The 57,671-nt window shown below is 47.4% G+C and carries 51 protein-coding genes and 2 pseudogenes (1 of these 53 running past the window's edge); 36 read left to right on the top strand and 17 right to left on the bottom strand.

Translation table 11 applies throughout. The features are described from left to right. Both QP860_RS02470 and QP860_RS02465 read left to right on the top strand, forming a co-directional pair. On the top strand, positions 1–755 hold the 3' portion of the coding sequence (locus tag QP860_RS02470; protein ID WP_284912119.1) for an MBL fold metallo-hydrolase. 58 nt of this gene lie to the left of the window's left edge; only the last 755 of its 813 coding nucleotides appear in the window; the start codon falls outside the window, past its left edge; the stop codon is at positions 753–755. Positions 756–836: 81 nt separating this feature from the next. Beyond that, entirely contained in the window at positions 837–2,117 is a 1,281-nt protein-coding gene (locus QP860_RS02465; RefSeq protein ID WP_284878728.1) for a S1C family serine protease, read from the top strand. Positions 2,118–2,486: 369 nt separating this feature from the next. Here the strand turns inward: QP860_RS02465 and QP860_RS02460 are convergent, their stop codons facing one another. Together QP860_RS02460 and QP860_RS02455 are read right to left on the bottom strand one after the other, a co-directional pair. After that, the gene (locus QP860_RS02460; protein WP_284912118.1) at positions 2,487–3,161 is read right to left on the bottom strand and encodes a potassium channel family protein; all 675 of its coding nucleotides are present in this window, start codon (positions 3,159–3,161) and stop codon (positions 2,487–2,489) included. A 9-nt stretch (positions 3,162–3,170) separates the two neighbouring features. Then, on the bottom strand, positions 3,171–4,550 hold the full coding sequence (locus QP860_RS02455; RefSeq protein ID WP_284912117.1) for a TrkH family potassium uptake protein: 1,380 nt from the start codon (positions 4,548–4,550) through the stop codon (positions 3,171–3,173). A 157-nt stretch (positions 4,551–4,707) separates the two neighbouring features. Between QP860_RS02455 and rlmH the strand changes: the two genes are divergently transcribed. Continuing rightward, positions 4,708–5,187, top strand: a complete 480-nt coding sequence (gene rlmH / locus QP860_RS02450; protein WP_070616562.1) for a 23S rRNA (pseudouridine(1915)-N(3))-methyltransferase RlmH — start codon at positions 4,708–4,710, stop codon at positions 5,185–5,187. A gap of 58 nt (positions 5,188–5,245) precedes the next feature. On the opposite strand, the gene QP860_RS02445 is transcribed toward rlmH, so the two are convergent. Both QP860_RS02445 and QP860_RS02440 read right to left on the bottom strand, forming a co-directional pair. Continuing rightward, entirely contained in the window at positions 5,246–6,226 is a 981-nt protein-coding gene (locus tag QP860_RS02445; RefSeq protein ID WP_284912116.1) for a DUF1002 domain-containing protein, read from the bottom strand. Positions 6,227–6,317: 91 nt separating this feature from the next. Beyond that, positions 6,318–7,112: a polysaccharide deacetylase family protein gene (locus tag QP860_RS02440; protein ID WP_284912115.1), complete on the bottom strand. Its 795-nt coding sequence runs from the start codon at positions 7,110–7,112 to the stop codon at positions 6,318–6,320. Positions 7,113–7,257: 145 nt separating this feature from the next. Between QP860_RS02440 and QP860_RS02435 the strand changes: the two genes are divergently transcribed. From QP860_RS02435 to QP860_RS02420, 4 genes are all read left to right on the top strand, one after another. Further along, positions 7,258–7,752, top strand: coding sequence for an Lrp/AsnC family transcriptional regulator (locus tag QP860_RS02435; protein ID WP_067974828.1), 495 nt, complete (start codon positions 7,258–7,260; stop codon positions 7,750–7,752). Continuing rightward, on the top strand, positions 7,749–8,924 hold the full coding sequence (locus tag QP860_RS02430) for an aminotransferase class I/II-fold pyridoxal phosphate-dependent enzyme (RefSeq protein ID WP_070616568.1): 1,176 nt from the start codon (positions 7,749–7,751) through the stop codon (positions 8,922–8,924). The genes QP860_RS02435 and QP860_RS02430 overlap by 4 nt, the downstream gene beginning before the upstream one ends. A gap of 193 nt (positions 8,925–9,117) precedes the next feature. Then, the gene (locus tag QP860_RS02425; RefSeq protein WP_070616570.1) at positions 9,118–10,854 is read left to right on the top strand and encodes an Mbeg1-like protein; all 1,737 of its coding nucleotides are present in this window, start codon (positions 9,118–9,120) and stop codon (positions 10,852–10,854) included. Positions 10,855–10,907: 53 nt separating this feature from the next. After that, entirely contained in the window at positions 10,908–11,855 is a 948-nt protein-coding gene (locus QP860_RS02420) for a linear amide C-N hydrolase (RefSeq protein ID WP_284912114.1), read from the top strand. A 19-nt stretch (positions 11,856–11,874) separates the two neighbouring features. Here QP860_RS02420 and QP860_RS02415 read toward each other — a convergent pair whose 3' ends face one another. After that, entirely contained in the window at positions 11,875–12,570 is a 696-nt protein-coding gene (locus tag QP860_RS02415) for a hypothetical protein (protein WP_284912113.1), read from the bottom strand. A gap of 238 nt (positions 12,571–12,808) precedes the next feature. On the opposite strand from QP860_RS02415, the gene rlmD reads away from it, so the two are divergent. From rlmD to QP860_RS02365, 10 genes are all read left to right on the top strand, one after another. After that, positions 12,809–14,209, top strand: coding sequence for a 23S rRNA (uracil(1939)-C(5))-methyltransferase RlmD (rlmD, locus tag QP860_RS02410; RefSeq protein WP_284912112.1), 1,401 nt, complete (start codon positions 12,809–12,811; stop codon positions 14,207–14,209). A 268-nt stretch (positions 14,210–14,477) separates the two neighbouring features. Further along, positions 14,478–16,184 carry a signal peptide peptidase SppA gene (gene sppA / locus QP860_RS02405; RefSeq protein ID WP_284912110.1) on the top strand — a complete coding sequence of 569 codons (1,707 nt, stop codon included), beginning with the start codon at positions 14,478–14,480 and terminating at the stop codon, positions 16,182–16,184. Between the two features lie 135 nt (positions 16,185–16,319). Continuing rightward, a complete protein-coding gene (locus tag QP860_RS02400) occupies positions 16,320–16,697 on the top strand; it encodes a YbgA family protein (RefSeq protein ID WP_070616580.1) in 378 nt (125 codons plus the stop codon). Between the two features lie 468 nt (positions 16,698–17,165). Next, a complete protein-coding gene (locus tag QP860_RS02395) occupies positions 17,166–17,807 on the top strand; it encodes a response regulator transcription factor (protein ID WP_284912109.1) in 642 nt (213 codons plus the stop codon). After that, positions 17,804–18,643 carry a sensor histidine kinase gene (locus tag QP860_RS02390; protein ID WP_284912108.1) on the top strand — a complete coding sequence of 280 codons (840 nt, stop codon included), beginning with the start codon at positions 17,804–17,806 and terminating at the stop codon, positions 18,641–18,643. The genes QP860_RS02395 and QP860_RS02390 overlap by 4 nt, the downstream gene beginning before the upstream one ends. Positions 18,644–18,740: 97 nt before the next feature. Then, on the top strand, positions 18,741–19,421 hold the full coding sequence (locus QP860_RS02385; protein ID WP_284912107.1) for an ABC transporter ATP-binding protein: 681 nt from the start codon (positions 18,741–18,743) through the stop codon (positions 19,419–19,421). Then, complete coding sequence (locus tag QP860_RS02380) at positions 19,414–20,964, top strand: ABC transporter permease (protein WP_284912106.1); 1,551 nt, start codon at positions 19,414–19,416, stop codon at positions 20,962–20,964. The genes QP860_RS02385 and QP860_RS02380 overlap by 8 nt, the downstream gene beginning before the upstream one ends. A gap of 129 nt (positions 20,965–21,093) precedes the next feature. After that, positions 21,094–21,849, top strand: a complete 756-nt coding sequence (locus QP860_RS02375; RefSeq protein WP_284912105.1) for an ABC transporter permease — start codon at positions 21,094–21,096, stop codon at positions 21,847–21,849. Between the two features lie 127 nt (positions 21,850–21,976). Further along, the gene (locus QP860_RS02370; RefSeq protein ID WP_284912104.1) at positions 21,977–22,417 is read left to right on the top strand and encodes a hypothetical protein; all 441 of its coding nucleotides are present in this window, start codon (positions 21,977–21,979) and stop codon (positions 22,415–22,417) included. Positions 22,418–22,634: 217 nt separating this feature from the next. Next, on the top strand, positions 22,635–23,543 hold the full coding sequence (locus tag QP860_RS02365) for a class II fructose-bisphosphate aldolase (RefSeq protein ID WP_284912103.1): 909 nt from the start codon (positions 22,635–22,637) through the stop codon (positions 23,541–23,543). Positions 23,544–23,602: 59 nt separating this feature from the next. Here the strand turns inward: QP860_RS02365 and pcaG are convergent, their stop codons facing one another. Both pcaG and QP860_RS02355 read right to left on the bottom strand, forming a co-directional pair. Beyond that, positions 23,603–24,289, bottom strand: coding sequence for a protocatechuate 3,4-dioxygenase subunit alpha (gene pcaG, locus QP860_RS02360; protein ID WP_284912102.1), 687 nt, complete (start codon positions 24,287–24,289; stop codon positions 23,603–23,605). Next, positions 24,282–24,968, bottom strand: a pseudogene (locus QP860_RS02355) (dioxygenase family protein). Before QP860_RS02355 ends, pcaG begins: the two are co-directional and overlap by 8 nt. Positions 24,969–25,335: 367 nt before the next feature. On the opposite strand from QP860_RS02355, the gene QP860_RS02350 reads away from it, so the two are divergent. From QP860_RS02350 to QP860_RS02325, 6 genes are all read left to right on the top strand, one after another. Beyond that, a complete protein-coding gene (locus QP860_RS02350) occupies positions 25,336–26,070 on the top strand; it encodes a YaaA family protein (RefSeq protein ID WP_284912101.1) in 735 nt (244 codons plus the stop codon). Further along, positions 26,070–26,372 (top strand): hypothetical protein, encoded by a 303-nt coding sequence (locus tag QP860_RS02345; protein WP_067974915.1) that lies wholly within the window; start codon positions 26,070–26,072, stop codon positions 26,370–26,372. The genes QP860_RS02350 and QP860_RS02345 overlap by 1 nt, the downstream gene beginning before the upstream one ends. A 250-nt stretch (positions 26,373–26,622) precedes the next feature. Further along, positions 26,623–26,835, top strand: a complete 213-nt coding sequence (locus QP860_RS02340; protein WP_067974918.1) for a FeoA family protein — start codon at positions 26,623–26,625, stop codon at positions 26,833–26,835. 18 nt (positions 26,836–26,853) lie between these two features. Next, positions 26,854–27,075, top strand: coding sequence for a FeoA family protein (locus QP860_RS02335; protein ID WP_067974923.1), 222 nt, complete (start codon positions 26,854–26,856; stop codon positions 27,073–27,075). A gap of 7 nt (positions 27,076–27,082) precedes the next feature. Beyond that, the gene (gene feoB / locus QP860_RS02330) at positions 27,083–29,224 is read left to right on the top strand and encodes a ferrous iron transport protein B (protein WP_502869807.1); all 2,142 of its coding nucleotides are present in this window, start codon (positions 27,083–27,085) and stop codon (positions 29,222–29,224) included. 1 nt (position 29,225) lies between these two features. Then, entirely contained in the window at positions 29,226–29,420 is a 195-nt protein-coding gene (locus QP860_RS02325; RefSeq protein WP_284912099.1) for a hypothetical protein, read from the top strand. Between the two features lie 114 nt (positions 29,421–29,534). Here the strand turns inward: QP860_RS02325 and brnQ are convergent, their stop codons facing one another. The 5 genes from brnQ to QP860_RS02300 form a co-directional block, all read right to left on the bottom strand. After that, positions 29,535–30,845 (bottom strand): branched-chain amino acid transport system II carrier protein, encoded by a 1,311-nt coding sequence (gene brnQ, locus QP860_RS02320; protein WP_070616608.1) that lies wholly within the window; start codon positions 30,843–30,845, stop codon positions 29,535–29,537. Positions 30,846–31,119: 274 nt separating this feature from the next. After that, the gene (locus tag QP860_RS02315; RefSeq protein WP_070616610.1) at positions 31,120–31,662 is read right to left on the bottom strand and encodes a glutathione peroxidase; all 543 of its coding nucleotides are present in this window, start codon (positions 31,660–31,662) and stop codon (positions 31,120–31,122) included. Between the two features lie 68 nt (positions 31,663–31,730). Beyond that, on the bottom strand, positions 31,731–32,297 hold the full coding sequence (locus QP860_RS02310; RefSeq protein WP_070616612.1) for an NADPH-dependent FMN reductase: 567 nt from the start codon (positions 32,295–32,297) through the stop codon (positions 31,731–31,733). A 12-nt stretch (positions 32,298–32,309) separates the two neighbouring features. After that, complete coding sequence (locus QP860_RS02305) at positions 32,310–33,377, bottom strand: LLM class flavin-dependent oxidoreductase (protein ID WP_284912098.1); 1,068 nt, start codon at positions 33,375–33,377, stop codon at positions 32,310–32,312. A 2-nt stretch (positions 33,378–33,379) separates the two neighbouring features. Further along, positions 33,380–34,429, bottom strand: coding sequence for an LLM class flavin-dependent oxidoreductase (locus QP860_RS02300; protein WP_284912097.1), 1,050 nt, complete (start codon positions 34,427–34,429; stop codon positions 33,380–33,382). Between the two features lie 143 nt (positions 34,430–34,572). On the opposite strand from QP860_RS02300, the gene QP860_RS02295 reads away from it, so the two are divergent. The 6 genes and pseudogenes from QP860_RS02295 (at position 34,573) to QP860_RS02270 (ending at position 41,543) form a co-directional block, all read left to right on the top strand. After that, complete coding sequence (locus tag QP860_RS02295; RefSeq protein ID WP_070616618.1) at positions 34,573–35,022, top strand: pyridoxamine 5'-phosphate oxidase family protein; 450 nt, start codon at positions 34,573–34,575, stop codon at positions 35,020–35,022. A gap of 12 nt (positions 35,023–35,034) precedes the next feature. Further along, the gene (locus QP860_RS02290) at positions 35,035–36,462 is read left to right on the top strand and encodes a DASS family sodium-coupled anion symporter (RefSeq protein WP_284912096.1); all 1,428 of its coding nucleotides are present in this window, start codon (positions 35,035–35,037) and stop codon (positions 36,460–36,462) included. Positions 36,463–36,500: 38 nt separating this feature from the next. Beyond that, the gene (locus tag QP860_RS02285; protein WP_070616622.1) at positions 36,501–37,367 is read left to right on the top strand and encodes a PPK2 family polyphosphate kinase; all 867 of its coding nucleotides are present in this window, start codon (positions 36,501–36,503) and stop codon (positions 37,365–37,367) included. Positions 37,368–37,594: 227 nt separating this feature from the next. Continuing rightward, positions 37,595–38,824: a quaternary amine ABC transporter ATP-binding protein gene (locus QP860_RS02280; RefSeq protein WP_070616623.1), complete on the top strand. Its 1,230-nt coding sequence runs from the start codon at positions 37,595–37,597 to the stop codon at positions 38,822–38,824. Then, a pseudogene (locus QP860_RS02275) lies at positions 38,817–40,571 on the top strand (ABC transporter permease/substrate binding protein). The gene QP860_RS02280 and the pseudogene QP860_RS02275 overlap by 8 nt, the downstream one beginning before the upstream one ends. A 93-nt stretch (positions 40,572–40,664) precedes the next feature. After that, the gene (locus tag QP860_RS02270; RefSeq protein WP_284910612.1) at positions 40,665–41,543 is read left to right on the top strand and encodes a glycine betaine ABC transporter substrate-binding protein; all 879 of its coding nucleotides are present in this window, start codon (positions 40,665–40,667) and stop codon (positions 41,541–41,543) included. A gap of 128 nt (positions 41,544–41,671) precedes the next feature. Here QP860_RS02270 and QP860_RS02265 read toward each other — a convergent pair whose 3' ends face one another. From QP860_RS02265 to QP860_RS02245, 5 genes are all read right to left on the bottom strand, one after another. After that, positions 41,672–42,424 carry an iron ABC transporter ATP-binding protein gene (locus QP860_RS02265; RefSeq protein WP_070616629.1) on the bottom strand — a complete coding sequence of 251 codons (753 nt, stop codon included), beginning with the start codon at positions 42,422–42,424 and terminating at the stop codon, positions 41,672–41,674. Beyond that, positions 42,421–43,443, bottom strand: coding sequence for an iron chelate uptake ABC transporter family permease subunit (locus tag QP860_RS02260; RefSeq protein ID WP_284912095.1), 1,023 nt, complete (start codon positions 43,441–43,443; stop codon positions 42,421–42,423). Before QP860_RS02260 ends, QP860_RS02265 begins: the two co-directional genes overlap by 4 nt. Next, positions 43,440–44,426: an ABC transporter permease gene (locus QP860_RS02255; RefSeq protein ID WP_284912094.1), complete on the bottom strand. Its 987-nt coding sequence runs from the start codon at positions 44,424–44,426 to the stop codon at positions 43,440–43,442. Before QP860_RS02255 ends, QP860_RS02260 begins: the two co-directional genes overlap by 4 nt. Before the next feature lie 174 nt (positions 44,427–44,600). Then, the gene (locus QP860_RS02250) at positions 44,601–45,662 is read right to left on the bottom strand and encodes a siderophore ABC transporter substrate-binding protein (protein ID WP_284912093.1); all 1,062 of its coding nucleotides are present in this window, start codon (positions 45,660–45,662) and stop codon (positions 44,601–44,603) included. A 184-nt stretch (positions 45,663–45,846) separates the two neighbouring features. Then, positions 45,847–46,518 (bottom strand): helix-turn-helix transcriptional regulator, encoded by a 672-nt coding sequence (locus tag QP860_RS02245; protein WP_070616636.1) that lies wholly within the window; start codon positions 46,516–46,518, stop codon positions 45,847–45,849. Between the two features lie 285 nt (positions 46,519–46,803). On the opposite strand from QP860_RS02245, the gene QP860_RS02240 reads away from it, so the two are divergent. From QP860_RS02240 to QP860_RS02210, 7 genes are all read left to right on the top strand, one after another. Then, the gene (locus tag QP860_RS02240) at positions 46,804–47,880 is read left to right on the top strand and encodes a PTS sugar transporter subunit IIC (protein WP_070616638.1); all 1,077 of its coding nucleotides are present in this window, start codon (positions 46,804–46,806) and stop codon (positions 47,878–47,880) included. A 668-nt stretch (positions 47,881–48,548) separates the two neighbouring features. Further along, on the top strand, positions 48,549–49,568 hold the full coding sequence (locus QP860_RS02235; protein ID WP_070616640.1) for a PTS sugar transporter subunit IIC: 1,020 nt from the start codon (positions 48,549–48,551) through the stop codon (positions 49,566–49,568). Between the two features lie 120 nt (positions 49,569–49,688). Then, positions 49,689–51,038, top strand: coding sequence for an aspartate aminotransferase family protein (locus tag QP860_RS02230; protein WP_070616642.1), 1,350 nt, complete (start codon positions 49,689–49,691; stop codon positions 51,036–51,038). A gap of 178 nt (positions 51,039–51,216) precedes the next feature. After that, complete coding sequence (locus QP860_RS02225) at positions 51,217–51,648, top strand: helix-turn-helix domain-containing protein (RefSeq protein WP_284912092.1); 432 nt, start codon at positions 51,217–51,219, stop codon at positions 51,646–51,648. Between the two features lie 18 nt (positions 51,649–51,666). Then, on the top strand, positions 51,667–51,984 hold the full coding sequence (locus tag QP860_RS02220; protein ID WP_284912091.1) for a hypothetical protein: 318 nt from the start codon (positions 51,667–51,669) through the stop codon (positions 51,982–51,984). Positions 51,985–52,108: 124 nt separating this feature from the next. Next, the gene (locus tag QP860_RS02215; protein ID WP_284912090.1) at positions 52,109–52,747 is read left to right on the top strand and encodes a hypothetical protein; all 639 of its coding nucleotides are present in this window, start codon (positions 52,109–52,111) and stop codon (positions 52,745–52,747) included. 365 nt (positions 52,748–53,112) lie between these two features. Next, positions 53,113–57,671, top strand: a 4,559-nt coding sequence (locus QP860_RS02210; protein WP_284912089.1) for a collagen-flanked surface repeat-containing protein, incomplete at its 3' end; no start/stop codon positions are given.

Below are 57,671 nucleotides of genomic sequence, written 5' to 3'. Positions count from 1 at the left end.
GGAACGTGACCTATGTCCAGACTCCCCAGCGTGAAATTCTCGTTGATGCCGGTCTGAGCGGGAAGAAGATTGAACAATTAATGGCCAGTATCGGCCGGTCCATGCATAATATAGATGCGATCTTTGTGACCCATGAGCACAGTGACCATATCAAGGGACTGGGGGTCTTAGCCCGCCGCTATAAGCTGGCGATCTATGCTAATGAAGAGACCTGGCTAGCCATTGGCGACAAGTGTGGGAAGATTCCTCTCGAGCAGCGCTTCGTGATGGAGCCAGGGGAGCTTTTGACTTTCGGGGATTTGGATGTGGCGAGCTTTGGGGTGAGTCATGATGCGGCCCAGGCCCAATTCTATGCCTTCCAGAAGGACAATAAGCAATTTGCGATGATGACTGACCTTGGCTATGTCAGCGACCGCCAACGCGGCTTCTTGCGGAATTGCGATGCTTATCTGATGGAGAGTAACCACGATACCGATATGCTGAGGATGGGACGCTATCCTTGGCATTTGAAACAGCGGATCTTAAGCGATAGTGGCCACTTGTCTAATGAAGCGGGAGCTGAAGCCTTGTCCGAAATGATCGGGGATAAGACCCAGCATGTTTACCTAGGCCATCTTTCCAAGGATAATAACTTACCCGAACTGGCCATGCAGACAGTGACTTCTGTTCTAAGGGACCATGATTTGGGGGTCAATGACCAATTCCTCATCCACAATACCCATTCCGATGAGGCAAGCGACTTATTGACTTTATAAAATAGCCATAATAAATTTCACAAAGATTTCATAATTATCACCTACAATAAAGCAAAAAATGAGAGTTAGGGGGGTAGCTAAATGCCTGAGGAAAATCAAAATAAATCATCACTTAAGAAAATATGGACACCAGCTATCGTGGGAGGCTTAATTGGCGCAAGCTTAGTCGGAGGTGTCGGCTATGCGAGTGGCGCCTTCAATCAAGTGACTTCACAGGACGAGGTAGAAGAGATTGTTCATAAGGAATTAGCTAAGAAAGATCAGGGACAAGCCAGTAAAGCAAGTGGGACCCAAGAAGAAGCGTCAGTCAATATAACGACCGATGTTTCCGCTATTGTCGACAAGGTCAAAGGTTCTGTTGTTTCTGTCGTTAATCTGGCGGATACTTCAAATAGTGAACTTTATGATCTTTTTGGTTTTAAGAATCCAGGTAGCCAATCCGCCCAAACTCCCGAAGAACAATATACGACAGCCTCTGAGGGCTCAGGGGTCATCTATAAAGTGGAAGGCGATCGAGCTTATATCGTGACCAATAACCATGTCATCGATGGCCAGGATGCGATTGAAATTATTACCAGTGAAGGGGAGCAAGTTCCAGCTAAATTAGTCGGGGCCGATAAGTTTACCGACTTAGCTGTCTTGTCGATTCCAGCTGAATATGCGCATACAGTCGCACAATTTGGAGATTCACGCGCCCTATCGGTAGGGGAACCAGCCATTGCCATCGGTTCTCCACTCGGCTCAGATTTTGCCTCAACGGTGACTTACGGTATTATTTCAGGTCTTGACCGCCAGGTACCTGTGGACTTGGACCAAGATGGGAGTGCTGATTGGCAGGTCAATGCCATTCAGACGGATGCCGCTATCAATCCTGGGAACTCGGGTGGGGCCCTAGTTAATTCAGCTGGCCAACTTATCGGGATCAATTCCATGAAGATCTCTACTGCCAATGTTGAAGGCATGGGCTTCGCTATTCCAAGCCATGAAGTCCAAGAAATTATCGCCCAGTTAGAAGAAAATGGGAAGGTCATTCGCCCTAAATTTGGGGTACAAATGACCGACCTGCGTCGGATCCCATTAGACCAACAAGAAAACCTGCTCAAGCTACCAAAAGAAGTTGAAAACGGTGTCGTGATTATGGATGTTATTTCCAACACACCAGCTTCCAAGGCAGGGCTCAAGCCTTATGATGTGATTACTAAATTCAATGGTGAAGCGGTTAATTCTACGGTCGAACTCCGTCAAAAACTTTACAGCACGGACCCAACGGCTACTGTAACTGTAGAAGTCTACCGCGAAGGTCGGCCAGTGGAAGTTAAAGTTCAACTCGAAGCCCAGTCTTCCAATGAAACACCAAGTTAATGATTAAACCTTAAACACAGGCTAAAGCTGTTGTTTAAGGTTTTTTTCTGTCCTAAATTGGGAACTTGTGTATAAAGATGTGGGAAAGTTATGCACAGGCCTGTGTATAGATAGGGTGAAAGCAGTGGAAAACCATCCGTTATGGGGATATACTTGTGAATTGTATTGTGTAGAAAAAATAAAAATATAACAGCTAAAGGGGCTAGGATGATTCAGAATGGGGAGAAATTAGGCTTTTGCCTTGTGGAATTGTTGATAAGGTTGTGGATAAGTTGGTCTGTTCCAAGGAACTGTTATAATAAAAACAAAAACACCTGCAGAAACTGCTTAAGCAGTGTCCGCAGGTGTAGGGATAGTCAAGAAAAGTTTTTAAAGCTTCTCCAAGTAGTCGATTTGTTCGAAGCGGTCGCGGTTGACGACGGCGACGACTAAGTCATCGGGGCCAAAGTGGTAATCGGGATCGAACTTGGTATTCAGGGTTTCTTTGATCTGTTTACGCAAACCGATGATATTGATATCATAGTGGCGGCGGAGGTCGAGCTCATCGACCGTATGTCCCAACCACTTTTGTGGGACCCGGAATTCAACGATGGCTGTTTCGCTGTCGAGCTTGATCATGTCTTCTAGGGAATTGCGGCTCAAGACATCGGCGATATGCTCGCCGGATTCAATCTCAGGCAGGACCACCCGGTTGACCTTCAGGGCGTCGAGGACCTTAGCGGCGGATTGGTTTTTGGCCTTACAGATGATGGTTTCAATGCCGAGTTCACGGGCGTTGATCACACCGAGAACACAGGACTCTAAATCGCTCCCTGTGGCAATGACAATCACATCGCAATTGCCAAAGCCGCTTTCGCGCATAAAGTCTAAGTCGGTAAAGTCGCCAATTGAAGCGATAGCTAGGTCATTTTCCAGGGCATTAACAATTTTTTCATCCCGGTCACAGGCAATAATATCAATGCCATTGTGGGAGAGAGACTTGGCAAGGGCAGAGCCGAAAAGACCCAGGCCCAGGATGCCGACAACACGATTTTTTTTACTCATTCTATTCACCTATCCTATAATAATATTTGTTTTTGCGTACTGAATATCTATTTTCTGACGTTTGTGTCCTAGTAAGACTAAGAAGAGGGTCATGGGGCCGATCCGTCCGATATACATTAAGAGCATGAGGGTGCCCTGGCTGGCCATGGACAGGCTAGGGGTCAAGTTACAGGAGACACCGACCGTCGCTAGGGCCGAAATGGCTTCAAAAAGCAGATGGAGATAGGGTACTTGAGGGTCAAAAGTTAAGAGTAAGGCGCTTCCTGTGAAGAGGAGGGCCGCATACATTAAGGCAATGGCAAAGGCCTTACGCACAGTGGAATCTGGAATGGTATGGTGGTCGAAGCTCACATACTTAGACTGGCGAATTTCTTTCAAAGCGAGCATGAGGGTTAAGGCGAAGGTAGTGACCTTCAAACCACCAGCTGTCCCGCCAGCGCCACCCCCGATAAACATGGTCAGGATAAAGATAAGCAAGCTGACCGGATGGCTTTGGCTGTAGTCTACGCTAGCGAAGCCCGCCGTCCGCATAGTTACCGTTTGAAAGCAGGAAACTAAGAGCTTGTTCAAGGGATTTAAGGGCCCCAAGGTATTGGGGTTGGACCACTCAACCAGGAGGAAGAGCAGGGTGCCAAGGACGATAAGGAGGACAGTCAGGCCCAGCACTAATTTCGTATGGGGACGGAGGTGCTTGATGAAGTAGGAGAACTTAATCCGCTTCTTCTCATGGTAGAAGCGTCGGAGCTGCTGGCTGACATCGAACCAGACGCTAAAACCGATGCCACCTAGGATGATCAGAGCCATAATGGTCAGATTCAAGACGGGGGCGGTTTGATAGTCGAGCAGGCTGTTATTCCCCATCAGGTCGAAGCCAGCATTACAGAAGGCTGAAACGGCTGTGAAGAGACTGTGGAAGAGCCCCCTAGCTAGGCCAAAGCGGGGAACGAAGAAGCTTGTGAGCAAAAGAGCTCCGATGCCTTCGATGACGAGGCTGTACTTGAGAATCCGACTCAGGAAGGCGGAAAGATCATCCAGTTCCGAGTGGTTGAGGGCATCGCCCGTCGCCATCTGGTTGCGGATATCTAAGCGTTGACCGAGACGGTGGTAGACGATACTGATGAGTGTCATGAGCCCCAGCCCCCCTGTTTGAATGAGGCCCATCATGACGATTTGTCCGAGTAGATTGTAGGAATCGTGGATGGATTGGGTCCAGAGCCCCGTTACACAGACGGCTGAAACCGAAATAAAGAGGTTGTCCCAATAAGTCGCTTGGGAACTCGCTGTTTGGCAGATCGGCAGGCTCAACAAGACCGAGCCAATAAGGATCACCACTAAGAAGCTCAAAGCAATTTTTTGCGAACTGCCGAGCTTATTCAAGAATTGAAGCATAAGATATGTTACTCCTTTTAAGCATTGAGAATAGCCAAAAGCTTGGCGGAAATGATATTATATTAGCGGCTTTAGACAGAAAAATAAAGTAAAGTTTAGCTAAAAGATAAAAATGACCTATTCACTGACTGATTTTGCATAGAATGGATGGATTAGCATGCAAGTAAAATTGATTGTTGTTGGTAAATTAAAGGAAAAATACCTCAAGCAGGGGATTGCGGAATATGCCAAACGTCTCCAGGCTTATTGTAAGTTCGAGGTGATCGAAGTTAAGGATGAAGCGACCCCAGAAGAAGGTTCAGAAGCTGAGCTCGACCTAGTTCGCAATAAGGAAGGAGAGCGCATCCTAGCCAAGATCAAAGCCGATGACTATGTGGTCCATTTGGCTCTCGACGGCGACTTATTGGATTCGGAAGGCTTGGCAAAGAAATTACAGAATGCCATGACCCATGGCAAGAGCAGCTTTGTTTATGTAATTGGAGGATCAGTTGGGACTAGCCAAGCCGTCCGTCGCCGAGCCGATTTAAACCTCAGCTTCGGCCGTTTAACCCTGCCCCACCAACTCATGCGTTTGGTCTTGGTGGAACAAATTTACCGCAGCTTCCGCATCCAAAACCAACAGCCCTACCATAAATAAAGCTCAACACAAGAAAAGCTCGTCTCTCAAAAAAGAGAAACGAGCTTTTTGAGTTTGATTAATTGTGTTGGTCAGCGCTTGCTGGGGCTTCTTCCGAATTAGAGAAGAAGCTCTTAACAAAGGCAACAATCTGGTCCCAGATACTTTGAGCATCCTGGGCTAATTGTTCCTTATCCGCATTATCCCAAGCAGACTTGGCATTTTGGATAATTTGGTCCCCGTTCTTCAAGAGGTCCTGGCCAAATTGATTGATGGCATCCTTTTGTTCCTGGGTCAGTTCAATCTGGCTAAATTGTTGCATCAGGTTAATGATGGATTGCTTATTCTCTTCCGAAATAACTTCATTTAAATTATAGTTGTTGATAATATTGTTGACGATCACTTGGATTTGTTGACTGTCAATTTGGCCATTGTTTTCATCCTTAGCTTTTTGGATCTCAGTCTTGATTTCAGCAATGGCAGCATTCATAGCCTCGTCAGAGAAGCCTTCCTTGCCTTGGTTTTCTTCGTTGATCTTGGAAGTAGTGGTTAACTCATCTTGGGCGACGCTGACAGCCTGGTTGTTTAATTGGTAACCAGCGTCCTGGAAGGCCTTGTAAACACCAGCTAGGGCACCCGACCCATCAACGGGAACAGCTGAAGCTACCTTGATATCTACATCAACAGCTCCGGCTGTTAGGGCTGCATTCTCATACTGGATTGGGGTAATGGCCGTAATAGTTTTGGGGGTGACAATTTCGACGGTAACATCCCCATTGTTCTTGGCTGGAGTGATATAAGCCGAAGAGTAAACCTGGCGATAAGGGTAGTTGTCTTGTAGGAGACCATTCAATTCATTAATATTCACTTGAATTTCTTTGGCCCCATCTTGGACACCCAGGGCCTGCTTAGTTTCTTGGTATTGGCTTTGGTTTAAGCTCTCCCCATAGGTAAACATGGGATTAATTTGGATCTTATCAGCAAGTACAGTGGGCACCAAGTTCAAGCTGAGCACAGCCAGGCTTGCACCGAGGGCCACTTTCTTCAATAATGCTTTCATTTGTATAACCTACTTTCACAATTTTGACTACATTATAGCACGTTTAGCGGTTGGGGCTTTTAGCTTTTGCTTAAATTCTTCCTAAAAAAGTCTAAAGGCCTAAGTCCTTCATCTCTTCTGGACGGGCAATCTCATTAGGGTCAACGATTTGATAGCCTTGGTCCTTCAAACCCTGAATGATAGCAGGCAGGGCTTCAGCTGTCCATTGGGTATCATGCATGAGGATATTAGCGCCCGGCTGTAAGAATTCTGATTCTAAGGTTTGCTTGGTGAGAGCCTCAGCGTCCTGGTAGTCGGCCACCCAGTCGTAGCCAAAGGACCAGTTCATGGGCAGCATGCCGAATTCTTCCATGAGGCCATCGACCGCAGCATTGGTGGAGCCAAAGGGCGGGCGGAAGAAGTGGACTTTTTGTCCTGTAGCCTCTTCGACAGCTTGGTTGGTCGCCTGGATTTCTTCACGGGTCTGTTCGGCTGTCAGGTCGTTGAGATTGGCATGGGTTTGGGTGTGGTTCCCCACCACATGGCCCTTATCCGCAATAGCTTTCATAATATCGCGTCCTTCTTGGTCTTCCAGGTACATGCCGTTAGCGAAGAAGAGGCCTTTTACGCCGGCATCTTCCAAGTGCTTGGCAATGGTTGGCGCATTACTGGTCGGAAGGGGACGGGGGACATCGTCAAAGGTCAAGAGGACAACATTGGGGTCGGCATCGCCAATAGGGCGGACGCTGTAGGTGGTGGGGTCGATATAGTATTTTGGGGCCTGCCTTTCCGTTTGGGCCTCGTTCTTGGCATAAGGTTGGTCTGTTTCCGTTTCGCTTTCCTGCTTGCAACCGAAGAGGCAGAGGGCTAGGAGAGCCAACAGGGCCAAAAAGTTTCGTTTTTTCATAAATTTTCTCCTCCAGAGCATATTCCAACTTGATTCGAGTAAAAGCCGGATCAAAGTGTGGTAAAATGTAGGTATCCAATAAGAGATGGCCAAACTGACCATCCAAATTGTAAGTCTATCATACCATAAAGGAGGAAGTCTGCACATGGATCACAAGAAGCAATACCGTCTTCTTCGTTACATTGAAGATGATGCCCATATTTCTCATAAGGCACTCGCCAATGCGTTGGAAGAAGATGTGGAAACTGTATCAGCTACCATTGCGGAATTAGAAGAGTTAGGTATTATTTCTGGCTATAAGACCATGATTAACTGGGATGCCACAGAGAGTGACTATGTCTCAGCGATGATTGAAGTTTCGGTTAACTTACACAAGGGAGCCTCTTATGAAGAAGTGGCGGAAATGATGTACCGCTTCAAGGAAGTGGAAGCCCTCTACTTAACCAGCGGGGCCTACGATTATATGCTCTTAACCAAGCGGGCACCAATGCAACAAATTTCACGCTTTGTTAATAAGTTAGCCTCAATCGATGAGGTTTCCGGTACGGCGACCCATATCGTGATGAACCGTTACAAGGACCACGGCACCATTTTTGAGAGTAAGTTAAAAGATGGGGAACGGTTGGTGATCTCTCAATGACAAAAAGCCTCAACCAAACCGTCCTTGATATGGCACCTTCTGGTATTCGTCGCTTCTTCAACGTCGCGAATGAAGTGCCAGGGGTCATTTCACTAGGTGTTGGGGAGCCAGACTTCGATACGCCTTGGACGGTCCGCCAAGCGGCCATTAAGAGCCTGCGCCAAGGTCGGACCTTCTATACGGCTAATGCGGGTCTGATCGAACTGCGCAAAGAAATTGCCAAATACATTGACCGCCACTACGGCCTCCACTATGACCCAGAGGAGGAACAGATTGTCACTATTGGTGGGAGTGAAGCCATTGACTTGGCCTGCCGGGTTCTGATTAATCCAGGTGATGAGGTCATCGTGATGGACCCTAGCTATGTTTCCTACCTGCCTTCGGTTCAACTGGCTGGTGGGGTGCCTGTCCCCGTCCGCTTGAAGGCAGAGGACAAGTTCGTCATGCAAGCCGAACAACTCGAAGCAGCCATTACGGATAAGACCAAGGCCATTATCTTAAATTATCCGAATAATCCGACTGGGGCGGTCTGCTTAAGAGAGGACATTGAAGCCCTGGCTCAGGTGATTAAGGATCACGATCTTTATTGTATTACTGATGAAATCTATTCTGAAATTTGGTATGCCGATGAGCCTTATACCTCGATCGCCTCGATTCCGGGTATGAAGGAGCGGACCGTCTATATCAATGGTTTTGCTAAGGCCTTCTCTATGACCGGTTGGCGCTTGGGCTATGTCTGCGCTCCTAAAGAAATCACGGAACAGATGCTTAAGGTCCACCAATACACCATCATGGCAGCACCAACCACTTCGCAATATGCGGGGATTACCGCTCTCAAGGAGTGCGATGATGAGGTTGCCGATATGCGGGATGATTACTTGGAGCGGCGTAACTTCCTTATGAGTCGCTATCGTGAAATGGGCCTACCTTGCTTCGTACCAGAAGGGGCCTTCTACACCTTCCCAGACATTCGCGAATTCGGCTTGACCAGTGAAGAATTTGCCCTAGAACTCTTGGATCGAGAGAAGGTCGCAGTAGTTCCTGGTTCTGCCTTCGGTGAATCAGGCGACGGCTTCTTGCGGATTTCCTATGCTTATTCCATTAAAGAGCTGGAGCGGGCGATGGATAAGATTGAAAACTTTGTTAAAGAATTGCGCGCTGAAAAAGCTTAATACAATCAATTACCATGCCAAGTGAGGCAAATCCATGTCTAGTTGAGATCTGGAGCCTTGTCTTGGCATGGCTTTTTTAGTTAAGAGGCAAGGGTTAAAGAAAAGATTTAGTTTTAATGGTATCTGAGTGTGAGTGCCTCTTGTCTCGCCCGGCCCGTGCTATAATAGAGCCAAGCTTTAAGGAGGTGTCTGAATGCGTTTAGTGGATTATATTGCGGCCCATAGTAGCCAGACTTTCGATGACATGCCCCTCAATGAAGTTGATATTGCAGCCTTAACGGAGCTGTCCAATTTAGAGCTGGATGACTTGGTGCCGGCTGACTTGACGGGGGAGGCCTGGGTGTCTTTAAGCCAGGTCCAAGCTTGGTTAGCCAAAAACTACCAAGCGAATACCCGGGATATTTGGCATTTCATTAGCCAGGGGCGTCATGCTGTTCTTGATGCCTTGGTGGAAACCGAACGCTTCCGCCAAGTCCGCCTTTATGGCTTTCGAAGTCTTTTAGACCAAGAGAAGGCCGTACAGTTTGCGGCTCTAATGGTCGAGATACCAGGCTATAAGAAATTAGTCATCTTTCGTGGGACGGATAATCATATTGTTGGCTGGCAGGAGAATTTCATGCTGGCCTATAAGAAGACCATGCCCTCCCAAAAGGCAGCTGGCCGCTACTTGACAGAAGTTATGGACCAGGGCGATCAAGATCAGGTCATCATAGCCGGGCATTCCAAAGGTGGTAACCTGGCCTTGGCGGCTGCTATCCAACAATCAGCTTCAGACCAGGGATTGATTGAAGGAATATATGTCTTGGACTCGCCTGGTTTCTACGAGGAAACTTTTGAGCAAGCAGGTTTTAAGCGGATTCAGTCTAAGGTCTATGAGTACCTGCCGGAAGATTCCTTGATTGGGATTATCCTCCACACAGCGACTGCACCAACGATTATTAAGAGCGGAGGAATTTCTCTCCTCCAACACCTCCTCCAACTCTGGGAGATCGAGGGAGACCAGTTTAAAAGGGTGGAATCGACCACTGTGACCAGTCAGCTCAGCCAAGAAACCCTTAATATCTGGATGAAATGGCACGGGCCAGAGGAAATTGAATTGTTGCTGACGCTTTTATTCGATGCCCTCTATAATACGGGGGTCCTCCGCCTCACCGATATTTCGGAACACTTCCGCACCTTTATCAACCGGCTCTATTCGGAGGCTCGAAAATTAGAACCAGAGGAGCGCCGTTTTATGGTGAAAGCTATCAATGATTTGTTACTCATTTGGGAGGACCTCCACCAGGACCGCCTCTACCAAGTTCAAAGTCGGCATAAGTCCCTGTCACTTTCAGCTGAGGTCCACTTACGGCTCAACCGACTCAATAGGGACCAGTCTTTGGCTAGTGTTTTGATTGGCTGTGTCTTAATGATGATGGGCGTTTTTCTCTTTTTAGAACCGGATAAGGACCTGCATATCTTTGCTGTGGCCTTTCTCTTAGGAACGGCCCTATCAGGCATTTGGGACCTCCGCCATTTCTATCAGGCGGGCCGCAAGCACCTCCATTATGGCAACTTACTGACGGGGTGTTTTTCTATTTTGACCTGTATTTGGGGGATCTATGACTATATCCAGGGTAGCCAACAAATTTTTCCCTATGTCCTAGGGGGCTGGATGCTTGGAATGGGCTTGGTCCGTGCTTACCAATTCTTCCGCCTTCGCTACGAAGACTCACCGGTTCCAATCTGGGGGAGCCTTTTATCTCTGGCGGGAATTCTTTTGGGCTTACTCCTCGTCGGTCATCCGGATTTTAGCCTTTACCTTCCTGACCTCCTCGCTTTGGCCTTTATCGTTCAGGGGATCCAGATGATTGTCAGCTACTTAATTTATCGTAAGGAGAGTGACCTCTATCGCTTCATTGACCGAGTCAAGCATGAGCATATGGATTGAGTCGACCTGGGATTCATGATAGCTTAGAGCTAAAATGATGGGAGGGGCTTATGATGTGTACAGGGATTCAGATGACTTATGACCAAGGGGTGGTGCTCGGCCGGACCATGGATGTGGAAGGGCCGGTGCCTTGGAATATCATCTACCAGCCAGCTGACTATCCTGCTGCCGATGACCTCTACCAGGGAGGGACTTACTGTGGGCCTTATCGCCGTTTGGGGATTGGCTTTAGGGATTTGGATCCTCTAAAAGAAGGCATCAATGACCAGGGACTTATCGGCATCACCAATGAATTTGTAGGTCCCAAGCCGCGCTTCTCTAAACTTCCCCAGCCGGACAAGAAGAACCTGTCGAGCTATCACTTCTTGACTTATGCCCTGGCCAACTATGCCTCCCTTGCAGAAATCCTAGACGACCTGGACCAGCTCTGCCTAGCCAACCATGATCGAGAAGGACAGGCGGTCATCTGCCCCGACTTCCATTATATGTTCACAGATGACAGCCAGGCTTGCCTGGTCTTAGAACCTGATCGTGGCCGTTTAAAAGCGACTGTCAATCCTTACGGGGTAATGACCAATTCACCTGATATTGATAAGCATTTTAAGGCCTTAGAAAAGACTTTAGCAGTAGATGACTTGCGAGCTTTCAATGCTGCCAAGGACCTACCAGGGGGCTATGACCCCAAGTCACGCTTTATTAAGGCCTATTATCTAAAGGCGATGACGCCTCCAAACCAGGAAGAGGGCCAGGCACAAGCAGCTGCCTTTGATGTTCTGTCTGCCTTGACCCTCCCCCGTGGCTTTATCCGACCAGGTAATCGAAATGAGGGAACTTTTACCCGCTATAGTTCTGTCTATGCCAGCCAGAGCCAGACCCTAACTGTTCGTTCCGGGACCAATCCCTTGCCTTACCAGCTGAGTCTCAAGGACCTCGCCCAAGCAAGCGACCGCTGCGCCTTCTTCCTCCCCGACCACTTCCAGGCTTCCTCCTTAGAAACTTAGAGACTAAAAAAGCCAACTCCTATTTTACGGAGAGTTGGCTTTCGTTTTCTTCAAGCTGTTCAAGGGAAGGATCAGCCAGTCGATTGAGTTCGTCCTGGAGGGCCTGGGCCATCAGTTCTCGCTCCTTGCGAAACTTCATCCGACCAGTGAAGCGCAAGGGGCGGCCGATTTCAAATTCTTGCTTGTGCTTATTGGCGACTAGAGGGATGAATTGGATACGCTGACCATACTTTTTAAAGTAGAGCTGGTCGATGGTTAAGAAACCCTCATAGAGTTCCCCGATGCTTTGGTCGCTATTTTGATAGTCGATGTCGGGGAAGATCGCGATGGGCTGGCCGGCTTGGAGACTGGCCACGGATTCTCTGAAAGTCAGACGGATCTTCTTACTCTGCCGGTAGACAGGGATGGACCGGGCGCTCTTGAGGAAGAAGACGCTGATTCGGGCAGCAGGCCAGGCCACGCATTTGGCTAGGACTTGGGGCAGGCCAAAACGTTTATAGAAGGTGTAGGAGCTGAAGTGCTTGTAGCAGCTTTTGAATTGGGTCAGTTTGGCGAAGACCCAAGGCCGCATGAAAACTGGCGTCCAGATCATCAGACGCAGGGGGCCCTTGAGGTTCTCGTGGTGGGAAACGAAGATGGTCGGTTGATCAAGGTTCGGTAAATCTTCGCAATTAAACTGATACTTAGGCAGGAAGAGGCGGACGACACGCCTCAAAATGCGGAGACTCCAACCAAAATGTGCTGCATCAAATCAACTCCTTAACCTAGCTAATGGTCAATTACCAAGAAAATTGGCTATCTCTTAAATAATCGTTAAGACTATTCTATCATAAGTATAGCCTAGAACCACGCATAAGCTCTTATAAGCTGGCGAAAAACCTTGCACCCAGACTTTTAATATGCTTAACTGGAAGAAAATTATTCTATAATACGCGCAAAGAAGGTGGTTGTTAATGACTAAGAAAAATTATCCGACTGAACAACTGGAAGTGGAAGTAAAGGCCCTGGATGATAAAGGGATGGGCCTGGCGACTTATCGCTTTCCTGATACAGATGAAGGCAAGGGACGCAAGTTAAAGCTCCGCATCCCCAAGGCCCTGCCCGGAGACCGGCTCCTGATTAGCGTTCCCAATGCTCGGGGACGGCGCCGGGCTTGCTTAACTTATGACCGGATCCTGGAAGCTGCGCCGAGCCGAATTGGCGGCTATGAACTTGACCAGGCCCAAGTGGGTGGAGCGCCGTTAGAATTTATGGCCTATGAGGACCAATTGGCCTTTAAGCAGGCCATGGCCCAGACCTATCTAGCAGACCAAGGCTTTGATCCAGACCTTGTGGGGGAGGTCTGGGGCATGGACGATCCCTACCACTACCGCAATAAGATCGAGCTGAGCTTTTCCAAGGAAGGAGCGTTGGGATTTTTTGCCCAGGGCGACCAGTACCAGATTGTGGACTGGCAGGACAACATCCTGGCTCCTGAAATCTTTATGCAACTCAAGGAAGAAATCCAGGCTTGGCAGAAGCATTGGGGACTAGCGGGTTATGATAAGAAGTCCAAGCAGGGGCTCCTCCGCCAACTTCTTCTGCGCCAAGGCCAGAAGACTGGGGAAGTGATGCTGGCCTTATTCGCCAAGGAAGATAGCAGCCAGTATCCCGAAGCTGTAGCGGACCTAATCTGGCGGATGGGGGCCTACACCGATGTTAAGAGCCTGATGTGGATTAAAAATACTGAAATTGCCGATAAGATGGGGGCTGACCAGGTGACTGTCTTAGCTGGCCGTGACTACATCCGTGATGAACTAGCCGGCTTCCACTATCGCCTCTACTTCGATACCTTCTTCCAGCCCAACCCTAGCCAGGCCCAGCGGATGATTGACCTCGTTCTTGATTGGGCAGACCTAAGCGACCAGAGCCTGGTCATCGACCTCTTCTGCGGGGTGGGGACCTTCAGCCTGCCCTTAGCCAAGCAGGCCAAGGCGTTGGCAGGTATTGAAATTGTCGACCAGTCCATCGAATCCGCCAAGCGTAATGCCCGGGAGAATGGGATTGACAATACCTACTTCATGGCCCGCGATGCCCGGCGCGGCTTGACCGAGATTGAAGACGATTGGGGTCAAGCCGACCTCTTGCTTCTCGACCCACCCCGCAATGGGGCAGGGGGCAAGGTCATGCGCCGGATTGGCCGCTTGGGCACCGATAAGATCATCTACGTCTCCTGCAATCCCAAGACCCTGGCTAGTGACATGGCCTGGCTCAGAGACTATGGCTATGAACTCGCCAAGATCCAACTCGTCGACCAATTTCCCCATACCCAGCATGTGGAGGCAGTGGCCTTGTTGGAGAAAGAGCATAAATAGCATTACAGCGAGCTTCTTGAGAGGTTGCGACTTCTGTTGAATAATGTGTTTAAGCAATGAAGTAGGATATAGATAAGGAAGAAGTTCCATTGATGGAGCTTCTTTTCTGTTTGAGGGAGAAGCTAACTAGGCCAAAGCTTTAACTATAAGAATATAACAAAAAACTATCATATTCCCTTTGCCTTCTAGCTGTTATACAATGAATCTATCCACCTCATCGCTGCAGAGAAGGGTGTGGTAAATTTTAAAGTAAAAAAGGACTGATGACATGTTTATTGTTCGCGCCTTGATCGAAGGTTTGCTAGTGGCTGTGATTTTTATTGCCTTACTAGGAATCTTGTCTGGGATCGTTTACAAGAAGCTGAAGGCTAAATCTTCACCGACTAAGGAAGTGATGACCAAGGCAGTCAGACAAGTGGTAATTGATACAGACGATTTGAAAGAAGACCAGACAAGTTCTTTGATATCCAGGGAGGCAGACGACTCGTATTATACTTTCCTAGCTAAGTTAGAAGACTTAGTGGACGATCCACAGATCGAGCGGGTCTACCTGAATGTTGACCGTATGGACTTAAGCTTAGCCCAAATTGAAGAAGTCCGTCCCTTATTCGAAGAAATGGCCAAGCACAAGGAAGTCCTTGCTTATGGCATAACTTATGACCAGCAGACTTATCAAATGGCCTTATTAGCGCCCAAGATTTATATGCTGGATACCAATAATGCGAGCTTGTGGTTGCGGGGCTATGCTTATTATGACCTTTATCTCAAAGATTTCTTGGCTAAGTTTGGCCTTAAAATGCATGTCTTATCAATTGGAGACTATAAGCTAGCTGGTGAAGCCTACCACCATAATCAGATGAGTCCAGCGAGGCGAGAATCCCTGCAAGCCCTAGGGCACGAGTCTTTGGCCTATTTCATTGATTTGCTTAAAGAAAAGCGCGGGCTAGATATTGAGGAAGCACTCTTAGCAGGAGACCTTGTTCTGGCTAACCGCCAACAGGCCCTAGCATTGGGCTTGGTCGATGGCTACCTGGGCTACGACGACTTAGATATCCACGACTCAGAGCATACCGTTTCATTCGATACTTATGAGTGTCTGAGCGATAAGGAAAGTCACCTTGGCCTAAAGCCGCTCAAAAAATGGACCAGTCGCTCGGCCGACCAAGACGAGCTAGCCCTTATCTGTCTCTCGGGGACGATTCAATCCAAGCCTGGCCAAAAAACACATATTTCTTACGAGAATGTTAAGAATAAGGTCGACCAGATTAAGAAGATGGACCATGTGCGCGGCCTGGTGATTCGACTTGATAGTCCAGGTGGGGAAGCCCTTGAGGCAGAGAAGATCTATCAACTATTCAAGCATTTAGACTTACCGACCTATGTCTCGATGGGCGATTATTGTGCCAGTGGGGGCTATTACATTGCTTGTGCAGGAGAGCGCTTATTCGCTAATCGAAATAGCTTAACAGGGTCGATTGGCGTGGTGGCCATGGTTCCAGAATTTACTGGGACCATAGAGAAATTAGATCTCCATCTGGAAAGCGTCAGCAAGGGGCAAGGGACCGATTTTTTGAACCCCTTCGAGCCCCTGTCTGATGAATCGAAAGACCGTTACGTTGCTAGTATGGAAGCTGTCTACGCTGAGTTTAAGGACCGGGTATCGGCTGCGCGAAAGATAGCGGCAGACGACTTGGAGCCCTTAGCTGGCGGCCGAGTTTACCTGGGACAGCAGGCCTTCCACAAAGGCCTAGTCGATGAGATTGGCTCTCTGAATGACTGCGTGGAGGCTCTAGCTAAACACCTAGGACTTGAAGATCCAGATCTTGTCTATATCCAAGAGAAAGTCGATAGCCGTGACCTACTCAAACAAGTAGGCGGCCCCTTGACCTTAAACACAGTAGAAGACCTCTTGAAGGCCCAATTGCTCGAAAAGAATCCTATTCAATTCTATGAGGGGGTTCGCCGCAAAATATAGTAGTAATGATAAATAGCTTGCGCCTAAAAAGTTGACTAGAATCCCTATGTCCTCCAAAAGCGATGCAAGAAATTAAAAGACAAGTTCAAGTATTTGTTTTATCATAGGCTTAAAAGACTGATAGGAGGGGGAAAAATGACCAAGCAAGTCCAAGCCTGCCAAAAGCTGTGGGCACAAAATAAGTACCTGGTATTGAGCAAGTCACAGAAGATCTACCGAGAAATTCGAGAGTATTTAAAAAGCGACCAGCCAGAATTAGCTGTGCTGGAAGCCTATATTGAAGAGGCAAAAGCCTTGCCCGAAGACCCTGGCCAGGTCGTCAATGCCTACCAGCATGTCTGGGGCTACTTTAAAAAGTTGGCAACCGACCAAGAGAAGGTTGATTTTATGAACTTGTTGTCGGCATACCGGGAGGGGCAAGTGGAGCAGGACCAGCTGGCTGAGGCAGCGAGAAGGCTCTTAGCAAGCTATCCCAATGACTATTTAGGCCAATCCAAGTTATTGGAACAATGAGTGATGTAACAGCTCGTAAGCTTTTAAGAGCTTTAGTTGATAAAGAAGTTCTTTGTTGGCATGGAAATTCAAAGCGAGATCCTAGACAATATTACACTCTCTTAAGTGAGTGTAAACGTTGAAGAGTAGTTCGGAGCATCTTACAGTAATTTCCAACACTTTTAGCTAATTAAAGCACTTTCTATAGATTTGGCGTAAGTTGAAGTAATTCAGACTAGCGTAAACTTGTTGAGAGTAGTTTGTTCGAAATCATTCCTGTGTTTTAGAATTTTTCATCATCATTTTCCTGCTATCCCAGTATGATTAAGGTATTGTTTATTTCAAAGCTAAAGCTAAGAACGAGCATCTGACAATTCTTGTAGTGTCAGATGCTCGTTCTTGTTTGTTAGAAAAAACACCATTATCTGATAGAATAAGAATGAAGGATAAGAAGATATGAAGGACTGTCAACAATTGAGGAGTTTTAACATGAATTCCCTACTTTTAGTGGAAGATAATCCCGTGATTGGCCAAGAGATTGTCGACTTTTTGGCCAAGCATGGTTTTGATGTGCAGCTAGCGAAAAATTTTTCTGAAGGACAAGCAGCAGCTAGGCAATCGTATGATTTGGCTATCCTGGATTTAAATTTGCCTGATGGGAATGGTTTTGAGCTTTTGGCGCGCTTTTTACAGAGTGATATCCAAGTGATTATTACCACCGTTGTTGCTGATGTGGATTTTATTGCGGAGGCTCTCGATGCTGGAGCGTCGGACTATCTCACTAAGCCCTTTAATTTGAATATCCTGCGGGCTCGGATTGCGGCTTGCTTGAGGGACTTTGGGCATATGGAAGGGGAGAGCGAATTAGTCCTTAAAGAAGATCAGGGGATGATTTATTATCAGGGGCAGGCGGTTGCTTTGACGGCCTTGGAATTTCGGCTCTTGGCCCATTTTATCCGCCACCGGGGCCAACTTTTGACCCGGGACCAATTGTTGGATCGCTTCTGGGATGCCCGGCAGGCTTATGTTAATGACAATACCCTGACCGCCACTATTAAGCGGATCCGCGACAAGACCTCCAAAGACCTGATTGAAACCGTCCGTGGCATCGGCTACCGGTTGAAGCTATGATTTATATATTGTGGCTTCTAAGCATACTTGCTGTAGTCTGCTGGTTAAAGTTCCGCCAGCGACGGCGGATTCAAGAGCTGACGGACCTGATCGACCAACTCTACCAGCAAGATTATCAGATTCCCATGAAGCAGGATGATTTCTCCCAGTTGGAAGACCAGATCTATAAGTTATTTATTGAGCTCGTTGAAGAAAAGGAAAAGGTTCATCAACTTTCCCAAGATCAGAGTCAGAATATCGAAGACATTGCCCATCAGATTAAGACGCCGATTACGGGCATGCTCTTTGCCTTGGAAAATGATAAGACGGATCCGGCGACTTTCTCCCAGCAATTAAACCGCCTCAATGACTTGTCCAATGCTCTCTTGAAGTTGGCCAGTCTGGATAATAACCTTGAGGGTTTCAAGCTGTCGACAGTCCACTTAAGTGAAGTGGTGGATTACGCCTTAGATATCTTAAGTGATGAGATTGAGAACCATGGAATTGTTGTCGATATCAATATAGGGGAGGCGGTTATGCTCGGACACTTCAACTGGTTGAGCGAGGCTGTCATTAATATCCTGAAGAATGCCATCAACCAGGAAGGCACAGGTCGAATCTGGCTAAGGGCTAGGGAAAATCCTATTTATTTGGAATTGTCTATCCAAGATGATGGGGGAGGGATTGCTGAAGACAAGCAAAAGAAAATTTTCCAGCGTTTCTATAAGGATCCTGATTCTAAGGGCTTTGGGATTGGCCTCGCTATGGCCAAACGCATTGTCGAGAAGCACCAGGGGCAAATTAGCTGCCGAAATACCGACCGAGGGGCAGAATTTATCTTGCAATTCTATAAGTGAGGGGGAAGTAATCGCGGAGACCATTTCTTCTCTTTTTATCCGCTTTATCACCGACTTGTCATTTTCATCGGCTATAGTCAAACTAGGAGGAGATCTTATGGAAATACTTCGCGTTGACAATTTGACTAAAATTTATCGCCAAGGAGAGAAGGAAGTCCGGGCTGTCGATGGGGTGAATCTATCCGTCAATCGGGGAGAGCTTATCGCTATTGTCGGGCCGAGTGGGTCGGGTAAGTCTACCCTGCTCCATATGCTTGGTGGAGTGGACCGGCCTAATGAGGGGAAGATACTCATTGAAGGGTCCGATATTGCCAGCTATTCGTCTAAGGAAATGGCCTTGTTCCGGCGGCGCAAGGTGGGGCTGATCTACCAGTTCTACAACCTCATCCCCAATCTGACCGTGTCACATAATATTAAACTGCCCTTGAAGTTAGATGGGCGTCAGGTGGATGATGCCTTCTTTAATGATTTGGTGACTAAGCTGAGCTTATCCGATAAGTTGCAGGCCTTTCCGAGTGAGCTATCGGGAGGTCAGGAGCAGCGTGTGGCCGTGGCCCGTAGCCTGATCTACCGGCCTTCCATCATCTTAGCGGATGAACCGACCGGGAACCTGGACCGGAAGAACTCTCAGGAGATCATCGACCTCTTGAAGTACTTCAACCAGACCCTCAAGCAGACTATCTTGATCATTACCCACGATGAAAACCTGGCTCTTCAGACCCAGCGGATCATTACCATGGTCGACGGGGCTATTGTAGGAGATGAGCCCAATGAATAAAAAGAATTTACCGATTTTCATTTCACTCCTGATTGTTAGTCTCTTTTTCACAGTGATTTTTTACTATGGCTATACCAATATTTCGTTAAGTAACCGCCAGCTGAAGGCAACAAATTTCTACGATGCCCGCTTGTCAGAAGACCTGTCCCAGGAGGAAATCGAGAAACTCAACCAAGTTGAAGCCATTGAGCTGGCGGGTGGGACTTCTGCCAGGGCCCACAGCGCTAAATACAAGGACCATCTCATCTCCATGGTGGGACAGGATGTTCAGGTCAAACAGATGCGAGAAGAGTCCTATTTGTTGGCTGGGCGCTTTCCTGAGTCGGCGGATGAGATTGTCTTGAATGAATCTCTTGTTAAGCAGGAAGACCTCTCCCTAGGCGATGAGCTAGCCATCGAGCTAGGGGAGCGTCAGGTAGACGGGGAGGCGATCGATGCTCGGTCGACCTATACCGCTGAAGAAAGCTTTGAGACTACAGAAAGGCGTCATTATACCCTGGTTGGTGTCTACAAAGATTTCTATAATGAGAATTTGAAAATCAATTACGGCATGCCTCTGGTGGCTGATGACGAAGTATTGATCCCTTTGATCACTTTCCATGACTTCAAGGCAGCCTATGCCCAGCGCGAGGCCATCCAAGACGAGATTCAAGATCTGCTAGGCAAAGAAGTGGAATTGGACTTTAATGACTCCCTGGTCCGCTACTACGGCCTGGATGTCAGCCAGAGTAAAAACCTGATGACCAAGCTTGTCAATGCCCTCTCCCTCCTCTTATGTATGGGGATCTTTGTCTTCTTTATCAAAAATATTTTCTGGGTGTGGGGTCTGCAAAAGATTCGTGAGCTCTCCATGTATAAATCCATCGGCTCGACGGACTTTCAAATCTATCTCTTGCTGGTGAAAGGGTCAGTCACGGTCTCTGTCCTGCCTGTTTTAATCGGTCATGTCCTGGGCTTCTTCCTTATTCGTTATCTCTTTGAAGTTGCCAATAGTGGTAAAGCTGAAGTGGTCTTCTTTAACCAGGTTCACTTTAATTGGATCTTGTCTCTTGTCATTATCCTGGTGGCCCTAGCGGTTGTCCTAGTCGCGGTCATCTATCCGGCGCGAAAGATCGCGAAGATCGATATTATTGAAGGGCTCAAGGGAAATTTTAGCCTGTCTAAGAAGAAGGGTAAGAAACGAAGTCCCAAGCTCTGGAAAGAACTTCGGCTAAACAATATGGCCAGTATCAAGTCCCAGCGCTATATCTCAGCTATTGGCATTTTGATTGTAGCCATCTTTTGCATTGTCTATGCCATTGCTGATTATAACCGAGACTTCTATGCCTTCGATGATGGCTACGATCTCACGGTCCACTACTACAATGACACCGGTGAATTGCCTCCTATCCTGCCCGAAATTCTAGCTGACTATGAGGGGGAGGGCTATATTTCTAAGGAAAAGAACCTAGCCATTGAACCTAACTTAGAGCTTTCACAGGCCGCCCAATCACTGGGCCTGGATGAGCAATTGAAGCAAATGATGGCTGACACCAAGCCCTAATATATCAGGGGAAGTCTGCTTGCTCTAGAAAACGACGACCTCCAGAAACTAGGCGGCAGGCCAGGGGAATTTACCCTCTACAACCAGGTCCAAGCCGACCCCAACGAGCCCCTTGCTCAGGCTGAAAAAGTGCCGTATTTTGATCATCCTGATCAATTAGAGGTTAGTATTAATGAGAAGCAACGAAGCCTTCCCATTGCGCAGACCATTGATGACCTTGGGCCTTACCAGACTCGGATCCTGCCCTTTAATGTTATGGTTTATACGGATTTTGAGACTTATCAAGAGCTGATGGAAGAGGTTCAAGACGATAAAAATTATAATTATCCCTTCGAATTGAAGCTCAAGCTAGCCAAGGGAGAAGCTGGCCGGACCAAGGAGGAAATTTCCAGCCGCATCGAAAATACCATAGCTTATAATGAAAGCTTCAAAGTATTTACAGATGAGGAAATCCAGGACGAACAGTTTACAGATATTCAAAGTTTCAAGCTGATTATCTATGGGATTGCGGCCATTATCTTCCTGATGAATATCACCAACGGCTATTCCTCCATCAACCTCAGCCTGATGAGCCGGCGCAAAGAAATCGGGACCCTCTATTCGATTGGTATGGATATCCAGGACTTAAGAAATCATTTCAGTCGCGAATTTCTCTTCGAACAAGGGAAGTCTTTCCTCTTGTCTGCCTTGATTACTTTAGGGATTATGCTAGGGATTGCTGGGCTATTCAAGAGCGTCGATATGAAGGCCTTAATCTTATACTTCCCCTACTTAGTCTTCCTGGGTTTTTCAATCTTAGTTTATGGCTTGAACTTGCTGATTTACTGGACAGGCCTCAGTGCTATTCTAAACCATGAACCGATTGATTTGATCCGAGGCGTATAGAAGTTAGATTGATGAATAAAAAGACTTTAAGCGGGCAAAAGTACTCTTACTTTGCCCGCTTATTTTTTCGTGCTATATTAAATATAAATAAGAAAGATTTTGTATCTAGCAGAGGAGATGATCAAGGATGCAGACACTAGAAGAAGTGAAGGAAGCGCGTCAAGCAGCTCAAGAAGTTTTGTCGGGTTTGGATAAAGCCATTAAATCCCTGCAAGATGCCTCTGGTTGGGGCGTGATGGACTTATTAGGCGGGGGATTCTTCTCGTCTATGATGAAACGCGATCATATGAAAAGGTCTAACCAAGAGCTTGAAGATGTCAAACGCGGCCTAGATAAATTAGACCATGAACTGGCTGACCTCGGTCTATCCCTCCCAGATGAAATTAGTGATACTTGGGGAGATAATTTCGTGGATGTCTGGCTAGATAATATCTTCATTGACGCCAAGATTCAATACGAAATCAAAGACCAGCTCAAGGCCCTCCAGAAGCTCCGTCAGTCGATTGTTGAACTGGAGGAGGACTTGGCTGCGAAGATGGAAAATTTGAAGGAAAGTGATAGTGTTTAGAGAAATTGGTCGCTAAAATAAGCTTATAAAATCCACAAAAAAGTTATTTTTGTTCTGAAATGACTTTTTTTAATCGTTTTTATTGAATTTCTTGCTAACTTTTGACCGTATTTGATTGTTTTTGATTATGAAAGCGATTTAATTTGTAAAAAGGGCTGTGAAAAATTTAATTAGTAGGGTATAATGAACTCGGTAAAAATTTTAGGAGGTATTTTTGATGGCTTTTTTAGTGAATGGTAACGAGATTTTACAACACGCTCGCGACAACCAATATGCAGTGGGTGCATACAACACAAACAACTTGGAATGGACACGTGCATTAATTCGTGGGGCGAAAGAAACTCGTACACCATTATTAATTCAAGTGTCTACTGGTGCTGCTAAATATATGGGTGGCTACAAAGTGGTTCGTGACTTAGTCCTGAATGAAATGGATGCTCTGGAAGCTGACATTCCAGTCATCTTAAACTTAGACCATGGTGACTTCGCAGCTGCTAAGGAATGTATCGACTTAGGCTATTCCTCAGTTATGTATGATGGCCATGATCTTCCCCTTGAAGAAAACTTGAAAAACACCAAAGAAATCGTTCGTTTAGCTCATGAACGCGGGATTTCTGTAGAAGCTGAAATCGGTAAAATTGGTGAAAACCAAGGTGTCGGTGAATTAGCTTCTGTTGATGAAGTTGTGATGTTTGCTGAAGCAGGCGTTGACAAATTAGCTTGTGGTATTGGTAACATCCACGGGGTTTACCCAGAAGGCTGGGAAGGTTTAAACTTCGAACGCTTGAAAGAAATCGCTGATGCAGTGGATAATCCATTGGTATTGCACGGTGGTTCAGGTATTCCTCAAGACCAAATTCAAAAAGCAATCTCACTGGGTATTGCTAAGATCAACATCAACACTGAATTCCAATTAGCTTTCCAAAAAGCAACTCGTGAATACATCTTAGCTGACAAAGATATCGACAAAGCGAACAAGGGCTATGACCCACGTAAACTCCTACGTGCTGGGACTGACGCAATTACTGAATCTATGAAAGAAATGATCGGCTGGATGGGAACTCGTCCAATCGACAACAAAGACTCTAAAGTTGTCTTTGATGAAGCTTCATTAAACGAAGAATAATCAAGTCCATCACTCAAAAAAGCCAGGCTTTCACTGCCTGGCTTTTTTATATTAATGGCTTATTTAAAATGGAAGAAGTAGGTCTTGGCTTTTCCTGATCCGTCTGGGAGCTCGTCGACTTCTTCGCCATCGAGCTTGGATTCAAGGACCATATCTTCAGCATCGCCATCGAGGACGATATCAAATTGGTAAGTTGGGAGGTCTGTGCCTTCTACTTTCTTAGCAATCAAAGTCTTAGCTTCTTCTTCGGAGACTTGTTGGATGAAGTGGTCATCTTGGCTTTCGTCTTCGAAGTAGATCCGGGTATAGAGAGGGTAGGAGACCCCACTGGCGTGGACAAAGGCGAGAATATGAGGAGATTGGGAGAATTCGGGATAGTCTTTTTCTAGGATAGCCCCAGGTTTGAAGGTTCTGAAGCTGTATGCTTCACTTTCATCGGTAATGGTTCGCCCAAAGCCTACAAAGCTCGGATCATAGCCTTCCCGGTCCTTAAAGGCGGGGTGGTTGAAGACCCCTTCGGAATTAGCCTGCCAAATTTCAACAAGGACGTTAAATAGAGGCTTACCGTCTGAGCCGAAGAGATTTCCCTGGACGATAATTTCTTGGCCTTGACCACCGTCTTCGACGAGGTCATTAGTGATATGGTCATTGGCTTCATCAGCCACCAGTCCTAGACTGGCATAGGGCCCCACTGTTTGTTGGGGCGTTCGGATGGGGTCGAGGTGTTCTTGGTCTACCTTAGTCATCGATTAAGTCCACTCCTTTATCTTTGAGATCTTGGCGTTCTTCGTCACTGAGTTGGTGGCGGTTAGGCATGGTTGGGGAAGCACTTGAGCCGCGGAGTACCATGTCGAATTGGTAGCCTAGGGCCCAGTCTGGTTCGGTGAAGTCGTGATTATAAGTTGCCACAACGCGCTTGCGCTCGTCTTCATCGAGATCGAGGTAGATCCCTTCGTCATAGTCTAGGAGAGGGTCCCCTTCGAAGTAGAGTTGGGTCACTAAACGGTCGGCGAGGGCAGGTCCCATCACTGAGAAGTGGATATGGGCAGGTCGCCATTGGTTGATATCGGGTTTTCAGGCATAGTTACCAGGTTTGATGGTAGTAAATTCGTAGTTGCCGTCTTCATCTGTGTAGGTCCAACCGCTCCCGATGAAGTTCGGATCGAGGGGGGCATCCCAAGAGTCTAACTTATGGATATAGCGGCCCGCTGCATTGGCTTGCCAAATTTCGATAAAGGCTTTAGGAACAGGCTTTCCATTCTCATCGAGGACGCGACCCTTGACAATAATGCGTTGGCCAATGGCTTCGTCGCCAGTGCCAGCATTTTTGGTGAGGTCATCATTTTTACCATACTTATCAACGAGGGCGGGGCCAGGACCCGGCTCAAAGAGAGGGAAGAAGGATTTGAATTCTGCTTCATCCATTTCGTGGCCGTGTTCTTTAATGTGTTCCCAGGCTTGGGCGTTCTTCAGGCTTTTGTTAGTCATCTAAGACGTCCTTTCTTTTGTGGGCTTTAAAGTTAAATTAAAGAGTTGTCTGTATCCTAGCACAGCTCAAAATAAACATGCAAATAAAAACAATCATGCAAATATCGTTATTTTTTCTACTGCTAGAGGAAAGTTTGTTTTTAAGCAAAAAGTCCTTTAAACTGGGCTTTATAGCCTGGGCTGATTATCAGCCAAAGCTTGCTTCAACGATCGCTGCAAACAATATTGTATTGGAAGAGATGGTCGGGTGGACAGGGAGGACGTCATCAGGCATAATAGATCTTGATTGAAGGAGGCGTTCGCTATGAAGATTATCTTATCCCCAGCCAAAGAGCAGGATCTTTCTCATCCTCTAGCCGAGGATTGGGACCTGTCTGCTAAGAGTCAACAAATCGTTGACCAGGTGAAAAGCCTGGAAGGGGGCGAGCTCCAAAAAGCTCTTAAACTGTCAGACAAGCAAGTTGGTCCGGTTCAGGAGATGATAGCGGCTTTTGACCAGAAGACGACTTATCCAGCCATCCAGCTTTATCATGGACTAGCTTTCCGGCAATTTGACTTAGAGGATTTGACCGCCAGCCAGGAGGATTATCTCGCAGACCATGTCGTGGTTCTTTCCGCTTTGTATGGTCCTATTAGCGCTTTTACTCCGATCAAGGCCTATCGTTTAGACTTTACCATGCCCTTGCGGATCGATGGTCAGTCCCTGCGCCAATATTGGAAGGGAACTTTCGACCAGGCCTTTCAACCAGGCGAAGTGGTGGTTAATCTTGCGAGTCAAGAATATGCCAGCATGCTCCAAGTTGATCGTTATGACTGGCTTGAGGTCGAATTCTGCCAATATCGCCAGGGCAAATTGAAGAAGGCCCCGTCTGCTACCGCCAAGAAATTACGGGGCAAGATGGCTAATGCCTTGGTCCACGACCAGGCAGAAAGTATCGAAGCACTTAAGACTTTTCAAGCGGAGGGCTTTACTTATGCCCCGTCAGCTTCTAAAGAAGGGCTTTTAGTCTTTATCCAAGACGAGGAGGATCAGACCTGATGAACTATCAGAATCCCTACCGGAAGAAAGTCAAGAACAGCCACCTTTTGTTGGTTTCCTGCCAGGTCTGCAAGGCCGATTTAGCGATTTACTATAAGGTAGGGCGGGGTAACCTGATCAAACTCCAGGTCCACCGCATCCACTCGGCTAACTTCCCCCTCCAGCCTCTAGCTAAAGCCTTGAACTGTCCGGAATGTGGCCAACAAGTCGCTTCCTTAGCAGATTACAAGGGGAAGCCCTGCTACTTTCTCTTCCGGTCTTTAACCACTAGCCGTCGCATCTCCAGCCACGACCTGGCTTAAGTATTCTTAATTACTCAAAATAGATTAAAAAGGACTGAGCAATTTGTCTTAGTCCTTTTTACTTGTGATTCAATTTTCAAATTGTTATTCTTTTATTCTGTTTCCTTACAAAATACTGACAAATCAAACTTTTATCCTGTCAAATCTTTCTCTAAAAAAGAAAATTATGGTAGACATGAATAGGGTATCAGGCATAAAATAGTTAAGTGATGAACATGTAACTGAGAATTAGAATCAATGAGAGGCGCATATGTATTTAGCCATGTTAACAAAAGGAGAGACAGGAACGATCGCTCGTCTAGTCGGTTCCAAGCAAATTGTGAAACGTTTAACGGACCTGGGCTTCGTACCCGGAGCTGAAATTACGGTACGAAACGAACTAGCGGGGGATTTGATTGTGGACTTGAAAGGGACTCGCCTGGCCTTGAATCGCTCTATGGCCATGCATATCCTGCTTCGCTAAAAGGAGAGAAAGTAAGAGATGAAAACCTTAGACCAAGTAACATTGGGAGAAAGTGTTCGGGTGAAGGGCGTCCATGCTGAAGGGATCTTAAGGCGACGCCTCCGGGATATGGGACTGACCAAGGGGGCCCAAGTGACCCTGCGGAAGTTGGCACCCCTTGGCGACCCTATGGAATTGACCGTTCGGGGCTATGAGTTGAGTTTGCGGAAGAAAGATGCCGCATGTGTTGAAGTGGAATAAGGAGTGAATGATGACGGTTAAATTGGCATTGGCCGGTAATCCGAATACCGGCAAGACAACCCTTTTTAATGCATTGACAGGATCGAATCAGAGAGTGGGCAACTGGCCGGGAGTAACGGTCGAGAAGAAAGGCGGAGCGCTCAAGGCCGATAGCTCGGTCTGGTTAGAGGACTTGCCGGGGATTTACTCCCTGTCTCCCTATACTTCGGAAGAGTTGATTTCTAGAAATTATATCTTGGAGGAAGACCCTGACCTGATCTTAAATATTGTGGATGCTTCCAGTCTTGAACGCAACCTCTACCTCACCACCCAATTGACAGAAGTAGGGATTCCGGTTGTCGTGGCCCTCAACATGATGGATATTGCGGAGAAACGCGGCATCCAAATTGATAGTCAGCGTCTCAGTGAGGCATTGGGCTGTTCGGTAGCCCCTATCTCGGCCCTTAAATGGACCGGGGTCGCTAAATTGACGGAAGCAGCAATTGTCCGCGCTGAAGAAAAGCTTCCTTACCAACCCCCTAAAAAATACCCCCACCGAGTCGAGAAGGTGATTGGTGAGATTGCTGAGATTATAGACGGACAGGTGCCGGCTGACCGCCTGCGCTGGTATGCGATCAAGACTTTTGAACGCGATACAGAAGTGGTCGAAGGACTTGACCTATCCGATGACCAAGCCAAGTCAATCGAAGCGCTTATCGACCAGCTGGAGAACGCCTATGATGACGATTCAGAAGGGATTATGGCAACGAGCCGCTATGAATGGATTAGCCAGATGATTGCCGACTGTGTCCAAGAAGAAAGCCAAGAGGAGTTGAGCTTGACTGACCGAGTGGATGCCATCGTCACCAACCGCTTCCTGGCCTTGCCCATTTTTGCGGGTGTGATGTATTTGGTTTATTATTTAGCCGTTTCGACCATTGGTAAGCAAGGGACAGACTGGGTCAATGACCAGGTCTTCGGCGAATTTGTCCCTGAACACCTGGGCGGGCTCTTGGCGAGTCTAGGCGTGTCGGACTGGCTACAAGCCTTGATTATGGACGGGATTGTGGCTGGTGTGGGGGCTGTCCTAGGCTTCTTACCGCAGATGATGGTGCTCTTTATCTGCCTAGCCTTCTTGGAAGACTGCGGGTATATGGCCCGGATTGCCTTTGTCCTCGACCGGATCTTCCGTAAGTTCGGCTTATCTGGGAAGTCTTTCATTCCCATCTTAGTTTCGACCGGTTGCGGGGTTCCGGGTATTATGGCGGCGCGTACCATTGAAAATGACAATGACCGCCGCTTGACCATTATGACGACGACCTTTATCCCTTGTGGAGCTAAGTTACCGATTATTGCTCTGATTACGGGGGCCTTCTTCCCCCATGCCGACTGGGTGGCCCTATCGACTTATTTTATGGGGATTGGCGCCATCGTTCTCTCAGGGATTATGCTCAAAAAGACCCGCTGGTTTGCGGGGGATCCGGCACCCTTTGTTATTGAACTGCCAAGCTACCACCTGCCGAGCTTAAGCGGGGTCTTGCGGACAGTTTTTGAACGGACCAAAGCCTTTGTCAAAAAAGCCGGCACTATCGTCCTCTTGTCAACTGTGATGATTTGGGCCCTGCAGAGTTTCGACTGGCAGCTGAACTTGGTGGAAACAGGAGACTCTATCCTGGCGAGTTTGGGCCGTGTCTTAGCACCTCTCTTTGCGCCCTTAGGCTGGGGTGATTGGCGGGCTGCTGTGGCTTCAGTAACTGGTCTTTTAGCCAAAGAAAACTTGGTAGGGACTTTCGGCATTCTCTTTGGCTATGCGGAAGCTGCTGAAGATGGGGCAGAGTTCTGGCCCCAACTGTCCCAGGCCTTTACACCGATTGCTGGTTATTCACTGATGACCTTCAACTTGCTCTGCGTGCCTTGTATGGCAGCTGTGGGGGCCCTACGTCGGGAGATGATGGACGATAAAATGACTCTTTTTGCGGTGATTTACCAGTGCCTCCTAGCCTACGGTGTTTCGCTGATGATCTACCAGTTCGGGACTTGGTGGACAACCGGTCACTTTGACGTTTGGACAGCCATGGCTTGCCTGACTTTAGCAGGTATGGTGTACATGGTCTTCTTCAAGCGTCCATACCAAGCCAAGCCTGCCTTGGCTCATTTAAGGAGGGTTTAATATGGGAGATATTTTAGTCTTGCTGATCCTTATTCCGATCATATTCTATGCTGGACGCACCGTCTATCAAGAATTTCACGGCCAAGGTCCCTGTGCCGCCTGCGCCTTTAAGCGAGAAGGTTGCGCCGGCTCCTGCAAGCCAATCAAAAAGGCCAAAACAAGCGGTCAGACCTCTTACTATTGCAAGTTAAAATAGCTGAAGCTACAGACCCAAAATAAGTGAAGGAAGTACTTATATCCATCATTTGAGCCTTATAGTTACAGAAGCATAAAAAATGCCAAGTCATTTAATCGACTTGGCATTTTTGTTTTAAGCTGGGCTTTGGCGACCTTGCCAATAGGCGTAGAGAGTGCAGGCGAGTGCACAGAGTAGAGAAGGCAGGAACCATTCCAAACCGTATTGGCTAAGGGGAAGCTGGCTGATAAAGTTTAAGATCGGCTCTAGCTTCAAGGTCTCGAAGTAACGGCCTAAGATGGCTAGGGCTTGGACTAAACCAATCAAGCCTGCACCGATGACCGCTCCAGTATAAGTGGCATTGTATTTAATGTGACGGTCGAAGAGTGAGAAGATGATCAGGACCATCACGATCGGATAGATCAGGGTCAATACAAAGCTGGCAAAGTCAATAATCCGTGTTGTTCCTACTAAAGAAATCACGAATTCAATAGCCACACAGGTCAGTGTCACTGCCTGGTAGGTCCAGCGTCCCTTGGATTGCCCCACGAAGAAGCTGGCACAGGCGGAGGTGATCCCCACGGCCGTAGTTAAGCAGGCCAGAGTCACGCAGACCCCCATGATGAGATTGCCATAGGGGCCGAGAATTTGCGCTACAGTCCCGGTGAAAACGACGGTCCGGTCATCCGCTATGGTAAAGAGGCTAGAGACCGTTGAGCCTGCGTAAGTGAGCGACAAGTAGACGACCGCTAAGAGGGCAAAGGCGACGATCCCAACTAGGACACCGGCCTTCATTTGAGTCTTCTTATCTGTATAGCCCCGCTGCTTCAGTTCAGACATGACCACGCTGGCAAGAATCGAAGCGGCTAGAGCATCCATGGTCTGGTAACCCTCCCTAAAGCCATAAGCGAAGGTATGGTCGATTTGACTGGCTTGGGGGGCGCCTACAGGATTAATAATCGCTGAGATGACGAGAACCGTTAGAATGATAATAATAGCTGGTGTCAGGTACTTCCCAATATTGTTGATCACCTTACTTGGATTGAGGGCTAAATAGGCCGTCAAGGAAAAGAAGATCAAAGAAGTGATCCAAATTGGGGCGTCGGGCCAAAGCGATTGGACGAAGACCTCATGCGTTGTGGCCCCGGTCCGCGGTACGGAGAAGAGGGGGCCAATCAGAACTACTGAGATCCCAGCAAGGATAATTCCAAATTTAGGATGGACTCGCCGTCCTAAATCATCCGCCCGTCCCCCCAGGGCTATGGTCACGAGGACCCCCAGGATGGGGAAGAGAGGGTCTGACATCAGAAAACCAAAGGCAGCATTTAACCAATTCTCGCCGCCCAGAACGCCTAGATATGGCGGGAAAATCAAATTTCCAGCGCCAAAGAAGATGGCAAAGAGGGCGAAACCAATAATAATAATGTCTTTTGTTTTTATATTCATTATAACAATCTTTCTATTTATGATGGTACCTATGATAACACAAAAAATTAACGAATGAGAGAGTTTTACCAAATTTATTTAGAAAATTTCCACAAATGATCAGTTTTTGCTTATTTATTGTTTCAATTGTCCTTACAAATCGACAGTGATTGCTTTGCTGTTTGACTGACCGAATTATGGAAAAATTCGAACAAAACATGAGCCCTGAACGCCTAAAGAGATCTGAGATTAGATCCCTTTAGGTGTTTCAGGGCTTTAAAATATCATTGAGAACCTACAAGAGGCTTTGGATATGTTGGCCGAGTTTTTTGAGGGAATGGCTGGGCTCGTAGCGGGCGACGACTTGGCCATTGCGGTCAACCAGGAATTTGGTGAAATTCCACTTGATATCTGGATTCTGCTGGTAGTTCTTATCCTGAACTTTGAGCATAGCGGCGAGGGCCAAGCCCTTAGCTGACTTACCGAAACCATGGAAAGCTTGCTGGCTCTTAAGATAGCGATAGAGGTCTAATTGGTCGGGACCATTGACTTTAGCCTTCTTCATTTGAGGGAATTCGGTTTGGTAGTTTAACTGGCAGAATTCTTGGATATCCTGGTCAGATCCGGGCGCCTGGTCTTTAAATTGATTGCAGGGGATATCGATGATCTCTAAGCCCTGGTCGTGATAGTTGTCATAGAGCGCTTGAAGGTCTTTATACTGACCAGTGAAACCACAACGGGTGGCTGTGTTGACGATTAAGAGGACCTTGCCTTTGAGCTCTGCTAGGTCTAAGGTAGTCCCATCTGGACGCTCGACAGAATAATCATAAATGGTCATAGCTTTAATTCCTCCTCACTTATATTATAGAGCACTTGCTGGCTTTATAAAATGATTCGCTCATGATTTTAAAAACCGAATTTCTCATCTTCCTTGCGCAGAATTTCTTGGTAGGTCTCGGCTAGGACCATGGTTTCATCCACCAGGTCCTTGATGCGGAAGAGGACGTCATCATTGTGGATCTCGTCGATACCGAAGTCGCGATCGTTGAGATAAACATAGCGGGGAGTCACATTAGCCTTCATATAATTGAGGATGGGCTTCAATTGGAGCTCTGGAATGAGGTAGTGGCGGTTAGAGCCAGAAGAGGCGATGATGCCCACTGTTTTATGTTCCAAGCCTTTTTGGGGGAGGAGGTCAAAGACATTCTTCAGGCTGGCAGGGATGGAGGCTTGGAAGATGGGAGTGCCGATGAAGAGCACATCGGCGTCCATGACAGACCGGGCGACAGTTTTAGTATCCCCCTTGTAGTCTAGGAAATTACGCCCATCCGCGAAGACCATGTCCAGTTCCTTGAGGTTGAGATAGTTTAGCTTGTGGTCGCCGTAATGGTCTTGGAGTTCTTGGTAGAGGGCTTTAGTGGCAATTTCTGTTTTGCGGCCCACATTGGAGCCGGAGAGTACGAGTATATTCATGCTTTATCCTTTCTATTGGCGGGTATATTTCTTGACGGTAGGGATGACTTTCTCACCTAGGAGGTCGATCATGCGGCGGATATCATCCATGGGAATGCCGCCAAAGTCGATTTGAGCGGTATAGCGTTGGTTGTTGAAGAGCTCATGCTGGTAGAGGATTTTATCAATAATAAGCTCAGGGTCGCCCACATTGAGGGAGTCTCGGTAGTCCTTAGCCTGGGCAAAGAGCCGCTTGTCAAAGCCAGTGCCATTAGCCTTGCGCATGCCTTCGTCCAAGTGTTTGTAGTAGTTTTTGAAGGCGGTGTTCTGGTCTTCGTGGATGTACATGAGGCCAGAAGTGGTCACAGGCATAGCCTCTGCATCAAAGCCTTTTTCATGGAGGACGGACCGGTAAATATCAATGGAATGTTTGAAGTATTCGGAAGATCCACCAAGGGTCGTAATGTACATAGGGACCCCTTTAAGGCCGGCTTTGATAGCGGAGTCTGCGGGGCCACCAACTGCCCGCCAGATGGGGAGGCCTTCTTTAGACCGGGGGAGGACCCGGGCTTTATCGAGGCTAGGGCGGAATTGTCCGGACCAGGTGACCTCTTCTTCTTCGTTAATCTGGAGGAGGAGGTCTAATTTTTCTTCGTAGAGGGCTTCATAATCTTTGAAGTCATAGCCCAAGAGTTCAAAGAGCCCGATGCGTGAGGCCCGGCCTGCGACAATTTCCATCCGACCACCGGACAGTAAGTCAATGGTCGCCGCATTCTCATAGACGCGGACGGGATCGGAGGTGGAAATAATGGTCGCAGCGGAAGCAATGCCAATCGTGTCCGTTGCTTGGGCGATGGCAGAGAGGATGATCATATGGGCCTGGGAGATGAAGTATTCTTGGTGGGATTCGCCTAGATGGAAGATATCTACCCCGGCATCTTCAGCTAACTGGGCCATTTCAATGAATTGTTGGAGCCGGTTTTCGGGACTGACCCAGTCTCCTGTATGGGGGTTGGGCATATAGTCACCTAGGCTGTAGAGGCCAAATTCAAGGCCCTGGCTGCGGTCAATTTGTGGGATAATATGTGGATTGTTTGTCATTTTTATGCTCCTTTTTGCGTGTATTTTTTCACAACGGGTAGGACCTTCTCAGCGAAGAGGTCCAGAGTCTGTCTGATACTGTCCATACTTTGGCCGCCAAAATCAATCTCACCATTGAAACGTTGCTGGCCAAAGAGCTCGTATTGCATGAGTAATTTATCGATAATAAGCTGGGGCTCTCCGACCGTCGTGATGCTCTTAACCGACTGGCCCTGGGCAAAGGCCCGCTTGGAGAAGGGCTGGCCGTTGGTTTTCCTGAAACCAGCGTCCAAGTGGGGCCAGAAGTCGCGGTAGGCCTGGTCTGTGCTTTCGCGCAGGAAGAGAAAGCCGCCTGTTTGCACAGGGAGTTTGCTTGGGTCATGACCGTATTCCTCGGCGGCATCACGGAAGACCTGAATCCGCCGCGCATAGGTCTGGGCTGCTCCAGCCAGATGGGCTTGGTAGATCGGCATGCCTAACTTGCCGGCTTCATAGGCTGAAGCATCTGAATTCCCGATGGCCCGGTAGATGGGTAGGCTGCCCGCTGCAAAAGCTTCGGGCAGGATGGCCTGGTCCCTAAGTTCAGGTCGGAAGTCGCCAGACCAAGTGATCCGATCCTTATGCCTTAGTTCCCAGAGCAGGCGGATTTTCTCTTCGAAGAGGGCATCGTAGTCTTTGTAGTCATAGCCAAAAAGATCGAAGGAGCCCACGCGAGAAGCGCGGCCAGCGACGACTCCCATCCGCCCCTTAGAGATGAGGTCAATGGTCGCTGCATCTTCATAGACCCGGACAGGATCGAGGACCGAGAGGGTAGTGACGGCTGAGCCAATCTTGATGGAATTTGTTTCCCTAGCAATGGCTGATAGGATAATGAAATTGGATTGGGAGACGAAATAATCTTGGTGGGATTCTCCGACCTGGAAGGCATCGAAGCCTGCATCTTCAGCTAATTTGGCGAGTTGAATCAGTTCTTCTAGCCGTTCAGCTGCGCTTAGCTTCTTTCCGCTAATTGGATGAGGCAGGTGGTCACCTAGACTATAGAGGCCAAATTCGAGGCCTGCTTGCTTGGTCATCTGTATGCTCCTTTCGCTAAATATTCACTATCATTATAGAGGAATTTATTTCGAAAGTGAAACAAATAGTTTTGGCCGGAAAGATTAGGGGATTGGCAAAGCTTTTGTTATAATAAAGAAAACGCTTAAAGGAGTGGTAAATAATGGATGCAACTGAAATTCTAAGAATACTCGAGGAGGATATGGGTGTTGGGATCTTTGCTACCGTCGATGCTGAGGGGAAACCGCATGCACGGCCCATCCATATTGGCTTAGCTAATGACAAAGGGATATTCTTCATGACTAGTCCCAAGACTAAGTTTTACGAGCAGTTATCGGCCAATCCCAACCTAGCTATCGCGGCCTTCCAGACCGATGATTACCTGGTTCAAAGTATCCGGATTGAAGGCAAGGCTCGAGAAATAGGACGAGATAAATTGGCAGAAGTCTTATCCAATAATCCTTTCGTTGACCAGGTTTATCCTGATCAAACCGACCGCGATGATATCCAAGTCTTCCAGGTCTATGAGGGCCAAGGTTTCTATCATAGCCTGAGCCAAGGACACAAGTATGTCTTTGAACTTCCTGGCGATGGACCTGCCAGAGACCTCTAGGAGGTGGAGACAATGACCTCTTCCAACAAAAGGAGCTTGCAGGCCTGGCAGAGCTGGGCCATCGTCCTGGGAGTCAGCGCAGGGATTTACTTCTTTCCCTGGCGGCCTGGTGATTTAAGGCCAGAAGCCCTGCATATGCTAGCTATCTTTGTGGGGACCATCTTGGGGATCATCCTCAAGCCCCTCCCCATGGGGGCAGTAGCTATGATTGGCTTGGCAGCGACTCTTGTGACAGATACGGTGCCGAGTGCAGAGGCTTTTTCCGGTTTTTCATCTAAGAGTGTCTGGTTGGTGGTCATGGCTTTCTTTATCTCTAAGGCCATCATTAAGTCAGGGCTGGGCCAGCGGATGGCTTACCGCTTTATTCAAGTTTTTGGGAAAACAACCCTGGGCTTGACCTATGCCCTCTTAGCTGTAGACTTGGTGCTCGGTTCAGCCACACCGTCCTCTACAGCGCGAGCAGGCGGTGTCATGGCACCGATAGCCCAGGCATTGGCCCGGTCTTATGACTCTTACCCCCATGAGGCTTCTCGCAAGCGGATTGGAGCCTATCTGATGAATTGCCTCTACCACGGTGATTCGATAGTAGCCATCTTCTTCCTGACGGCTGGCGCGACTAAGCCACTGGCCCAGGCCATTGCGGCTGACTTCGGGATTGAAATTACTTGGATGAATTGGTTCTTGGGAGCTCTGGTTCCCGGCGCTATTTCGCTTCTAATTGTTCCCTTGGCTTTTTTACTCTTATCACCACCGGAACTTCGGGCTACTCCCCAGGCTGCTCAAATGGCCCAGGAGGAATTGGAAGCCCAGGGGCCCCTATCCAGGGATGAGAAGTGGACAGGAGCGATTTTTGTCCTAGCTTTAGTGCTCTGGGTAACGGGATCCTGGCACTTCTTGGATGCAACTTCAACGGCTGTATTAGCTGTGGCCTTCTTACTCCTCGTAGGGGTTCTATCCTGGCAGGACATCTTAGGGGAGACGGGAGCCTGGAATACCTTGTCCTGGTTTGCTGTCCTGATGATGATGGCCGAGCAGTTGAATAGTCAAGGCTTTATTCCTTGGTTCAGTGAGCGTGTGGCAGGAGCCCTTGCTGGCTATTCCTGGCAGTGGGTCTTTGTAGCCCTCTGTCTCTTGTACTTTTACAGCCACTACTTCTTTGCCAGCTTGATTGCCCATGTGACCGCCATGTATCCGGCTTTCTTAGCCGTGGCCCTGGCTGCCGGAGCGCCTCCCCTTTATGCTGCCTTGATGCTAGCCTATGTAACGAATATTTGTGCCTCGACCACCCACTATGCCAGTGGTCCGGCTTCGATCATCTTTGCAACTGGCTATGTGACCCAGGGCGAGTGGTGGCGCAACGGAGCCGTGATGGGGGTTATTTACCTCCTCATTTGGCTAGGTATCGGGAGCCTATGCTTTAGCTTGATGGGCTGGCTTTAGTAAGTTGAAGCTTGAATGATTTAATAAGGAGGATACTGATGACACTTGACGACTATAAATTAACGGGGCAAGAGATTCATTTGGCCGATTATCCTTGCCATGTTTTATCAAAAGAAGATGATGAGAAGCTTAAGGACAGTCTTTATGAGGACCTGGTGCCTGACCTTGTGGACTGGCACAACCGGTTGACAGCCGAAGGGACGCGCGGCGTTCTGATTGTCCTCCAAGCCCTGGATGCAGCAGGCAAGGATGAGATTATTCGCTATATCTTCTCAACGCTACAGCCCCAGGCCCTCAAGGTGACTTCCTTCCAGAAGCCATCCGATAACGAGAAAGCCCACGACTATCTCTGGCGGATGCATGAGGGCCTACCTGCGCGGGGGGAGATTGCCATTCTCAACCGGTCCTATTATGAAGATATTATTGCCCCTCAGATCCACCAATCCTTAGATTCCGAGGAGCAACCGGAAGAAATTAAGGCTGACCCTGAGCTGATCAACAAGCGCTATGAACAGATCAAGGGCTTTGAAGATTATCTGACAGCTAACGGCTTTCCTGTTCTAAAACTCTTCTTTAATATGTCCAAGGATACCCAACGCGATCGCTTGTTGGAGCGAATTGAGAATCCTAAGAAGAATTATGAATTTTCACTTTCCGATATTGAAGACCGCAAGCAGTGGGATCACTACCAGGAAGTCTTTGAAGGCATGCTCAACCATACGGCAACGGAAACGGCCCCTTGGTATGTGCTGCCCGCTGACAATCCCTGGCTCTCGCGCCAAATAGCCACCCAGGCCCTGATCGAAATCTTAGCCCAATTGGATCCCCAATATCCAGAATTCTCAGAGGAGGAGCGGGCAGAAATCAAGAAAGTAGCGGACCAACTCCGTCAAGGCGAAATTTAAAGCAAGTACAAATTTTGTATTTTTCAGAAAGGAAATTATGGAAACAGTTACATCTACTTTGACTTAGGGATAAGGCCTGGTAAAAGTTAAGAAAATTTAAACGTAATTGATTTTTAAAATCCATGAAAAGCCAATAATAAGACCTTCATCTTTGAAATGGGGGTCTTATTTTGTTAGGGTGGAATTATGACTGTTACTAGAAAAATCAAAAACAGGGAGGAGAACGAATGAGTTCAGTAAAAATTCGCAATCTCACAAAAATTTATGGAACGCGCGGCCAAATCGACCGGGCGAAAAAGATGCTTAATGAAGGAAAAACTAAGGAAGAAATTGTTAAAGCAACCGGTGCAACGGTTGGGGTCGACAATGCTTCCATGGATATCCATGAGGGGGAAACCTTCGTTATCATGGGACTTTCTGGTTCAGGGAAGTCTACTCTCTTACGGATGATCAACCGTTTGATCGAACCAACTTCAGGTTCCGTTGAAATCGATGGGGACGATTTGACAAAAATTTCAGCAGAAGAATTGCGCGAAGTACGCCGTAAGAAGGTCAGCATGGTCTTCCAGAACTTCGCTCTCTTCCCTCATATGACCCTCCAAGAAAATACCGAATACGGCTTGGCCGTCCAAGGGGTCGACAAGGAAGAACGCCGCAAGGTTGCTGAAAAAGCTTTAGCCAATGCTGGCTTAGCGGAATACAAGGACCAGTATCCTGACCAATTATCTGGTGGGATGCAACAGCGGGTTGGTTTAGCCCGGGCCCTGGCTAATGATCCTGAAATTCTCTTGATGGATGAGGCCTTCTCAGCCTTGGACCCGCTCATTCGTCGTGACATGCAAGATGAACTCGTTGACCTCCAAGAACGGGTGAATAAGACCATTATCTTCATCACCCACGACTTGGATGAAGCCCTCCGTATCGGGGACCGGATCGCCTTAATGCGGAATGGTGAAGTCGTTCAAGTCGGCACCGGTGAAGAGATCTTAACGAACCCAGCCAATGACTATGTGGAACGCTTCGTTGAAAGCGTGGACCGTTCCAAGGTTATTACTGCTGAGAATGCCATGAAACGTCCTGAATTTGTGATTAATATGGACCGCGAAGGCTTGCGTGTGGCCCTCAGACGGATGCAAGAGGAAGAGATTTCACAAATTATGGTTCGAGATGATTCCCAACGCTTGCGTGGTTACATCCACGATGGGGAAGCCTTAGCCTATATCCGTAAGCAAAACCAAGCAGGCAAAGACCTGAACCTAGAAGATATCCTGCATACTGACGTGCCTGTCATTGCGCCGGATGCCACCATTAATGAAACCTTCGATGCCTTGCAAGGGGCGTCGCTACCGGTATCGGTTGTCGATGAGAATGGCCGTTGGTTAGGGATTATTAACCGCCGGATGATTATCGATATTCTCTCATCAAGTGACTATGAAGGAGGTCCAGTAGATGAATAAACTTGCCTTATTTCCCTTAGACCAACTCCCAGTGGCCGATTGGGTGGAAGGAGCGACTGAGTGGATTACTAATACCTTTAGTGGTCTCTTCGATGTCCTCCAATCCCTTGGTTCCACTGTGATGGACGGCTTAACCGGCCTCTTGATGATGATTCCACCAGCTATCTTCATCATTGCCCTAGCTGTTCTAGCTTACTTTATCTCCCATAAGAGCTGGTCGCTGCCAAGCTTTGTTTTGATTGGTTTAGGTTACATCCTCAACCAAGGGCTCTGGTCTGACCTAATGAACACGGTCACCTTGGTCCTTGTATCCAGTCTGGTCTCAGTGGTGATTGGGGTACCTCTGGGGATTCTTGCTTCTAAGTATGATCCCGTGCAAAAGGTCCTCAAGCCTATTCTTGACTTCATGCAGACCATGCCAGCCTTCGTTTACCTCATCCCAGCTGTTGCTTTCTTTGGGATCGGGACGGTGCCAGGCGTCTTCGCCTCAGTCATCTTCGCCCTCCCACCAACTGTTCGGATGACCAACTTAGGGATCCGTCAAGTGCCTGAAGACTTGGATGAGGCAGCTGAAGCTTTCGGTTCGACCCCTTCACAAAAACTTTTCCAAGTGGAGTTACCGATTGCTAAATCAACCATTATGGCAGGGGTTAACCAAACCGTAATGCTAGCCCTCTCTATGGTGGTAACGGGTTCCATGATCGGGGCACCTGGTCTCGGCCGGATCGTCCTATCTTCCTTACAGAGAGCCCAAGTTGGGACAGGCTTCGTGGCCGGTCTCGGGATTGTTATCCTGGCGATCATTATCGACCGCTTGACCCTCTTTGCAACTGAAGATAAGCGTAAATAAGAATAGGAGGCAGATACGATTATGAAGAAAATTATACTTGGCATCGTGGCTGTCCTAGGTCTGGTACTTAGCTTGGGCAGTCCAGGCGCCTTCCGGTCTTCAATCTTCTCTGGAGGCGGAAGTTCAAATGGCGAATCCATTACCCTCTCTTATGTTGAGTGGGATACGGAAGTGGCTTCAACTAATGTGGTTGCTGAAGTCCTCCGCCGGGAAGGCTATGATGTCACAATTACACCTCTTGATAATGCCATCATGTGGAGTGCTGTGGCGACAGGTGAGGCTGACGGGATGGTCGGAGCATGGCTTCCCCAAACCCATGGCCCACAATTTGAACAGTATGGCGACCAAATGGAAGACTTAGGCCCTAACCTCGAAGGGGCTAAAATCGGTATGGTTGTTCCTGAATATATGGATGTGAATAGCATTGAAGATCTTTCAAACCAAGCAGGTTCTGTGATCACTGGGATTGAACCTGGTGCTGGGGTAGTTGCGGCGACAGAAGATGCTGTGGCTCAATACCCTAACCTATCTGATTGGACCGTTGAGACCTCTTCTTCCGGTGCTATGACCACTGCTTTAGGTCAAGCCATCTCTAACGAAGAAGAAATTGTCGTAACGGGTTGGTCCCCACACTGGAAATTCCAAGCCTATGACTTGAAATATCTAGAAGATCCTAAGGGCGTCTATGGTGGTGAAGAAACCATTAATACCATGGTCCGCCAAGGTTTCAAGGAAGACCATCCACGGGCTTATCAAATTCTCGACCAATTCAATTGGAGCTTGGATGATATGGAAAGCGTCATGTTAGAAATCTCTAACGGTAAGGATCCGCAACAAGCGGCCATTGAATGGATCGACGCCAATCCCGATAAAGTGGAAGAATGGTTAGCAGAATAGAAAGCTTTAGCTATTCTATTAATTGTTTTTTACCGCTTAAGACTAACTGTCTCAAGACCTCTTAGCCTTTAAGAAGGAGTTAAAAAACAAGTCATGATGAAAAAAATACTATTAGCTTTAACCGCCTTGGTCGGCTTAGTCTTCACTTTAGGGAGTGAGGGGGCCTTTAAGTCCTCGCTCTTCGATGGCGAGCTTTTCTCAGATAAAGAAGAAATCGAAATGGTTTATGTCCAATGGGATACGGAGATTGCTTCGACCCATGTGATTGCCAGTGTCTTAGAGGAAGCTGGCTACCAAGTCAAAATGACTTCAGCTGATGTTCCAGTTATGTGGGCTTCCTTAGCTTCTGGCGATGTGGATGGCATGGTGGCTGCTTGGTTGCCACAAACTCATGGTTCTTACTATGATGAGTTTGGCGACCAGATGGAAGACTTGGGCCCTAATCTAAGGGGTGCCAAGATTGGTTTGGTCGTTCCTAGCTATATGTCGGTCTCTAGTATCGCTGACTTGTCATCCGAAGCTAGCTCGACTATAACAGCGATTGAACCTGGGACAGGCGTTGTTATGGCCACTGAAAGAGCATTCGACGCTTATCCTAACTTAGGGCAATGGCAGATGGAAACCGCCTCAACGGGGGCCATGACGACTGCTCTCGGTCAAGCGATTGACCGCGACGAAGAAATTGTCGTTACAGGTTGGTCGCCTCATTGGAAGTTCCAAAGCTATGACCTAAAATACTTGGAAGATCCAGAAGGGGTCTTCGGTGGCGAAGAAACCATCAACACTATGGTTCGCCATGGTCTAAAAGAAGACCACCCACGCGCCTATCAAATCCTCGACCGCTTTGAGTGGGAGATGGAAGATATGGAGAGTGTGATGCTAGATATTGCAGATGGCACTGATCCAGGGCAAGCAGCAGACAAATGGATTGAAGCTAACCGAGACAAGGTCGATAGTTGGTTAGCAGAGTAAAGAACTCCATTCCTTTGTAAAAGAAATGCTTTAAGTGAAGCCTAGGCCTTACTTGGAGGGACTAATGATACAAATAAGAGCCATAGACTGAGTAAAATTTCAGTCTATGGCTCTTTTGTGTTTAGCCTTTAATAAACAGCAATCGGTCCTGCTTCGCTTTCGATGACGCGGATGTTGGCGTCGAATATGTCTTGGAGCTGCTGGGTCTGCATGACATCGCGGGGGGAGCCGAAGCTTGCGATCTGCCCCTTCTTCATGGCGCAGATGAAGTCAACGTAGCGGGCGGCGATATTGATATCATGGAGGACCGTGATGATGGTTCGGTCCAGCTGGTTAACCACCTGGCGGAGGTGCATCATCATCTGGATAGAGCTCGCAATATCCAGGTTGTTCAAAGGTTCGTCGAGGAGGACATAGGGGGTCTCTTGGGCTAGAACCATGGCTACATAGGCACGCTGGCGTTGGCCACCAGACAGTTGGTCGAGATAGCGGTCAGCTAGCTTTTCTAGGCTGAGGAAGTGGATATAGTTATCTACAATTTCTAAGTCTTTCTCAGTGAGACGACCCTTGCTGTAGGGGAAGCGGCCAAAAGCCACCAATTGCTTGACTGTTAACCGAGTCATGAAGTGGTTTTCCTGGCGGAGGACAGCAATTTTTTTGGCCAAGTCCTGGCTTTTGCTTTCATCCATGGCTTGGCCTTCCAGGTAGACCCGGCCGCTATCCGCTTGGAGTAAGCGCCCAATCATCATCAGGCAGGTCGACTTGCCTGCACCATTGGGACCAACGAGGGCAGTAAAACTACCCTTAGGAATTTCGAGATCGAGGGGACCGATTTTGACTTCATCGTTATAGGCTTTAGAGAGCCCTTCGAGTCGGATCATAGGGATTCTCCTTTCTTATTTCTGAGGAGGACGGTGAGGAAGCTGAGACCACCGAAGACCTCAATGATCACACCTACCACGCCCTGGGCATTGAAGATATGGTACATGAAGAAGTAGGCACCTGTTAAGACAGCAAAGGCGACCGCAATGGCCATCAGGAAGAGATAGCGGTGGTCATAGGTCGGAACTAGCTGGTAGCAGATATTGGCTACCAGGAAACCAAAGAAGGACAGGGGCCCAATCAGGGCAGTAGAAATGGCCATCAGGATGGCGACAAGGCTTAAAACAAGGATGGCAATCTGCTTGGGATTGAGGCCGAGGTTCTTGGCAACATCCCTTCCTAGGGACATGATATCGAGTTTGGAACTGAGAGCCAGGAGACCGGCGATAGCTAAGACACAGAGGGGGACGGCCAAGATGAATTGTTCGGCTTCCGCATGGTTAACGGAAGCGAAGAGCCGTGCTTGGAGGATATCGAACTCTGAAGGCGCCAGCATCCGGCGCATGAAACTCGCCAGGGAGTTGAGTCCTGTGCCCAACATCATCCCCACTAAGAGCATAATCTGCATATCCGCGTACTTACCTGTCAGCAGCCAGCGGTAGAGGAGCAGGCTGGCTGATACCATGAGGACCAATTGGATGCAGAAGGCCGTTAGACCCGAGAATTGGACTAGGGATTGGACCCCGAGGAAGAAGACGATCGCGGTTTGAAGAGCTACATAGAGGGCTTCAAAACCAAGCAGGGAAGGGGTAATGATCCGATTTTGGGTCAAGGACTGGAAGGCAACAGTCGCTGTGCCCTGGCAGAGAGCCACGATGACCATGGCGATGAGGGCGGTCAACCGCCTTTGAATGACAGGAAAGAAGGAGGGGGAATCAATAGCTACAGGGTTATTGTAGAAGATGAGCCCCCAGCTGAAAGCGAGACCCAGGCAGAAGATGACCCCAAAGAGGATCCAATAGCGGCGCCGGTCAGCTTCCTTAGTAAAGGCTGGAAAATAATGAGGCTTTAATTTCATGTTTTATGCCTCCTTTGGTAGAGTAATAGGCTAATGAAGACGAAAGAACCCAGGGTCCCCAAGATCACAGAGACGGGCAGCTCGAAGGGAGCGATCAGCCATCGGGAGAGGATGTCACAGGCCATGATCAGGGCCATGCCCATGAGGCTAACCCAGACCAGGTTGGACCGGACATCATCGCCGCGAAATAGGGAAATGGTATTGGGAACGATGAGTCCAAGAAAGGGGAGATAGCCGACGACGCTAGCGACAATGCCGACAGCTAGGGCGACGAGGGCGGTTCCGAGCAAGCTCACCTTTTGGTAGTCGACGCCGAGATTGGTTGCCACGTCGCGACCGAGGCCGGCAATGGTCAACCGGTCAGCAAGGAAGTAGATGGCTAGGGTAACCAGGATAATCAACCAGAGATACTCATAGCGTCCCTGCTGGATCGAGGCAAAGGACCCTGTGAACCAAATTTCTAGGGACTGGGTCATGTTGAAGGCAAGGCCAATAAAGGTTGAAATAGCGGATACAACTGCTCCCAGCATGATCCCGATGAGGGGAACCAAAAGGCCTGACTTCAAGCGGATGTTGCGCATAAAGTAGAAAAAGATGAGGGTGCCCAAAAAGGCTGCCATAATAGCAAAGCCCATCCGCAAGAAAAGGCTCGGTGAGGGAAAGAGCAAATAGCAAAGGATCAGGCCAAGCCCCGCCCATTCAATGGTTCCAGTCGTCGTGGGTTCAACAAAGCGGTTCTGGCTCAAGAGTTGCATGACCAAACCAGACATGGACATGGCCGTTCCGGAAAGCATTAAGGCAAGTGTTCTTGGGAAGCGTGTGATCCAGAGCATCTGCCAGCCCTCTTCATGGGCCTGGATATCATAAGCGCCAGTCCTAAGGGAGAGATAGGCGAGTAAGACGACGAGAAGGCCGAGGTCCAATAAGCCCCAGCGCCCCCTTAAGGCTTGCTGTAATTTAATTTTATAGGATTTTTTTGGCATGGGCTTGCCTCCTTTAGGCGAGAAAATGCTAAAATTTGCTGCTTAGGCAATAATAATTTAGATAACGAAAGAAACCGGCGACCAATTCAACGGAATGATCGTCGGTTTGTCATTGCCCACTCATTCACATTCATCTTAACAGAGAATGAACTGAATGGAAAATATCAGGACCTACTATTTACTCATCGCATCGGCAATGCGGTTGAAGATTTCAGTGAAGGTTTGGATAGATTCATTAGTATAAGTATCTTCTGGGGCGTAGACGATCTTTTGATCCTTAACGGCTGTCGTATTGGTCAAGGCTTTAGCGTTTTCGAGCACATCTTTGGCTGGCTGAGATTTTTCACCAGGCTTAGAAATGGCTGCATCGCGGTCGAGGACCATGAGCCAGTCAGGGTTGCTTTCGGCAATGGCTTCTACGGAAACATCGTCCCCCTTGTGGTCAGAAGATTCATTAGCCACTTCTAGGGCAGGTTTCCAATTGAAGATATCGTAGAGTGGGCCCCATACCCGGCCAAAGTGTGGCGCTGAGAAACCAAGTTCGCCACCTGAAACCACCAAGGCCATTACTTTGTCTTCGCCATTGTAGGCTTCTTTAGCCCGCTTGATGGAGGCATCCAAAGCTTCGACGTCCTTCTTAGCTTCGTCTTCTTTGTCGAAGATCTTACCCAAGGCCAGGCTTGAATTCTTCAGGCCATACACTAAGTCTTGGCCAGGGTGCTCGCTGTCTTCGCTCACGTTAATGTCTAAGTTAATCACGGTAGCTTCAGGCACTAATTTCTTGATGTCATCATAGTAGTCAGCAAAACGTTGGCCCACAATCACGAGGTCAGGTTGTTCAGCGGCAATGATTTCTAGGTTAGGTTCCCGGTGGTTGCCGATGTTTTGTACGGAATCATCCTTAACGAAGGCGGAGCTTCCAGGCATGACATCTTTAGGTACGGCAACAGGTTTAATGCCCCATTCTTCCAAGCTTTGGAAGGTCCGGTTGTCTAAGGCAACGACTTTTTGTGGGTTCTTAGGCACTTCAACCTTACCTGTAGCATCCTGGATTTCAACAGTTTCTGCTTTCACATCAGTCTTGGCACTTGTGCTTTCTTCTGTTTGGCTAGTTGCGCTTTGGCTGCTTTCCGCTTGGTTGGACTGGTTCGATTGACCAGACTCTCCCTGGCTGCAGGCGCCCAGCGCCAACATGGACAAGGAGACGAGGGCGACTTTTAATGCTTTTTCTTTCATATCAATAACCTCTTCTTTGCTATTTTCGAAAATCCCACTCGTAATTGAGAAAGGTTTTCAATTGATATCCTTATTTTAGCAAAGATTTTGTTTAAAAACTATAGAATCCAACAAATGGGAATGAGTCCAATTTAATCTAGCTTCATATGATTTAGAATCTATAAACTATAATCACTTTAAATATCTAGGATTGCTTTTGGATCATGCGTCGATAGCGGTAGACAGAAGGCACCGAAACACCTAAAGCCTTGGCAACTTGGGGGACAGCTCCCTTGATCTTGAAGACCCCCTTGGCTTCCAAGCGGCGCATGATATCGAGCTTGGCTTCCGGTGTTAAGCTAAGATTGGACTGAACTTGATCAGGACCGATAATTTCAGTGATGACATCGTTTACATTTTCGGACAGAATTTCCGTGAAATCATTTGAAAAAGCCTCCTCTTTTTCAGCTAATTGGGAGGTCTTAATGGAGATAGGGAGCTTGAGGCTTTTAATGATATGGTCGGCCAGGTCAAATTGCTTGGAATAATCCATATTGACACAAATCATCCCTTGGAGTTGGTTCTCATCATCCTTGATGAAGAAGGTTGAGCCTTGGAGGACTTTTCCAGCTTTTGTCCGGGTCTTATAATTGACCAGGTAATCGCGCTGGAGATAGTCTTCCTTTTCCATTAATTCGAGGGCAAACTTGGTGATGGGGGAGTCTTTGCTGCGTCCACTCAACTCGCCGTTGACAATCTCTGCGATATACATACGTTTACCATCATAAATATGGAGCACGACTTCGAATTGGTCGCCAAGGACCTCTCCCAAAAAATGTACCAGGGCAATATAATGCTTGAGTCGATCTTTATCCATTCATGGGCCTCCATTCACAAAGTGCTGTTAGTCATCGATGCTTAAATTTAAATTCATTATAGCGCAAACGAAAAAAATAACAAACTTCCGCTAGAGAATAAGAAGAAAAAAAGCTAGAGATGAGAGAGAGATGGGAAGAAGAATAAATATTTATTATCTGCTGTGAAAGCGTTGACCCTAATAATATTCATTGTTAAAGTTGATAACTGTAATGTGAAAGGACTTGCAGAAAGAAAAATGTAAGCGCTATGAAAAATATAGATACAGAAAGAAGGAAGTAAAAATATGGATTTAATTATTGGAGTGGCTCTCCTGATCCTTGTCTTAGCCTTGTTTACGCTCTTTACCTTCAAAGCTCCTAAAGGCCGTGAAACCATGGGAGCATTTGCGGATGCCTCTTGTGCAACTCTCTTAGTGGAAGCTTTTCTCAATTCCTTTGTGGGGAATATCTTCGATGCCGACTTCTTCAGTGAGGTCGGCATGGCGGCCGGTTCCATGGGTGGGGCCGCCGCAGCCTGCATGATTCCTCTTGCCTTGGGGGCTTCCCCAGTGGCCGCCATGCTCTGTGGAGCAGCTACTTTTGGCTTAGGGATTCTTCCTGGTCTGGTTGCCGGTTACACTTGCTATTGGATCCTTCAATATATTGAGAAGAAATTGCCAGCTGGTCTGGACCTACTCGTGATGATCATTGTGGTAGCTCCTCTAGCACGCTTCATTGCAATCGCCAGCGAGCCGGTTGTTGAAGCGGCCCTCCTCAATATCGGTAAGAGTATTGAAGCTAGCTCCAATGCCGCGCCTGCTATCATGGGGATTATCGTTGGTGGGATCATGGCAGTTGTTTCCAGCTCGCCCATCTCATCTATGGCCCTATCTGCTATGCTCGGTCTGACTGGTCTACCAATGGGGGTAACGACCATGGCCGTCTTTGGCTCAGCCTTCGTTAACTGGATGACCTACCGCGAATTGAAACTCGGGGGTCCGCGTGAAAGCTTGGCTGTCTTCTTAGAAGCCAAGACCCAGGTTGACCTCACCTCAGCCAATCCGCTTCCAGTATATCTGGCTGACTTTATCGGGGGTGGCTTGTGCGGCCTTGTTGTAGCCCTTGCCGGTATGGTGAATGAAGCCTCTTCTACGGCTACACCATTCGCAGGCCTAGCCGTGATGTTTGCCTATAACCCTGCTATGAAGGTTGTTATTATGGCTGTTGCCTGTGCTCTGATTGGCCTAGTGACTGCTTATATTTCAGCGAAATGCTTTAAAAATTATCCTATCAATCGTTTGGATGATCTTAAAGCAGAAGCAGACTCAGAGGAAGCAGACGGTGTTTCTTCAGACGCTTACTATGCCCACCAAGCAAGCTAATAAAAAATGTTTTTATAAATTGTGTTAGTGAGCAACCATTAAGCTTTTGCTCAAAAAAGTAACTGGTATAAAAGTTTTCATTACTGCTCACCAAGATAAAAAATTAAAACTATTTTTTTAAGGAAGTTAGGGAAGACCCTGCTTCCTTTTTTGAGTTAAAAGGCTCTGCTGAAAGAGGGAATTGAGCTTTTTATACAATCTTAAAACAAAAAGAAGACTTTCACAAAAATGTTCAAAAAAATCTTTCTCATCATTTTTATTATTGTTCTTCTATTATATTGCTGATAAAATGAGTATTTATTAATTTTTAATTATTGCCTTGAATACGATGATAAATAGTGTTTTATTTACTTGTTTGTTGACCTTAACAATAGTTTATATGAATTTTATCACATTTAAATTCTCATATTATAGCAAGAAAAATTAATAAAATATTATCCTTGTAATAATAAATTATTTGTATTGATGGCGCTTTCATGATAAGCTTTTATCAAGTTGTAATGGGAAAGGGGGGCCCAGAAGAAAAGCTTGTAATCAGTGATGTAAGCGGTTTATTGTGTTTTGTCTGAAAACACTGTCTCCCCTTGTCAGGATAATTCGATCAGCTCTTATACTAGGGCAAGGGGCAGTGTTCAGCGAGTCAGAGATTAAGAAAGCAGGATAAAACTATGGATATTATTGTCGGTACGATTTGGTTGCTAGTTGTACTAGCTATCTTTACATTATTTAACTATAAAGCTCCCCACGGCGCGAAAGCCATGGGCGCCCTAGCTGCAGCAGCCTGCGCCAGCTTCCTGGTAGAGGCCTTCCATGATTCCTTCTTTGGATCGGTGCTTGGCCTTGAGTTCCTTAAAGAAGTTGGGATGGCTAATGGTGCCCTGAGTGGTGTCGCTGCAGCGATCTTGGTTGCAATTGCGATTGGTGTTCAACCGGGTTATGCGGTCTTGATGGGTCTGGCTGCTTCTGGAACAGGGATCTTACCTGGTTTCTTGGCAGGTTACTTAGTGGCCTTCCTGGTGAAATGGATGCAAAAAAATATTCCAGGTGGTCTTGACTTAATTCTTATTATCATTATCAGTGCCCCACTTACTCGGGCTATCGCCCTTTTCATTGCGCCACTTGTTGATAATTCACTCTTACAGATCGGCGAAATCTTAATTGCTTCCTCTGAATCAAGCCCAGTGATTATGGGGATCATCCTCGGTGGGGTAATCACTGTGGTTGCAACGGCTCCTTTGAGCTCTATGGCCCTAACTGCCATGCTTGGGTTGACAGGGACTCCGATGGCTATCGGGGCTTTGGCAGTCTTTGGCTCTTCTTTCATGAACTACATGATCTTCCACCATCTCAAACTGGGTGAGCGCAAAGACACCATTGCCTTTGCGATTGAACCCCTAACCCAGGCTGATGTGACTTCAGCGAACCCTATTCCAATCTACGGCATTAACTTTGTCGGTGGGGCTTGCAGTGGGATTCTAGTAGCCCTCTTGCAGATGGTCAATGAAACCCCAGGCACAGCGACGCCAATTGCTGGTTTTGCGGTGATGTTTGCTTACAACCCAGCCATGCAAGTGCTCCTCGTTGGTTTAGCCCTCATCGTGATTAACTTGATTGTTGGTTTCCTCGGGGCTAAAGTCTTCAAGAACTATCCAGTCATTACTAAACAAGAACTAGCCGAACGTGAATAGTTAAGCTAGAGCCTAAGAAAAAAGCTAAGCGCTTGATTCAGCTTAGCTTTTTTCATGCTTTCGGACGCGGAAACATGCTACAATCAGTGGTAAGAATGAATTAGCCTGAAGGGAGATCTAATGATGGAAGAAGAAAGTCGGGCCCAAGCCTTTATCGAAGCGGGGGAGCGGATTAGTTCGGCTGCGCGGATTAATTATGTGGATTTACTGGTGGATCATGCTCAGGGTGCCTTGGTCTATGATGCGGATGGCAAGGCTTATATTGACCTCTTAGCCAGCGCTTCAACGGCCAATGTCGGCCACTGCCATCCCCAAGTGGTCGCTGCCATCCAAGAACAGGCTGAACACTTGCTTCATTATATTCCCTCCTATTCCTACCAAGCTCAGCTCGAAGCATTAGCTGAACGTTTAGCAGGAATGACGCCAGGCCATTTCGAGAAGAAAGTTTCCTTCTCTACCTCGGGATCAGAAGCCAATGAAGCGATTATTAAATTCGCTCGCGCCTATACAGGCCGCCCCTATCTGATCAGTTTTACTGGGGCCTATCATGGATCGAGCTATGGGGCGATGACCCTGTCGGCTTGCAGCCTCAATATGCGGCGCAAAATGGGGCCCCTTTTACCTGGGGTTTATCACATGCCTTATCCAGATCCCTATCGGCGAAGACCAGGGGAGAGTGATGACCAGCTAGCTGAGCGTTACCTGGACGCTATCCGGTTAGCCTTCGAGACCTATCTGGCCCCTGAAGAGGTCGCCTGTGTCTTAATCGAACCAATCCAAGGTGATGCTGGCATCATTATCCCACCCCAAGCCTTTATGCAGGGCCTCTATGAGCTTTGCCAAGAACATGGCATCCTCTTTGCAGTGGATGAAATTAACCAGGGACTTGGAAGGTCGGGGAAGCTGTGGGGGATCGACCACTTTGGTCTCACGCCGGATCTGATGGCAATCGGTAAGTCCTTAGCATCGGGGCTCCCGCTCTCTGCCTTGGTGGGACGAGCAGAGATCCTAGAGAGCCTCGGCTCACCCGGCCATGCCTTCACCTCGGCTGGCAACCCCGTCTGTGTTGCAGCTGCACACGCCAGTCTCGATGTGATCGAAGAAGAAAACTTGGTCCAAAAATCTGAAGAAGACGGGCGTTTTGCCCAAGCAGCTTTCCAATCCCTCCAGTCTAAGTACCCTCAGATCATAGGGGATGTCCGGTGTCTGGGCCTCAATGCGGGTATTGAGCTCGTGACCGACCCTGAGACCAAGGAAAGGGACAGCCAAGCTGCCAGCAAGATCATGACCTATCTCTTTGACCACGGGGTGCTCATGGTCACCTTGATGGGCAATGTCCTCCGCTTCCAGCCGCCCCTAGTGATTAGCCGAGAGCTTTTAACGCAAGCCTTTGCAGTCTTAGACCAGGCCTTTGCTGCCTTAGAAGCTGGAGAGATCCAACTTCCAGATCATGTGGACCTGGGCTGGTAGGGCTTTAAGCTGATACTTCCTTAGCCTAGTTAGGCTAGGGATTTTTTGTTCTTCCTAAGCCGTACCAGAAATTTTACCGACTTCGATTTAATAAACAAATCTTTACTTGATAATATGCTATGATGATTAAATGATAGCTGAGAGTCAATAATGTAAGGATGAGTAAGGAGATGATGACATGATGAGATTGCTTGGAAGTAAGGACCGACGCCAGCTGGCATTGATCGCTATCTACCAGAATGAAGACGACTTATACCTCACCCATGGGGACTTAGCCGATCGTCTGTCGTGTACCAATGCAACCATCAAAAGTGATTTAATCGAAATACAAAGTTTGTTCCCAGAGGAGATCCAAGTGAACCAGTCCGGTATTTGGGTAAACCTTGCCTTCAAAAAAATGGTATCTGCTAACTATTACTTCAAAAAGTTTAGCCAAGAAGCTGTGACTTATCGCTTGCTCTTTGAATTGATGCGTGCTTCTTATACATCGGTGGAAGAGCTCAGCCAGAAAATTTATGTCAGCCGTAGCTCGGTCTACCGAGCCATTAAACAGATTAACCAATTTTTCAATGAGGCAAATTTAGAACTTGAAGTGACCACTTCCCCATAGGCCTTAGAGGGTAAAGAATTGACTATTCGCTTATTCTACCCTTTTGCTTTAATGCATTACCTATCGGATACCGATTGGCCCTTTACAAGCATTAGCCAACAGCAGGCCTTTGACTTATATGAGGTGCTAGCCTCAACCTCTCCTTACCTCAAAAGCTTTTCTTCCAACCCCTTAGTTTATTTACAGATCGGTTTGAACTTTGAGCGATTTGCCAATCAGTTTGTGCTTGAGAAGGCAGACTGGCCGATAACAACACGGGAATTGTCGCTCTTGATGGTTAATTTAGATATTTTTACAGATTTTTCAAGCTCAGACTGGCAGGTATCCGCTCTTTGAAGTTATACCACAAGTTGTTCCTGGATTAATTTCATCGGGAACCCTGCTTAATCGGTCTTACTTGGAAGAGAACTCGAGAGTCCCCGCGGCTGTTAAGCAAAGCATCGTTAATTTTGAAGCGGATATGTACCAGCTCAAGGCGGACTACCAACTCAAGACGGCCCAAGAAAAAGATATTCAGCTCATTTCTTTGACCTTATACAATTTATGTATTGCTATGGATAAGAATGTGAACGTTATCTTGAATAATCCCATTACCTACCAGAGTAACTTAGTTTATGAGGTTGCCTGCATTAATCCAGAATTTGTGGTGGATGTCCAAGCCATGATTAAGAAATTTATCCAGTCGCTCAATATAATGACCGACATTTCTGACCAGCTTCTGATTGGCTTTACTTTCTATTTTATTGTGGCTTGGCCGAATACAATTTTTGAACTAAATAGAATCGTTAAAATTGACCTCTTGCTTTATACCGGGAATTTCCAGTATGATCTGGAATATAAGGCTATATTAGACCCTATTGTCCATAACTATGTGACAGTCCATGTCCGCAACCAGGCCATTAATTGGCAGGAGATTCTCGAAGACAGCCCCTATCAAATAATCATGACGACCTTCGACATTCCAAGCACACCCGGCCGTTATATCTTTAATATCAATTCGATGCCTAATGTGAACACCTTCTTATGGATCTATGAGACGGTTCGGACCATCAATGATTCAGATACGTCCAACATGTCTGACATGCTCTTCACCCAATAGGAACGATCAACTGACTCGCGAGGGTCAGTTTTTTTATTAAGAGGTTTCACATTTTTACGGTTTAAGCTTATTAAGAACAGAAGAAAACAATAAAGATGATTATAATCAAGATAAATTTTAGTGAAAGGAGCAGGTTCCCGTTTGAAGGGGATAGATAGAAGAAGAGTTAGCAGTTTGCTAGAGTTTCAATTGACCGGTTTTAGTCATTTGTCAGTGGGGTTAGCGATAAATTACTGACTTTATCGCTTTTTTTACTTGGGAAAAATAGTCGAGGGAGCCAAGCATCCTTTGATTGACCAAGCAAAATAAAGACAAGTTAAGAGCTACAAGCCTCAGTCGATAAGCTTAAGAAAGGAAAGTTTGATATGGTAGGTAAGAACAATAGACAAGTCCAAAGAGAAAAACAAAGTCATAAATTTTACCGTTATTCGATTAAACGATTGAATGTGGGAGTGGCTTCCGTTGCAGTCGTGGCAGGTCTCCTTTTTGCTGGGGATATGGCAGTGGTTCATGCTGCGACTGTGACTAGTGGGCAGCCTAGTGAAGAAGTTAGTCTGGAAGAAGGACTTGGAGACAAAGAAGCTGAGCAGGGTCCTCTTGAAGCAGGTCCAGAACAAGTGAATCCCGTAGAAGAAGTAAGAGCTGACCGTCAGACTGGTCAAGAAGTTCCTGCTGAAAGCAAAGTAGAAGAGCAAGCAATGGTTTCGGGCGACTTGGTCCAGGAAGAAGATCAAGAAGAAAACAGGGCAGTAAGCCTGAATGGCCAAGCAAGCCAAAATGAAGAAAAGAGTGGCTTGACAGAGCCTAGCTCAAAGCCCAAAGAAAAAGAGAAAGCAGTAAAGCTTGAGCCAGAACTTGCTAGTCGCCATACGACTCCTTCTGAAGATTCAAGCCTCGAACAATTAGCACAAAGTCTTCAAAATACAGAAAAACCCATGCAAATTCTGCGGACCCACTTAGCGGAAGTCTATGCGCCAGAAGACGTTGAGGGCTTAATAGCTCATATTAATTTGAAGCATATTCACAATGCGACTAGCCTGCAGGAGGAAATAACCAAGGCAGGTCTTCAATATCTTGAGAAACAGAGGAAGTATACCAGTGTCTACATGGCCATGCCTCGATCAGCTCGTGCATCCCAAAGTGGTCGGAATGTAAATTCATTAATTCAGGTGGATCAGTTGACGCTAACAAGTTCAAAGGATTTCAACCATCCCACAGAACTCAAAACGGTCAATGATAATCGTGGGGAAGCTTTATACTTACATACGAGATTCCGCGTACCCCAGGGCGTCAGGGGTGGGGACTATTTCACCATTGATTACGGCGAGTATTTCCGCCCTGGTGGCTTGAATATTCCGCCATCGGTGCAGCATATCATGTCTTTAAACGGACAAGTTCTTGCGCGAGGAAACTATGATGCCCAGACTAACAAGGTAGTTTACGTCTTCGAGAACGGGGTGGAGCACTTGGCGAATATTCAAGGATTTATTCATCAAGGCCTTCAACCCTTCTACGATAAGGTCACAACCGATAATAAGACCTACCAAGCTAGGGTCCAGGTAGGCAATCAAGCGAAAACACAGGGCTTCGCCTATAACTTTGATGCCACTAACCAGGCAGATAAGCGAGGGAAATATTTATTAACCAATGGGACGCATACCCAGACGGATCGGCGTCGGCCTGAAGTCGTGACAGAAGTGGTTTACCACATTAACCGTGATGGGCTGCCGGTAACGGATGGTCCGCATACGCTCTTTATGGAAGCTGACCAACATAAGATTCGCGATTTTAAACTTTATGAAGTCGTTAATGACCGGGCTTTCACCGATTCTTACAATCCTAATTTTAATCCCGCAGATGTTCGGGAAGTGACAGACTTACGGATTACCGAAACGCGGGATAAGGACAATAAGCCAGGCTGGCGAGGAGAGTCTAACCGATTCAAGGCTGGTCTAAGTCAAGGTAAACGCTATATTATTAAAGCCCATTATGTTCCGAAGTCGGCAGAGGCGGCCACCAAGTCGGGGCAGATCCACCTATCTGTTCGTAATAGTCGAGATAACACCTCTCCAAGCGGCTGGAAGCCTCTAACCATGTCAAAAACATATAATTCTGGTGATGCTTCGGCAGAAATGAATCGAAAATATGGAGCCTTCGTTGAACACCACCGCTATGAAACTGTCGATCAGAACGGTAAAGTCCTGAGCATCGACAAAAATATTGATGGAGAGACCTTAACCGGGATTGTAGGCAAGCATACCTATCTAACTTCGGCCAAACCGATTGAAGGCTATCGCTTCGTCAAGGCCGAGAATCCTATTAATGGTCCAGCATACAGTCCGGATGGGCGCTACAAGGCTGGTCAATTTAAAGCTGATGTTACCCAGGAAATTACTTATGTGTACCAACGGGTGGTTGAAAAGCAATCGACCTATGAAATGACAGTGGAAGATAGCTCTTATAAGACGGAGTTCCAATACAATCCCTCGTTGCCAGCTGGTCAAATCAAAGAAATTCGTCCCGGCCGTGATGGACGCGTTCGGGTCCTATATGAACATGTCGACCCAGAGCGGATTCCTAACTTTAACCCCAATGATTTTAGATACATGCGCGGCCAATACTGGCGCGAAGTATCTCGAGAAGTGGTCCAAGAAGCCCAAAGTCAGATTTTTGGCTATAACTTTGAAAGTATTATTAGAACTGAGCCGCAAGCAGATGGCGGCGTGAAAATTGTTTATAATACAGGTCGTGAACTTATTATTCCTGGGCCCAAACAACCAGACAAGCCGCTGCTACCGAATAAACCCATTGTTGAAGTCAATCGTGGACAAGGGATCGATCCTGAAAGCAGCAAGCAGGTCAAGGGAAGTTACGTAACTGTAAAAATCTATAACCCTAACACGGATCAATTTGAAGATGAAAAAACTGTTTTCATCCCTGACGGTGAAAAAGGTGATCAAGGTGAGCGCGGAGAACAAGGCCTTCCAGGGACTCCAGGTCAAGATGGAACCGATGGTAAAGATGGGAAGTCAGTCCTCGCAACTACTGAACGCGGCACCAAAGCTGATGAAACCGGAAAAGAGCGTCCAGGCACTTGGATGATTGTTCACGAAGACGCTAATAACAACGGGAAAGTAGATCCAGGTGAACGCGAAATCAGCCGTGAATTCATCTTCGACGGCACCGATGGTAAAAACGGTAAGACCCCAGTTGTTGAAAGTGAACGTGTTGAGAAAGATCCAAATGATCCAAACTCCGAATCAGGTGTGAAGATCATTGTCAGAGATCCTGAGAGCAACGCCATCATCAAAGAAACCTTCGTTAAAGATGGTGAAAAAGGCGATCAAGGTGAGCGTGGCGAACAAGGACCTCAAGGCCCACAAGGTGAGAAAGGTGACCAAGGTACGCCAGGTCAAGCTGGCCAAGACGGTAAAGATGGTAAGTCGGTTCTCGCCACTGCAGAGCGCGGCACAAAAGCTGATGAAACCGGAAAAGAGCGTCCAGGCACTTGGATGATTGTTCACGAAGACGCTAATAACAACGGGAAAGTAGACCCAGGTGAACGCGAAATCAGCCGTGAATTCATCTTCGACGGCACCGATGGTAAAAACGGTAAGACCCCAGTTGTTGAAAGTGAACGTGTTGAGAAAGATCCAAATGATCCCAACTCCGAATCCGGCGTGAAGATCATCGTGAGAGATCCCGAAAACAATGAAGTCATCAAAGAAACCTTCGTTAAAGACGGCGAAAAAGGTGAAAAGGGTGACCAAGGTGAGCCTGGTCAAGACGGCAAGTCCTCTTACGTTCACCTTGTGAAAGGACCAAACGAAGCTGGCGACCCAGGTCAATGGATCATTACCTACTTCGATAAGAACGGCGACGGCAAGTTCACAGAAGATGAAATTGTCTCCACAGAATTCGTAGCTGACGGTAAGGATGGAAAAGATGGCAAATCAGTCCTCGCAACGACCGAACGTGGCACCGAAGTTGACGAAAACGGACAAAACCGTCCAGGGACTTGGGTGATTGTTCATGAAGATACCAACAATAACGGTCAAGTTGACCCAGGTGAACGTGAAATTAGCCGTGAGTTCATCTTCGATGGTACCGATGGTAAAAACGGTAAGAGCCCAGTTGTTGAAAGTGAACGTGTTGAGAAAGATCCAAATGATCCCAACTCCGAATCCGGCGTGAAGATCATCGTGAGAGATCCCGAAAACAATGAAGTCATCAAAGAAACCTTCGTTAAAGACGGCGAAAAAGGTGAAAAGGGTGACCAAGGTGAGCCTGGTCAAGACGGCCAGTCCTCTTACGTTCACGTTGTGAAGGGACCAAACGAAGCGGGTGAATCAGGCAACTGGATTATCACTTACTTTGACAAGAACGGTGACGGTAAATTCACAGAAGATGAAATTGTCTCCAGTGAATTCGTTGCTGATGGTAAAGACGGTAAATCACCAAAAGCCGAAGTCAAAGATAACGGTAATGGGACCCACACCGTAACCATCACCAACCCAGATGGCACGAAATCTGAAACAGTGATTGAAGATGGTAAGGACGGCAAGTCTGCCAAAGCTGAAGTTAAAGACAACAATGACGGCACCCACACCATTACGATTACCAATCCAGATGGTAGCCAAACAACCACTGTGGTTCGCAATGGTGAAAAAGGCGACAAGGGTGATCCAGGTAAGGATGGCAAGTCCTCTTACGTTCATGTTGTGAAGGGACCAAACGAAGCCGGTCAACCAGGTCAATGGATCATTACTTACTTCGATAAGAACGGCGACGGCAAATTCACAGAAGATGAAATTGTCTCTAGTGAATTTGTAGCAGACGGTAAAGATGGTAAAGACGGCCAAGATGGCGCCAAAGGAGATAAGGGTGACCCAGGCCAAGCTGGTAAGGATGGCAAGTCCTCTTA

The sequence above is a fragment of the Aerococcus sp. UMB1112A genome (assembly GCF_030230715.1).
In the GTDB taxonomy this organism is placed as follows: Bacteria; Bacillota; Bacilli; order Lactobacillales; family Aerococcaceae; genus Aerococcus.
This window is presented reverse-complemented; position numbering and strand designations above follow the sequence as displayed.

Excerpts from the sequence above, each read along its gene's own strand:
- QP860_RS02290 (WP_284912096.1), top strand. The coding sequence starts at position 35,035 with ATGACCTCTTCCAACAAAAGGAGCTTGCAGGCCTGGCAGAGCTGGGCC.
- QP860_RS02400 (WP_070616580.1), top strand. The coding sequence starts at position 16,320 with ATGACCAAGCAAGTCCAAGCCTGCCAAAAGCTGTGGGCACAAAATAAG.
- QP860_RS02370 (WP_284912104.1), top strand. The coding sequence starts at position 21,977 with ATGCAGACACTAGAAGAAGTGAAGGAAGCGCGTCAAGCAGCTCAAGAA.
- QP860_RS02390 (WP_284912108.1), top strand. The coding sequence starts at position 17,804 with ATGATTTATATATTGTGGCTTCTAAGCATACTTGCTGTAGTCTGCTGG.
- QP860_RS02425 (WP_070616570.1), top strand. The coding sequence starts at position 9,118 with ATGCGTTTAGTGGATTATATTGCGGCCCATAGTAGCCAGACTTTCGAT.
- QP860_RS02325 (WP_284912099.1), top strand. The coding sequence starts at position 29,226 with ATGGGAGATATTTTAGTCTTGCTGATCCTTATTCCGATCATATTCTAT.
- QP860_RS02305 (WP_284912098.1), bottom strand. The coding sequence starts at position 33,377 with ATGACAAACAATCCACATATTATCCCACAAATTGACCGCAGCCAGGGC.
- QP860_RS02260 (WP_284912095.1), bottom strand. The coding sequence starts at position 43,443 with ATGAAATTAAAGCCTCATTATTTTCCAGCCTTTACTAAGGAAGCTGAC.
- QP860_RS02240 (WP_070616638.1), top strand. The coding sequence starts at position 46,804 with ATGGATTTAATTATTGGAGTGGCTCTCCTGATCCTTGTCTTAGCCTTG.
- QP860_RS02440 (WP_284912115.1), bottom strand. The coding sequence starts at position 7,112 with ATGAAAAAACGAAACTTTTTGGCCCTGTTGGCTCTCCTAGCCCTCTGC.
- rlmD (WP_284912112.1), top strand. The coding sequence starts at position 12,809 with ATGACTAAGAAAAATTATCCGACTGAACAACTGGAAGTGGAAGTAAAG.
- QP860_RS02230 (WP_070616642.1), top strand. The coding sequence starts at position 49,689 with ATGATGGAAGAAGAAAGTCGGGCCCAAGCCTTTATCGAAGCGGGGGAG.
- QP860_RS02420 (WP_284912114.1), top strand. The coding sequence starts at position 10,908 with ATGTGTACAGGGATTCAGATGACTTATGACCAAGGGGTGGTGCTCGGC.
- QP860_RS02335 (WP_067974923.1), top strand. The coding sequence starts at position 26,854 with ATGAAAACCTTAGACCAAGTAACATTGGGAGAAAGTGTTCGGGTGAAG.
- rlmH (WP_070616562.1), top strand. The coding sequence starts at position 4,708 with ATGCAAGTAAAATTGATTGTTGTTGGTAAATTAAAGGAAAAATACCTC.
- QP860_RS02310 (WP_070616612.1), bottom strand. The coding sequence starts at position 32,297 with ATGAATATACTCGTACTCTCCGGCTCCAATGTGGGCCGCAAAACAGAA.
- pcaG (WP_284912102.1), bottom strand. The coding sequence starts at position 24,289 with ATGACTAAGGTAGACCAAGAACACCTCGACCCCATCCGAACGCCCCAA.
- QP860_RS02345 (WP_067974915.1), top strand. The coding sequence starts at position 26,070 with ATGAACTATCAGAATCCCTACCGGAAGAAAGTCAAGAACAGCCACCTT.
- QP860_RS02455 (WP_284912117.1), bottom strand. The coding sequence starts at position 4,550 with ATGCTTCAATTCTTGAATAAGCTCGGCAGTTCGCAAAAAATTGCTTTG.
- QP860_RS02285 (WP_070616622.1), top strand. The coding sequence starts at position 36,501 with ATGACACTTGACGACTATAAATTAACGGGGCAAGAGATTCATTTGGCC.
- QP860_RS02295 (WP_070616618.1), top strand. The coding sequence starts at position 34,573 with ATGGATGCAACTGAAATTCTAAGAATACTCGAGGAGGATATGGGTGTT.
- QP860_RS02380 (WP_284912106.1), top strand. The coding sequence starts at position 19,414 with ATGAATAAAAAGAATTTACCGATTTTCATTTCACTCCTGATTGTTAGT.
- QP860_RS02225 (WP_284912092.1), top strand. The coding sequence starts at position 51,217 with ATGATGAGATTGCTTGGAAGTAAGGACCGACGCCAGCTGGCATTGATC.
- QP860_RS02245 (WP_070616636.1), bottom strand. The coding sequence starts at position 46,518 with ATGGATAAAGATCGACTCAAGCATTATATTGCCCTGGTACATTTTTTG.
- QP860_RS02250 (WP_284912093.1), bottom strand. The coding sequence starts at position 45,662 with ATGAAAGAAAAAGCATTAAAAGTCGCCCTCGTCTCCTTGTCCATGTTG.
- QP860_RS02270 (WP_284910612.1), top strand. The coding sequence starts at position 40,665 with ATGATGAAAAAAATACTATTAGCTTTAACCGCCTTGGTCGGCTTAGTC.
- QP860_RS02300 (WP_284912097.1), bottom strand. The coding sequence starts at position 34,429 with ATGACCAAGCAAGCAGGCCTCGAATTTGGCCTCTATAGTCTAGGTGAC.
- QP860_RS02340 (WP_067974918.1), top strand. The coding sequence starts at position 26,623 with ATGTATTTAGCCATGTTAACAAAAGGAGAGACAGGAACGATCGCTCGT.
- QP860_RS02255 (WP_284912094.1), bottom strand. The coding sequence starts at position 44,426 with ATGCCAAAAAAATCCTATAAAATTAAATTACAGCAAGCCTTAAGGGGG.
- QP860_RS02365 (WP_284912103.1), top strand. The coding sequence starts at position 22,635 with ATGGCTTTTTTAGTGAATGGTAACGAGATTTTACAACACGCTCGCGAC.
- QP860_RS02235 (WP_070616640.1), top strand. The coding sequence starts at position 48,549 with ATGGATATTATTGTCGGTACGATTTGGTTGCTAGTTGTACTAGCTATC.
- feoB (WP_502869807.1), top strand. The coding sequence starts at position 27,083 with ATGATGACGGTTAAATTGGCATTGGCCGGTAATCCGAATACCGGCAAG.
- QP860_RS02350 (WP_284912101.1), top strand. The coding sequence starts at position 25,336 with ATGAAGATTATCTTATCCCCAGCCAAAGAGCAGGATCTTTCTCATCCT.
- QP860_RS02215 (WP_284912090.1), top strand. The coding sequence starts at position 52,109 with ATGTACCAGCTCAAGGCGGACTACCAACTCAAGACGGCCCAAGAAAAA.
- QP860_RS02395 (WP_284912109.1), top strand. The coding sequence starts at position 17,166 with ATGAATTCCCTACTTTTAGTGGAAGATAATCCCGTGATTGGCCAAGAG.
- QP860_RS02280 (WP_070616623.1), top strand. The coding sequence starts at position 37,595 with ATGAGTTCAGTAAAAATTCGCAATCTCACAAAAATTTATGGAACGCGC.
- QP860_RS02460 (WP_284912118.1), bottom strand. The coding sequence starts at position 3,161 with ATGAGTAAAAAAAATCGTGTTGTCGGCATCCTGGGCCTGGGTCTTTTC.
- QP860_RS02265 (WP_070616629.1), bottom strand. The coding sequence starts at position 42,424 with ATGATCCGACTCGAAGGGCTCTCTAAAGCCTATAACGATGAAGTCAAA.
- QP860_RS02445 (WP_284912116.1), bottom strand. The coding sequence starts at position 6,226 with ATGAAAGCATTATTGAAGAAAGTGGCCCTCGGTGCAAGCCTGGCTGTG.
- QP860_RS02465 (WP_284878728.1), top strand. The coding sequence starts at position 837 with ATGCCTGAGGAAAATCAAAATAAATCATCACTTAAGAAAATATGGACA.
- QP860_RS02435 (WP_067974828.1), top strand. The coding sequence starts at position 7,258 with ATGGATCACAAGAAGCAATACCGTCTTCTTCGTTACATTGAAGATGAT.
- QP860_RS02385 (WP_284912107.1), top strand. The coding sequence starts at position 18,741 with ATGGAAATACTTCGCGTTGACAATTTGACTAAAATTTATCGCCAAGGA.
- brnQ (WP_070616608.1), bottom strand. The coding sequence starts at position 30,845 with ATGAATATAAAAACAAAAGACATTATTATTATTGGTTTCGCCCTCTTT.
- QP860_RS02430 (WP_070616568.1), top strand. The coding sequence starts at position 7,749 with ATGACAAAAAGCCTCAACCAAACCGTCCTTGATATGGCACCTTCTGGT.
- sppA (WP_284912110.1), top strand. The coding sequence starts at position 14,478 with ATGTTTATTGTTCGCGCCTTGATCGAAGGTTTGCTAGTGGCTGTGATT.
- QP860_RS02315 (WP_070616610.1), bottom strand. The coding sequence starts at position 31,662 with ATGACCATTTATGATTATTCTGTCGAGCGTCCAGATGGGACTACCTTA.